Genomic DNA, 57671 nt, shown 5'->3' on the forward strand with positions numbered 1-57671 from the left:
TCCCGCGTTTCGCGGCTGGCTCCGGCGTAGGGTCGCCCCTGAATAGTCACAGCGTGGTTTTGACAACACCAGCCGAGGAACTCAAACCAGCACGTTCTGGGGGCGAGCTCAAGCTCTCCGCAGAGACGGCCATCGACGACGGCCTCATCGACGCCGTCCTTTTCAACGAGGCGTTCGTGCCGAAGCTCCCCGTCGAGCTCGTCGCGTTCCTGCCCGGCAGGCACGACCGTCCCCCGAACAGATCGCCCTCAGTACTCCTTGGCCACCAGGGTGAGCACGTCGTAGTTCGCCACGGGTTCGTCGTTCTGGTTGACGACCTGTGCGTCCCAGCGGACCTCACCGTATTCGTCGGTCTCACGCGGGGTGATGCGCTTGGCGGTGAGCGTCACCTTGAGCTTGTCACCTGGGGAGACAGGCGTGATGAAGTTGAGCCCTTCGAGTCCGTAGTTCGCGAGCACCGGGCCCGGGTCCGGCTGGACGAAGAGTCCGGCGGCAAAGGACACGATGAGGTAGCCGTGCGCCACGCGTCCCGGGAAGAACGGGTTCGCGGCGGCCGCCTCCTCCTTCATGTGGGCGTAGAAGGTGTCCCCGGTGAAGTTCGCGAAGTGCTCGATATCGTCGAGCGTGACCTCCCGCCATTCCGAATCGAGGGTGTCGCCGATGCGCAGGTCCGCAAGCGACTTCGTGAACGGATGATCGCCGAGGCGGCGCTCCGATCCGTTGACCCATTCCCCGCCGATCGCGGTGAGCATGTCCGGGGAGGCCTGGATCGCGGTGCGCTGCATGAAGTGTGTGATACCGCGCAGTCCGCCCATCTCCTCACCGCCGCCGGCCCGTCCGGGGCCGCCGTGGATGAGGTTCGGCAGCGGCGAACCATGGCCGGTCGACTCTTCGGCATCGTCACGGTCGAGGACGAGCACACGGCCGTGCCATGGGGCGACCTTCCGGACGAATTCGGTGGCGAACTCACGGTCGTGGGTGACGACGGAGCCGACCAGCGAACCGCGGCCACGGGCGGCCAGACGGACGGCATCCTCGGTGTCGGAATAGGTGATGATCGAGGTCACGGGACCGAAGGCCTCGATGTCGTGGACAGCATCGGACCAGGCGTCATCGGCCTGGAGGACGGTGGCTGCGACATAGGCTCCGCCGTGTTCGACGGCCAGACGATCGGATTCCTCACGCCCGCCGGTGAGCACGCGTGCTCCCCCCGCGATGATCTGGTCGACCGCGTCGAGGACGTCGGTACGCTGCTTGTCGGAGACGACGGGGCCCAGGCGGGTGGACTTCTCGCGCGGATCCCCCACACCTTGGGTGGCGAGTTTCGCGGTGATGGCTTCAGCAACCGCCTCGGCGTGGACCTCGGGGACGAAGGTGCGGCGGATCGCGGTGCACTTCTGTCCGGCCTTGACGGTCATCTCGGCGACGACGCCGGAGACGAAGAGATCGAATTCTTGCGTCCCGGGCCCGGCGTCGGGACCGAGCAGGGAGAAGTTGAGCGAGTCCGCCTCGGCGAAGAAGCGGGTGCCGCGCTGGGTCACGCAGTCGAGTGCGGACAGCGTGCGGGCGGTGTCGGCTGAGCCGGTGAAGGCGATCGCGTCCTGTTCGGCGAGGTGGTCGAAGAGCGGGGTGACGTCACCGGTGACCAGCTGGAGCGCAGCGGCAGGGAGCAGACCGGATTCGATCATATCCGCGACCACGGCATGGGTCAGGTGGGCGGTGTCGGTGGCGGGTTTGACGACGACGGGGACGCCGGCGACGAACATCGGTCCGAACTTCTCGAGCATGCCCCAGACGGGGAAGTTGAATGCGTTGATCTGCAGCGCGAGGCCCTGCCGGGAGGTGAGGATGTGGCGGCCGACGAAGGTGCCGTTCTTCGACAGGCGCTCGACTCCGCCGTCGAGGTGGACAGTCGAGTTCGGCATCTGGCGGCGGGCGACGCCGGAGTATGTGAAGAGTGTGCCGATTCCGCCTTCGATGTCGACGAAGGCGTCGCGCTTCGTGGTGCCGGTGGTGAAGGAGATCTCGTGGTAGTCCTTCGTGCGCTCCATGAGGTAGGTCGCGAGCTTCTTGAGGATCACACCGCGCTGGTGGAAGGTGAGCTTCTGCAGTTCGGCGATGCCGGTGGTCCGGGCGTGGTCGGCGACGGCGGCGAAGTCGACTCCGGCCGAGCTCACCGAGTGCAGGAGTTCCCCGGTGCCGGCGTCGCGGACGGGCCGGGCACCGTCGGCCGAGCCGGGGGTGTGCCAGGTTCCGGCCACATAGGAACTGAGGATTTCGGTCATGCTTTGCTCTCCCTGGTGAAACGACGTCTCCCGGTCCACGGCGGCCGCATTCGGCACCGCTGCCGATTCCCAGATATATACTAACCAAGCGGTCGGTAATTGTCATAAAGAGTTGTCAGAGCAGTTCAGAAACGATCGAGCAGCTCACGCTCCGCTTCGGGATGGATCTCACCGGTGTCCTTGTCCACGACCGGCTCGATGCGCCCCTGCTGCTCCCACTCGGCGGCGATGACACCGAGCTCGGCCTCGATGGCTTTTCGACTGACCCCGAAGTGCTCGGTATCGGAGATCTCAGCCATGACTGTCCTCCATCGGATCCTCGGCCGAATCGCCGGTAATCTTCGCCTTCACCTCATCGCCTACCTTCTTCGATTTCTCACCGACGGCCTTCAGCACCTGTTCCGCCTTGTCCTGGGCGGCCGGAGCCTTCTCCTTGACCGAGTCTTCGACCTCCGAGACACGGGCCCGGACTCTGGGGTCGCCCCACAAGTCCTGGGCGCATCGCGCGAGCGATTCATAGCTCTGTCGACCAGCGCGGGAACCGAGGACGTATCCCACTCCGATGCCGACCGCCAATAGAAGTCTGCCTTTCATCATGCCCCTCTTTCTTCTGTTTCACCCTTTGTCAGACGCTCCTGCACTGCCGCGAGCACCTCTGCACCCGATGCCTTGCCCGAATCGCTGCTCGTATCGATGCGCACGACCGGTCCGACGTCGAGCGGTGCACTTCGCCGCCACAGATCGACATCATTCGGATCGTCCTCGTGTATCCCGTGACGGTCTCGGTTCTCGTATCGCTCGACGGCCTCCTCCAGAGGTGCGTCGCACCATACTTCGACGACCGCCTCAGCCCTGGCGGTTCGCAGGCCCTCCTTGACACTGTCGAGATCACGTTCGAGAGCCCAGAACGACTCGACCACCACTGTGTAATCGACCAGGGATGCCAGCCTCCATGCCACTCTGCCTGCGAGGTCATGGGCTGGACCCCGGGGGAAGCGGTAGTTCACGGAATCGACGAGCCGTTCGAGCACCTCGTCGACAGAGAGCAACGGGATGTCCGCGGCCTCGGCGAGATCAGCGGCCAGCGTGGACTTCCCGGAGGCAGGGAGGCCGTTGACCAGGATCACTGTGCTTGCCATCGTTCGGTCCCTTCCTTGGATTCGCCGCAGAGACGCTCATCGCGCCTGCGCTCTGCTGCACGCGGCAGAGTTGAGCCATTCGGCCACGATAACCTCACCGAGCAACGATTCAGAAGCAGGTCGCTGACTCACCGATCTCCACCGCCAACGAGCAGCAGCGGAGGATCGGGCCGGATTCGGCCTTCACGCAGGTGACATCGACCACCATCTGCAATATAGTCAGAGGCAATTACTGACCAAGCAGTCAGCTGCGACGGGAGCCCACCCGTCCGCCGCCAGACCCGAGGCACCGGCGATCACTCAGAGTCGAGGACCACCGCCTCCGGAGACGGCACCCGGCAAAGTCGCCCAGCAACAGAAGGTTCCGCTCATGTCCGCCACCGCCTCAGGCCCGGTCGCTCCGAATCCGGCCACCCCACATACGACCACCCGCGAGGAGCGTAAGGTCCTCGCCGGCACTCTCGTCGGCACCACCATCGAGTGGTACGACTTCTTCATCTACGCTCAGGCCGCCGGCATCGTCCTCTCCGCCCAGTACTTCGGCCCTTTGGCCGCGGACAATCCGGCGCTCGGTCAGATCATGGCGTGGGCGTCTCTGGGCATCTCGTTCCTCTTCCGCCCCCTGGGTGCGATCATCGCCGGCCACCTCGGCGATCGGATCGGACGGAAGAAGATGCTCGTGCTCACGCTCATCCTCATGGGGGCCGCGACCTCGCTCATCGGACTGCTCCCGAACTACGCGATGATCGGTGTCGGCGCCCCGATCCTGCTCACCCTGCTGCGGATCCTCCAGGGCTTCTCCGCCGGCGGCGAATGGGGTGGGGCCGCGCTGCTGTCGGTCGAGCATGCCCCGATCTCCAAGCGCGGCATCTTCGGTGCGTACCCGCAGATCGGCGTGCCGGTCGGCATGATCCTGGCCACCGGTGTGATCTGGGTGCTCACCACAGTCCTCTCCGCCGAACAGTTCGCGAGCTTCGGCTGGCGGATCCCGTTCCTCTTCTCCGTCGTCCTCGTGTTCGTCGGCTATTACATCCGCCGGCAGGTCGAGGAGTCCCCGGTCTTCGCCGAGCTCGCCGAGCGCAAGGCCGAATCCTCGGCTCCGCTGGGCACCCTGTTCAAGAAGAACACGAAGGAAGTCGTCCTCTCCGCGCTCATCTTCATCGGCAACAACGCCGTGGGCTACATGATCATCGCGTTCTTCGCCGCCTACGCCTCACGCCCCATCGCCGAGGGCGGTTCCGTTGGCCTCGACCGTGCACCCGTACTGTTGGCGACGACGCTCGCGAGCTTCGGTTGGCTGGTGTTCACGATGTGGGGCGGTGCACTGTCGGACAAGCTCGGTCGCGTGCGCACCTTCCAGATCGGGTACGTCCTGCTCATCGTGTGGCTCATCCCGACCTTCCTCATGATCGACATGGCCAACATCTGGATGTACGGCATCGGCATCTTCGTCCTCACCGTCGGCATGGGCCTGTCGTATGGCCCGATGTCGGCGATGTATGCGGAGATGTTCCCTGTCGAGGTCCGCTACTCGGGCGTCTCGATCGGCTACGCGCTCGGTGCGATCCTCGGCGGCGCCTTCGCCCCGACCATCGCCGAGACCCTGCTCGCCGAGACCGGAAAATCGATCTCGATCGCGATCTACATGATCATCGTGTGCATCATCTCGCTCATCGGCGTCAGCCTCGTCAAGGAGACCAAAGGCAACGACCTCGGCCTGACGAAGCACCACTGAGACTGCAGCGAACCCCCGGTTCGTCACCTGCGCCTCGATTTCCTGGTCGATCCACGGTGATTCCTCGGCCTGAAACGCCGTGGATCGACCCAACAATCCACCGAGGCGGCGCACCCACTCAGCAGCTCTCGCATAGGCTGATGAGATGACTGCACCGACCCCTTCTGAGCTGACGTATCCCGACATCGAAGCCGCGGCCGCCCGGATCGCCGGACGGGTGCGGCCGGTCACCGTAGCCTCGGCACAGCCGGGCACCCTCGCCGAGACTGCCTCCCCCACCGCGGCCACGTGGAGCTCCGGTCCTGCCGAGGACCCGAACGCATCCGGCCTGCTCTTCGCCCTCGAGTTCATGCAGTACACGGGCACGTTCAAGGCTCGCGGTGCGCAGAATTTCATCCGCGCTCATCTCGAAGCGGGCACCTTTCCCGAAGCAGGGGTGACGATCGCCTCGGGCGGGAACGCGGGCCTCGCCTGCGCATGGGCGGCCCGTGCCGCCGGCGTGCCCGCCACGGTGTTCCTCCCTGCGAATGCCCCAGAGGTCAAGGTGGAGCGTCTGCGCTCCTATGGCGCCGAGGTGGTGCTGACCGGTCACGAATTCGCCGAGGCGGCCGCAGCCTGCCGCGATTTCGTCGCCTCATCGGGGGCGTTGGCCTCGCACGCGTATGACCATCCGCTCATCGCCGCCGGCGCGGGCACTCTGATGACCGAGATCCTGGCGCAGGTTCCCGACCTCGACACGGTCGTCGTCTCCGTCGGCGGAGGCGGACTGTTCGCTGGGGTCGCGACGGCTGCGACCTATCACGGAGTGCGCACCGTGGCGGTCGAACCGCAGAGCTGTCGCGCCCTCAATGCCGCGATCGAAGCAGACGAGCCCGTTGATGTCACTGTCGATTCGGTGGCATCGGATTCCCTCGGCGCCCGTCGGGCCACACCGCTGGCACTGTCTGCGGCACGGTCGGATCTGGTCACCTCGGTGCTGGTGAGCGATGAGGCGATCGTCGGTGCCCGGCAGCACCTGTGGGACGAACACCGGTTGGCGGTCGAACATGCGGCGGCCACGGCACTGGCGGGAGTTCACGGTTCGGGCGGATATGTGCCGGCCGAGGGCGAAAAGGTCTGCGTCGTCCTCTGCGGGGCGAACACGAGCCTCGGCGATCTCTGAGCCGCACGATCAGCGCGGTCGGTCGCGGTCAGCGCAGTCGAGCGCCGGAAATCAGCGCGTTCGGTCGCGGTCCTTCGACTTCAGCGAGGCCTTGATGAGGCCGAAGATCGCGAGCGCCACGACGACGGTGATGATGGCCTTGACGAGGAACCACGCAATGGAGAACGCGACGTTGACCACCCACCACGCGATGATGATGGCGATGATCGCGCCGATGATGCTCCACACGGTACTCATCTTCATGCCTCAAGCCTAGGCCCGAGTGCTGAACCGTGCAATGACGGCGGTCACCATCTCAGCCGATCTTCAGCCGACCGACGCGACCGACGAACCGGTGGCCCGCACCGCGCGGGCGGACCAGCGGCGGTCAGCGAAGCCCACCTCGATCGGATGGTCGAAGGCGGCGGAGACCTGCTCGGAGGTGAGCACCTCGGCGATGGGGCCCGCCGCTGCCAGCCGTCCGTCGGAGATGAGCGCGGCGTGAGTGGTGGTCTCGGGGATCTCCTCGAGATCATGCGTGACCAGCAGCGTCGACAGCTCCGGCGAGCGCAGCGACAGCGCGTCGATGGTCTCGAGCAGCTGTTCGCGGGCGGCGACGTCGAGGCCTGTCGTCGGTTCGTCGAAGAGCAGCAGCTGCGGATCGGCGACGAGTGCACGCGCCACGAGAGCACGGCCCCGCTCCCCCTGTGACAGCACCTTCCATCCGGCGTCGGCGCGGGAATCCAGGCCCACCACGGCGATGTGGGCATCGGCCTTCGCGATATCGGCAGGTGCGGGCTCCCAGCGCATGGGGCGTTCGACGGTGCCGGTCAGTCCGGTGAGCACGACCTCGCGCACGGTGAGGTTCGAACGCAGCGGATGGCGCGGGTTCACATGCCCGATGAGCTGGCGAAGGGCGGCGAGTTCGACCCGGCCCATGCGAGATCCGAGGATGTCGACGGTGCCCGAGGTCGGAAACACCTGCGCCGAGGCGAAGCTCAGCAGCGTGGACTTCCCCGCCCCGTTCGGCCCGATGAGCACCCAGTGTTCTCCGGCACCGATGCGCAGGTCGATGCCGTGGAGGATCTGCGTCTGCCCACGTCGGAACGTCACATCGGCAATGTCGAGGACGGTCTCGGCCACGTCTAACTCACCTCTCAAGATCGACGGCCCCACCGTCCGATGGGGCCGATCCGATTCTAGGACCCACCTCGCCGAGGCGGCTCCCACCCTGAGATTCCGACGTTTCGCATCGTGGATCAGGAGTTCGACCCTCTGCCGCGGTCTCGTCAGTGCGGTCTCGTCAGTGCAGCGTCGGGCCATAATGGAGACATGCACGATGCCGCCGACCCGAACGAGGACCTCCGCGAAGAATATCGCATCAAGATGCGCGGTCGGCTGCTGCGCCGGTCCGCTTCGTTCAATGTCGCCCACGCCGTCGACAGCCTCGAACCGGGCACCGGCGCTCAGAGCATCCAACGCGCACTGACGCTGCTCAACCTCGTCGGGCTCATCGCCGGGGAGCGGCGCGAGGGCGCGAGCCTGTCCGAGCTCGCCTCGATCAGCGGCCGCCCTAAAGCCAGCGTCCACCGCATGCTGCAGGCGCTCATCGCCATGGGATACGTCGAACGCCTCGAAGAGGGCGGGTATCGCCTCGGCGTGCAATCGCAGATCCTCGGCCAGCTGGCCCAGAAATCAGTGGATCCGCTGGTCACGGAGTCCGAGTCAAGTCTGCTGCGCCTGGCCGAACTCAGCCAGGACACCGTGTTCCTCACTCTGCGCACGGGCAGCTATTCGATCTGCGCCCGCCGTGAGGAGGGCTTCGGTGAGATCTTCAACAACGCCCTGTCCGTGGGCGACCGACACCCGCTGGGCATCGGCGCCGGATCGCTGGCGATCCTCTCCGAGCTCTCCCCCGCCGAGGTGGACGCCCAGTTCGAGGCCAACGCCGAGATACTGGCCGAACGGTACCCGAAGGTCTCGGTCCCGCACCTGCGCGACATCATCGACCAGGCCCGCATCGACGGCTTCGTCCACAACCCGGGCCTCTTCGCCAAGGGGTCGTGGGCGGTCGCGGTTCCGCTGCGCATCCGCGGCTCCCGCCCACGTGCGGCACTGTCGATCGCCTCGATCGCCGACCGTGTCACCGGTTCCCGGGTCGAGCGCCTCGTCGCTCTGCTGCGCCGGGAGGCGAAGGCCATCGCCGAGGCGCTCAGCTCGCAGACCGACCTCACCCCGGACTCCGGCGACCTCTGAGGCGAGCGCCGACGCAATCGGCTGAGGCCTCCTTCACCCCGCCGAGGCCGCTTCGCCCAGCCGGGGCCCCTCTCACCCGGCCGAAGCGGCCCCGCGTTCGGCCGCCACCGAGCTGAGTACCTCGCCCATCCACCCCACGGCCGCCGGGTTCGACCCCGAGCGGGTGACGAACGAGACCCGACGCTGCCCGAGGTCCTGCTTCGCAGGCCGGACGACGACGTCGAAGTCCGTGTCGACGGCGGCTTCGGTGGTCAGCGCACAGCCGAGTCCCTCGGCGACGAGACCGTGGATCATGTAGAGGTCATCGCTGCGCATGACCTCGCGCACCTCTCGGCCGAGGGAGCGGTACAGCCGCCTGAGGACGCGCACGGAGGCCTCGGATTCGCTGTGGCTGCACACCCAGTCGATCTCGCCCATCTGCTCGAAGTCGAGGACCTCGTGGGCGGCGAGTTCGCCGTCGCGGGCGACCATGACCCGGTAGGGCTCGTCAAGGAGGGTGCGCAGGCGCAGTTCGGGCCCGGCGAATTCGGGCAGTTCGGGAATGTCATAGATGAGTCCGGCATGGACCTCGCCGCTGTGAAGCAATCGGATCACTTCGCTGGGTTCGGCCTCGACGACTTCGACCCGGACGTCTCTGCTGTGTCTCAGTTCGGCGATCGCGGCCGGCAGCAGTCGTGAGCCGATCGAGGAGAACGACCCGATCCGCAACGTCACCACACCCGCGTCCCGCTGAGCAGTCACGAGCTGTTCGGCGCGATCGATGCGCGCGAGCACGGGAGCGATCTCCTCGGCAAAGGATTCGCCCAAGGGCGTCAGACGCGTTCCGCTGCGGGACCGGTCGACGAGCCTGATCCGGAGGTGGGATTCGAGGGTGCGCAGATGATGGGTCACGGTCGGGACTCCGTGGTCGAGCACCTCGGCGGCCCGGTTGAGACTCCCCTCGTCACGGATCGCCAGCAGGACCCGGAACTGCTGCAGATTCATCATGGCATAGAGACTATGTCACTGAAGTCGAAATCTTGCTATATCGTAGGTCGACCGGAGTGCCTAGTGTGGGCCGTATGCCCGCCGATTCCACGCTTCACCCGACCATGCCGACCGCCCCTCCTGACACCTCCGCCGAGGTGTCCGTCGGCACACGCATCGACCCTCGTCAGCACACCGCACCCTATGCCGAGGCCCTGCGGTCCCTGGCCTCCGAGGACTGGCTGCGTCTGCATGTTCCCGCCCACCAGGGCAGTGCCGACCACGTCCCGGGACTGGCCGAGATCGTCGGCGAGGCCGGCATGGGCATCGACTTCCCCATGCTCTTCAGCGGCATCGACCAGGAGAACTGGCGGATGATCAACCACGCTCGCATCACCCCGATCGTGGCCGCGCAGCAGCTCGCCGCCGAGGCCTGGGGCGCGTCGCGGACCTGGTTCATCACCAACGGCGCATCCGGCGGCAACCACATCGCCACGACCGTCGTGCGCGGACTCGGCCGCGAGTTCGTCCTGCAGCGCAGCGTCCACTCCTCCGTCATCGACGGCGTCATCCACGCTGATCTGCGCCCGCACTTCGTCCACGGCCGGGTCGACCCGGGACTCCGCTCCTCCCACGGAGTGACCCCCGCCGAAGTCGACTTCGCGCTGACCGAGCATCCGGACTCCGCGGCCGTCTATCTCGTCTCACCCAGCTACTTCGGCGCGGTGGCCGACATCGCCGCGATCGCCGAGGTGGCCCACTCCCACAATGTCCCGCTCATCATCGATGAGGCTTGGGGATCCCACTTCGGGATGCACCCTGACCTGCCGATCAACGCCGTGCGCCTGGGCGCGGATCTCGTCGTCTCGAGCACCCACAAGGGTGCTGGGTCCCTCGCGCAGTCCGCGATGGTCCATCTCGGTCACGGCCCCCAGGCGAAGCGCATCGAGATGCTCGTCGACCGGGTGGTGCAGTCCTACCAGTCGACCTCGAGCAGCGCGATCCTTCTGTCCTCGATCGACGAGGCCCGCCGTCATCTCGTCACCCACCCCGAGGCGATCGTAGCGGCCCTGGACACTGCGGAGGAGATCCGTGATCGGGTGCGAAGCGACTCGCGGTTCCGCGATGGCACTCCCGACATCCTCGGCGGTCATGATGCGATCGCGGCCGATCCGTTCAAGGTCGTCGTCGACACCCGCGGGGCCGGGATCACGGGATCACAGGCGCAGTATCTGCTCATCCGGGATCACCGGATCTACTGCGAGCTCGCGACGCCCTCGGCCCTCGTCCTGCTCGTCGGCGCCACCTCGCCGGTCGACGTCGAGCGCTTCTGGACCGCCCTGCAGGCCCTGCCCCGTTCGGAGTCGGAACCCGAGCGGCCCATCGTTCTTCCCGGCAGCTGCGTGAAGCGCCTCGAGATCAGTGATGCTCACTTCGCCGAGGCCGCCACGGTTCCCTTCGCCGAGGCGATCGGTCGGATCTCCGCGGATTCCCTGGCCGCGTATCCGCCCGGTGTGCCCAATCTCCTGCCCGGCGAGGTGCTCAGTGCCGAGGTCGTCGACTTCCTCCGCACGACCGCCGCGGCACCGTCGGGGTATGTTCGCGGGGCCCAGGATTCGCGGATGGACACCTTCCGCGTCGTGGCCGAAGACTCACCGCCGGTGACTCGCGCATCGAACACTGTGGCTCCCGCATAGAGCGCTGCGACTCCCACATAGAGCGGAGTGTTCCGCCTCCGGTAGCGTGATGAGCATGCCTGAGACTTCCGACTCGACGACCGCGTCCCTGCCGATCACCGAACTGCGGGACCTCTGCGTCTCAGCGATCACCGCGTCCGGCGGGTCACCCGCGCTGGCGCAGTCCTTGGCGGAGGCGACCGTTGCCGCCGAGCGACGGGGCAAGACCCAGGTCGGCACGGCGCACCTCTTCGACTACCTCGACGGCCTCGAGGCCGGCCGCATCAACGGCCACGCCCAGCCGCAAGTGACGAACCGACTCCCGGCCGCGCACCATGTCGATGCCGACCGCGGCACCGCACAGTTCGCCTTCGACGCAGCGTTCGAGGACTTCGCCGCGTCTGCCGCGCGACTCGGCATCTCCATCCTCAACATCGCGAACGCCTTCACCGCCGGCGAGCTCGGCTACTTTACGACCCGGCTCGCCGAGCGGAGACTAGTGGCGTTGGCGGGTGCCAACTCGCCGGCGCTCATGTCGCTGTTCGGTTCACCGGGTTCGACGACCGGAACGAACCCCTTCTCCTTCGCCGTCCCCCACGCCGACGGCCCGCGCATGTTCGATCAGGCCGCCAGCGCGACCGCGTGGGTCAACGTCCGCGATGCCGCCGAACGAGGAGAGGCGATCCCCGAGGGGTGGGCCCAGGACCCGGACGGGGCAGCCACAGTCGACGCCGAGGCCGCCCTCGCCGGTTCCCTGCTGCCCTTCGGCGGGATCAAGGGCAGCAACGTCGCGCTCATGGTCGAACTCCTCGCCGTCCACGGCGGGGGTCGGTTCTCCCTCGACGCACCGGCCTTCGACTCAGAGCAGGAGAGTCCGGGCACCGGGCTGTTCGTCATCGCGATCGCAGCAGACGCCTTCGACCCCGACTACTCGGACCGGGTCGGCGAGCATCTCGAGCGTCTGCACACACAGTTCGGCATCGACTTCGGTCGCAAACGCAATCTCAAGACCATCGAGCTGCCCCGCGAACTCCACTCGGCTCTCCTTAGCCGCGCCTGAGACGCCGACCGCTCGAGTCACCGTCAACCGCGCACCGCATAACTCGGTACAGCGACGGCAACGTGAGCGGTCGATGGAGATGATGTCGAGGCGTGGACGCCTCACCGCAGAACGATCGTCCTCTTGCCCGAGAGGAACACACGCCCGTCACAGTGCCACTTCACGGCGTTGGACAGCGCCTTGCACTCGGCATCGCGGCCGGCGGCGACGAGGTCCTCGGGGGTGAAGGCATGGTCGACCTCGACGAGCTGCTGGGCGATGATCGGGCCCTCGTCGAGTTCGCTGTTGACGAAGTGCGCGGTCGCACCGACGGTCTTCACTCCGCGCTCCCACGCCTGGTGGTAGGGCTTCGCCCCCTTGAACGACGGCAGGAACGAGTGGTGGATGTTGATGGCCCGTCCGGTGAGTTCGCGGGCGAGGTCGTCGGAGAGGATCTGCATATAGCGGGCGAGCACGACGAGGTCGACCTCGAAGCGGTCGACGAGTTCGAGCAGCTTCGCCTCGGCCTCGGGCTTCGTCTCCTTCGTCACGGGGATCCGGAAGAAGGGGATGTGGTGCCATTCGACGAGCTCACGGTGATCGGGATGATTCGACACGACCGCGGCGATCTCGATCGGCAGCTCGCCGACCCGGGCGCGGAAGAGCAGGTCGTTGAGGCAGTGCTCGAACTTCGAGACCATGATGAGCACCCGCCGCTTCTCTCCCTGCGGCCACAGCTGCCAGGTCGCGCCGAACTCCTCGCCGATCGCTTCGAAGTCGGCCCGCAGAGCCTCGACACCATTGCCGGGCTCGTCAGAGACGCTGAAGTCGATGCGCAGGAACAGCTGCTGGGTTGACTGGTCATCGAACTGTTTGAGTTCCTTGATGTCTCCGCCGTGGGTGAGCAGGGCACCGGTCACGGCGTGGGTGATTCCAGGGCGCTCGGCACATTCGAGAGTGAAGATGTAATCCTGCATGTCCGTGTCCTTCTGTCCGTGGGGCAAGGTCGGGGTGGCGCGAGGCCTGTGCGGCCGAGGTGGTGCTCAGCATTCGACGACGTTGACGGCGAGTCCGCCCCGCGAAGTCTCGTTGTACTTCGATTTCATATCGGCTCCAGTCTGCCGCATGGTCTCGATCGCCTGGTCGAGACTCACCCGGTGGGAGCCGTCGCCGTGCATGGCCAACCGGGCCGCATTGATCGCCTTCACCGAGGCGATGGCATTGCGTTCGATACACGGCACCTGCACGAGGCCGCCCACCGGATCGCAGGTCAGCCCGAGGTTGTGCTCGAGACCGATCTCCGCGGCGTTCTCGACCTGTTCGGGAGTTCCTCCGAGCACAGCGCACAGTCCTGCAGCAGCCATAGCGCAGGCCGATCCGACCTCCCCCTGGCAGCCCACCTCGGCGCCGGAGATCGACGCATTGCGCTTGAAGAGAATCCCGATCGCCCCGGCCGTGAGCAGGAACGTCACGGCGGCATCGTCGGCAGCACTCGCACCGGGGGCGCCGGCTCCGTTGTCGGAGCTCGCATTCCCGCCAGCCGTTCGGTCGCCGGTGACGAACCGGTCCATGTAATGGAGCACTGCGGGGATGATGCCTGCCGCCCCGTTCGTCGGGGCGGTGACGATCCGCCCGCCCGAGGCGTTCTCCTCATTGACCGCCAGTGCATAGAGGTTGACCCATTCGAGGGCGTCAAGCGATCCTGATGCCCGGTAGTCCGCAGCTTCGAGCTTCGCCTTCAGTTCCGGGGCCCGGCGGCGTACCTTGAGTCCCCCGGGCAGGGTCGTCTCGGTGCGGGTGCAGCCGTTGTGCACGCATTCGCGCATCACTGCCCAGATCGCGAGCAGCCTGGCTCGCAGGGTCTCATCAGTCTGGCGGGCGCGTTCGTTGACGGCCATGAGCTCGGCGATGCTCAGCCCGCGGATGCGGCACTGCTCGAGCAGCTCATCGGCCGTGGAGAACGGGACGACGTCCCCGTCTCGACCGGCCGCACCAGGACCGTCACCGCCGGATCCCGGCCCGTCCCCGGCTGCGTCGATCGCTTCGGCGGCGTCCTTCTCCGCGGCGAGTTCGTCGGCGGTGACGACGAATCCCCCGCCCACGGAGTAGTACTCGCGCTCGATGAGCTCACCGGCGGCCTCGGCGCTGATGCGCATCCCGTTGGGATGGCCGGGCAGGGATTCCCGCAGGTGCAGGGTGAGATCCGATTGGACGTCGAAGGGCACATCGGTTCGCCCGCCGAGGTGGAGCGACCCTGTCTCACGGATCTCCGCGAGCAGCGGGCCCACGGAATCCGGATCGAGCGTTTCGGGTTCCTTCCCGCTGAGTCCCGCGAGCACAGCGGAGTCCGAACCGTGCCCGATGCCAGTGGCACCGAGGGAGCCGAAGAGGCCGACCCGGACCGCATCGACACGCTCAAGCAGACCCGCCTCGGCGAGTTCGTCGACGAAGCGCACCGCCGCCCGCATCGGTCCCACCGTGTGCGAGGACGAGGGTCCGATGCCGATCGAGAACAGATCGAGGATCCCGAGACTCATCAGCCGGCTCCCTCGGCTTCAGCTCCGGGCGTCTGCCCGTCGGTGAGGAACTCCGCCATTCCGTCGAGCAGCCAACGGACCGTGAAATCCGCGAAGCTCGCCCGCGGACAGATGCGGTAGGTGTCCTCACCACTGTGGTGGAGGATGACCGGCACGGGACCCAGCGCCGTGACGATCGCGGATCCGATGCCGAAAGCGCGAGGATGGAGATCGGCGCGGCAGCTCTTCTCGAGCACTTCGCGGGCCTTCTCCCCCGTCAGTTCGAGGATCGTCCGGTTGGCAGAGAGATCGACGGCCTGTCCGGGCAGTCCCTCGAGTCCCGCCTCGGCGACGATCGTCTCACCGGGCTCCTGGCAGCGGGAGACGTCGACGGCGAGGAACTCGTCGGGGCTCAGCCACAGCACGTGCTGGGCCTCCGGGTCACCGGTGACTTCACCGACGCCGCGGGGCAGGTTGAGACCGAACGTGTCCTCGAGCGACTTCCATGATGCGGAATCCGGCTGTGCCCGCAGGCCGATCTGCACGGTGAAGGGCAGTTCGCGCAAGCCCACGCTGCGGCCGCCCGCCGCGCTCGCCTCGGACATCAGCCCGGCCAGGTGCGCGGCCGGAGAGACCCGCAGATCATCGAGTCCGCTCGACCCGGTGCCCGCGGTGCCGGTTTCTGCCGTGGCAGTCGCGGCGGACGGGGACTGTGCCGTCGAAGGTGTGGAATAGGTGGTGTCAGCCATCGCGGCGGTTTCCTTCCGGATCGTAGAAGACGGGCGAGGTGATCTCGACGTCGACGAGGGTGTCGCCGAAGGGAGACTTGACGATCTCTCCTTCGCGGTTGCGGCCGTTCTCGACGAGTGCGAGTCCGAACGGCCGGTCGAGGCTCGGCGAGATATACGACGAGGTGACATGCCCGATCATCGGCACCGGTCCGTCCTCCGGCGTGACGGGGGTGCCCGCCGCAATGAGCTGGGCGCCCTCGGCCAGACGCGTCGTACCGTCGACCGGCAGGACTCCGACGAGGTGCTTGCGGTCCTCGCGGGCCGTGTCGACCCGGGAGTAGGAGCGTTTGCCGATGAAGTCCTTGACCTTCGAGACGATCCACTCCATGCCCGCATCCTGCGGGGTCACGGTCCCATCGGTGTCCTGCCCGACGATGATGAAGCCCTTCTCGGCACGCAGCACGTGCATGACCTCGGTGCCGTAAGGGGTGATGTCGAACTCGGCACCCGCCTCGGCGACGGCCTCCCACACGGCGAGGCCGTAGAACGTGTCGACGTTGATCTCGAAGGCGAGCTCACCGGAGAACGAGATCCGGCAGATCCGGGCCGGAACCCCATTGGCCAGGGTCGTCTCGCGGAAGCCCATGAACTCGAAGGCGTCGTTCGACACATCGAGGTTCGGGGCGACCTTCGCGATGACGTCACGCGACCGGGGGCCGGCCACGGCGACGGTCGACCACTGTTCGGTCACCGAGGTGAAGACGACGTCGAGGTCGGGCCATTCGGTCTGATGCCATTCCTCGAGCCATTCGAGGACGGTCGCAGCTCCGCCGGTGGTCGTCGTCATGTAGTAGCGGTCCTCGGCCACGCGCAGGGTCACCCCGTCGTCGAAGATCATGCCGTCGGGCTTGCACATCAGCCCGTAGCGACCCTTACCAACCTTCAGCTTCTTGAAGCCGTTCGTGTAGATCTGGCCGAGGAATTCCCCGGCGTCGGCCCCGCGGATCTCGATCTTGCCGAGCGTCGAGGCGTCCTGGAAGCCGACGGATTCGCGCACGGCCTTGCCCTCGCGCAGCACCGCCGCCTCCATGTCCTCACCCGGCTTCGGGTAGTACCAGGGGCGCTTCCACTGCCCGACGTCTTCGAACTCGGCACCGTGAGCGACGTGCCAGGGGTGGATCGAGGTGACCCGAGCCGGGTCGAAGAGTTCACCCTTGCGCCGTCCGGCCAGTGCCGCGAAGGGCACCGGGGCGAAGGGGGCGCGGAAGGTCGTGTGCCCGACCTGACCGAGGTCGTCGGCCTCCCCCAGCACCGAGGCGATCGCGCCGATCGCGTTGACCGCTGAGGTCTTGCCCTGATCGTTCGCCGTCGAGATCGAGGTGTAGCGCTTGATGTGCTCGACCGAGCGCATGCCCGCACCCATCGCCCGCTGCACGTCGGCGACGGTCTGGTCACGCTGGAAGTCGATGAAGTGAGTGGTCAGAGCGTCATGATCGTCCTGCGCCGAGGTGACCAGCCACAATGGGCGCGCCGGGGCGTACGCCATCGGCGAGGCGGCGGGAACGGCGAGGGCGGCCGGGAAACCGGTGCGGTTCGCCGCCTGGCTGCCTGCCTCGGCGCCCTGCCGCAGTGCCGCCTCGAGGGAATAGTCCCCGGTGACGGCGCCGACGGTGAACTGGTCACGCACGGGCGTCGTCGGCACGAAGGCCGCGATGTCGACGTTCCAGTGGATTGCGCCCTTGCGCTGACCGTGCAGGTGGATGACCGGCGAATGTCCGCCGGAGACCGCGAGCAGGTCGACGGCGATCTCCTCGCCCTGGCTCGCAGCGACGGCGTCGTCATCGAGTTCGCCGACAGTGATCGCGCTGATGCGTCCGGCAGGACCTTCACCGGCGGTGCCGGTGACCGCTGAGCCGAGGATCAGCCGTGTGCCCGTGGCTGCGGTGACGGATTCGGCCACCGCCGAGGCGGTCGGGCGGGAGTCGATGACCGCAGGGACGGTGATGCCTGCCGAGTGGAGGTCGGTGACGAGATCATAAGCGGAGTCGTTCGTCGTCGCCACGGCCACGTTCTGCCCTGCGGCGACCCCGTAGCGGCCGAGGTAGGTGCGCACGGCCTCGGCGAGCATGATGCCGGGGCGGTCGTTGTCGGCGAAGACGATCGGACGGTCGTGAGCGCCGGTGGCGAGCACGACCTGACCGGCGCGGATGTGCCAGACCTTCTGGCGCACTCCGTGACCGCCGGCGGCGGCAACCGCGTCGGTGCGGTCTTCGAGGGCGACGAAGTAGTTCGAGTCGTAGCTGCCGAAGACCGTGGTGCTCGGGACATAGGTGAGTTCTTCGTGCTCGGCGAATCCGGCGACGGTGGACTCGACCCACTCCAGGGTGTCGACGCCGTCGATGGTCTCGGCCGTGGCCGGTCCCGCCGCCACCAGCGAGCCGCCGGGCAGCGACTGGTCGTCGAGGAGCAGGGTACGGGCACCGGACTTGCCGGCCTCGCGTGCGGCGGCGAGTCCGGCGGGGCCGGCGCCGACGATGAGGACGTCGGTGTGCACATGCTTGTGCTCGTAGGTCAGTTCGTCCTGGCCAGGGTCGAGGATGCCGAGTCCGGCGAGGTAGTCGGCCTCGAGCCCTTCGGCGATGGCGACGCGGGTGGCGGGCAGCATCGACTCGGAGACGTCTCCGGGGAACCGGGAGTGCACGCGCACGAGCGCATTGGACTCCTCGACGCCGGCACCGAGGATGCCGCGGGCGCGTCCGAGGTAGGTCGAGTTGCCGCAGTCGATGCGGCCGGAGGCGATCAGCGCGCTGGCGATCGTGTCACCGGCGAAGCCCGAGTAGGTCGCTCCGTCGACGGTGAAGTCGATCGGGCGGGTGGTGTCGATGCCGGTGGCGGAGGGCAGACGAGAAGCGGAGTGCAGACGGGTGGTGTTCGTCATCGAACCTCTCCTTGTGTGTCGGGACGGGGCGAGCCGATCGGGTAGATCGCGGTGAAGTCGTAGGTGGCCGTGTCGCGGACGGCGTTGAACCACTTCCGGCAGCCGGCGCTGTGGCTCCACATCTCGGCGAAGGCACCGCGGCTGTTCTCACGGTAGAAGAGGTACTCGGCCCATTCCCTGTCGGTCAGGGCGTACGGGTCTTCGGGGTAGGCAACGTGGGCCTGTCCGCCGTAGTGGAATTCGGTTTCGTCGCGTGGCCCGCAGTTCGGGCAGTGGATGAGCAGCATGTCGGTGTCTCTTTCCTTCCGCTCAGTGGGCCACGGCTGCGGCGCCGTGTTCGTCGATGAGGTGACCGGTTTCGAAGCGGTCGAGGGCGAATGGGGCGTTGAGCGGGTGAGGTTCGTCGTTCGCGATGGTGTGGGCGTAGGTGAAGCCCGCCGCCGGGGTGCCCTTGAAGCCGCCGGTGCCCCAGCCGCAGTTGGCGTAGAGTCCTTGGACTTCCGTCTTCGACACGATCGGTGAGGCGTCGAGGGTGACGTCGACGTTGCCGCCCCAGGTGCGCAGCACATGGGCGCGGGCGAAGATCGGGAACAGCTCGACCGCGGCGGCCAGCTGCTCCTCGATGACGTGGAAGCCGCCTCGTTGACCGTATCCGTTGTAGGAGTCGACGCCGGCGCCCATGACGAGTTCGCCTTTGTGCGCTTGGGAAACATAGACGTGGACGTGGTTGGACATGACCACGGTCGGGTGCACGGGTTCGAAGAGTTCGGAGACCAGGGCCTGCAGCGGGTGGGTCTGGATCGGCAGGCGGATCCCGGCCATGTCGGCGAGCACCGAGGAGTCGCCGGCCACGGCCAGGGCGACCTTCTCGGTGGCGATCGGTCCGCGGTTCGTCTGCACACCGACGACCTGATCGCCGATGCGTTCGATGCCGGTGACTTCGCAGTTCTGGATGATGTCGACGCCCATTTCGTCGGCCTTGCGGGCGAAGGCCCAGGCGACGTGGTCGTGCTTGGCGATGCCGGCGCGCGGCTGATAGGTGCCGCCCATCACAGGGTAGCGGAGGTCGTCGCCGATGTTGATGATCGGGCAGACTTCCTTGACTTGGCTTGCATCGAGCCATTCGGCGTCGACGCCGTTGAGCTTGTTCGCGTTCACCCGGCGCTGGGATTCGCGGACATCCTGGAGGGTGTGGGCGAGGTTGAGCACGCCGCGCTGGGAGAAGAGGAAGTCGTAGTCGAGCTCGTCGGGCAGCTGCTCCCAGAGCTTGAGGGACTTCTCGTAGATCGCGGCGGATTCGTCCCAGAGGTAGTTCGACCGGATGATCGTCGTATTGCGGGCCATGTTGCCCCCGGCGAGCCACCCCCTCTCGAGAATTGCGATGTTCGTCATTCCGTGGTTCTTCGCCAGATAGTAGGCGGTGGCGAGTCCGTGTCCGCCGCCGCCGACGATGACGGCTTCGTAGGACTTCTTCGGCTCCGGATTGCGCCACAGGAAGTCGGGGTGTTCGGGAAGCTGGTCAGCCATCAGCGTGCTCCGATCTCGTTGAGGGTGGGGTACAGGGGGTGATCGTTCGCCAGTCGGGTGACGCGTTCGCTCAGTTCGGCGATGATCTCCGGGCTCGCGCCGTTGTCGTCGGTGCCGGCCTTGAGCACTTGCGCGATGATGTCGGCGACCTCGACGAAGGCTGCGGAGCCGAAGCCGCGGCTGGCCAGTGCCGGTGTGCCGATCCGCAGACCGGAGGTGACCACCGGCGGTCGGGGGTCGTCGGGCACGGCGTTGCGGTTGACGGTGATGCCGATCCGGGCGAGCAGATCTTCCGCCTGGGATCCGTCGAGGGTCGAGTTGCGCAGATCGACGAGGACGAGGTGGACGTCGGTGCCGCCGGTGAGGACGGAGATTCCGCGTTCGGCGACATCGTCTTCGGTCAGGCGGCGGGCGAGTTCGCCGGCCCCGGCCAGGGTCCGCTTCTGCTTGTCGACGAAGGTGTCGGTGGCGGCGAGCCCGAAGGCAACGGCCTTGCCGGCGATGACGTGTTCGAGGGGTCCGCCCTGCTGTCCGGGGAAGACGGCGGAGTTGATCTTCTTCGCGATGTCCGCGTCGTTGGTGAGGATGATGCCGCCTCGGGGACCGCCGAGGGTCTTGTGCGTCGTCGACGACACGACGTGGGCGTGCGGGACCGGTGAGGGGTGGAGTCCGGCGGCGACGAGTCCGGCGAAGTGGGCCATATCGACCATGAGGTAGGCACCGACCGAGTCGGCGATGCGGCGGAACTCGGCGAAGTCGAGCTGCCTAGTGTAGGCCGACCAGCCTGCGACGATGAGCTTCGGCTGGTGCTCGCGGGCGAGGCGTTCGACCTCGGCCATGTCGACGCGTCCGGTCTCGGCGTCGAGGCCGTAGGGGACGATCGAGTAGAGGCGGCCGGAGAAGTTGATCTTCATTCCGTGGGTGAGGTGGCCGCCGTGAGCGAGATTGAGTCCGAGGACGGTGTCGCCAGGACGGATGAGTGCATGCATGACCGAGGCGTTCGCCTGGGCGCCGGAGTGCGGCTGGACGTTTGCGTATTCAGCTCCGAAGAGTGCCTTGACGCGGTCGATGGCGATGCGTTCGATCTCATCGACGTGTTCGCAGCCGCCGTAGTACCGGCGGCCCGGGTAGCCCTCGGCGTACTTGTTCGTGAGCACCGACCCTTGAGCTTCCATGACGGCCGAGGCGGTGTGGTTCTCCGAGGCGATCATCTCCAGACCCTCGCGCTGCCGGGCCAGTTCGGCGTCGATGAAACCGGCGATGGAGGGATCGAGTTCAGCGATCGAGGTGCTCAGTTCGACGGGTTCGCGGCTGGGGAAGGTCCCGGCGGAAGCGCCTGCCGGGGCACTGACCGTGCCGGCTTCGGCGGGATTGGCGAGTTGCTCTGTCATGGATCTCCTTCGACCTGTCGCGATCAGTCTTTCTCAACTGATCGTCAACTAATATATCAGGTGCGTTCCTGTAGTGTAGGCAGAGAATTCCAGCCGGCGCAATACATCTTCCGCAGAGATTATGAGGAGTCCTCTCATGAGCACATCCGCCGACGCGACGTCACCGACGACGTCCTTGGCGAATCACGCCTATGAGATCCTGCGGCACCGGCTCATCATGCTCGACATCGCTCCGGGCGATCCGATCAACGAGGCGGCCCTCAGTGCCGAGCTCGAGGTCGGCCGCACGCCGATCCGCGAGGCCCTCAAGCGACTCGAACGCGATCATCTCGTGGTGTCCTATCCGCGGCGCGGCACCTTCGCCACCAACGTCGACCTCACCGATCTGTCGACGATCTCGGAGATGCGCGAAGCACTCGAGCCCATCGCCGCCAGGCGCGCGGCTCGCAACCTCACGCCGGGCCGTCGCGCGGATTTCACGGCAGCGATCGCCGATCTCAAGGCACTCGAGGCGACCGACGAGCAACGGACACTCATGGAACGCGATCTCGACGTCCACCGCCTCATCTACAGCTCGGTGGACAATCCGCACCTATCGGAGACGCTCATCCGCCTCGATGATCTGGCCACCCGCATCTGGTGCCTCGTCATCCCGGGGATCCCGGATCTCGTCACTCACATCCGCGAGCACATCGATCTGCTCGAGGCGATCCTCGACGGGGACGAACAGACCGTGGCCGCCCGCGCCGCCGAGCACGTCCGCGAGTTCGACAAGACCGTCCGCTCCACCTTGCGCTGAGCCCAGCCAGAACTGGACCCGCGCTTCACGGTCCCGTCATCGCACACAGATTCAGAGTCGCTGCCGGCCTGAACCGCCGAGGCGCAGCGAGACCCGCTCCGCCGCCTGAACGCAGTGGTCGCCGAGCTCGGCGATGCGGGTCGCATCGGTGCGGAACTTTGGTGCGGCGATGAGGACGGCCGCGACCACCTCGCCGCGATGATCGTACACGGGCGCGGCAATGCCGACCTCGTGCGGAGAGGTCTCGGCATCGTTGAGTGCATAGGCGGGACCGTCGGCGCGATCCGGGCCGTCGCCGGCGTCGCGGAACACCTTCACCGAGGCACTTCCCTCCGTCCGATATCGCGACCCCAGACTGGACGTGTGCTTGACCGGCTCGGGACTCGGAACCTGTTCGACGGTGACCGCCTCGGCGCCGTCCCACACCATCAGCGCACTCGTCTCGGAAGTGGCTCGCGTGAGTGCCTGCAGGATGGGATACGCTGCCCTGCGAACATCAAGATCGGCCAACAGAGGGCCCGCGATCGCGATGATTCCCAGACCCAGCCGATACCGCCTGGACGGCGCCTGTTCGACGATCCCCTCCTGCTCGAGCGAGGCGAGAATCCGCGACACCGAACTCTTGTGCAGCCCCACGCGCGGTGCGATCTCGGTGACACCGAGCTCCTGCCGGTCCGGCGCGAAACAGCGCAGGATGGCGACGGTGTTTTCGATGACCGAGGCACCGCGGCGTGGGTTGTCAGGCGATTGTCGGGACATGGTGTGAGTATATTCGGCGGCGAGGCCCTCAGGCCGGAATGATGTTGTGTTCGGCCCCGAACGGGAACTTCGTGATGTCCTCGGACCCGCTCTCCCCGACGACGACGATGTCATGTTCACGGTAGCCGCCGGCACCCGGCTGCCCCTCGGGAATGGTGATCATCGGCTCCATGGAGATGACCATTCCCGGCTCGATGACGGTGTCGATGTCTTCTCTCAGTTCAAGCCCGGCCTCACGCCCGTAGTAGTGGCTGAGCACTCCGAATGAGTGTCCGTACCCGAAGGTGCGGTTTTCGAAGAGTCCGTGCTCGAAGTAGATCTCATTGAGTTCGGCGGCGATGTCCTTGCACACAGCGCCGGGCTTGATGAGTTCGATTCCGCGTTTGTGCACTTCGACGTTGACGTTCCACAGCTCGAGCGACCGAGCGTCGGGCTCTCCGTAGAAGAGCGTGCGCTCCAGCGCGGTGTAATAGCCGGTCGGCATGGCGAAGCAGTTGAGGCTGAGGATGTCACCTTTTCGGATCTTGCGGGTCGTCGCCCAATTGTGCGCGCCATCGGTGTTGATACCCGATTGGAACCACACCCAGGTATCACGGATCTCCTGGTCGGGGAACGTCCTAGCGATCTCATGAGTCATCGCCTCAGTGCCGATGAGCGCGAGTTCGTACTCGCTGATGCCTTCGGTGATGGCGGCCTTGATCGCCTCACCGCCGAGGTCGCCGATTCGAGCGCTGTGCTTGATCACCTCGATCTCCTCGGGTGACTTGATCATCCGCTGGCGCATCGACTCCTTCGAGATGTCGACGAGTTCTGCTGCAGGGAAGGCATCTTGGAGCCTGTAGCGATTCTCGAGGGCCAAGTTGTCGTCTTCGACGCCGAGACGGCGCGGGTTTCCGATTCCGCGCTGACGCAGGCCCTCCTGGATCGCGTAGTAGTAGTTGTCACGACGCCAATCCGTGTACACGATGTTCTCCCCGTAGCTGGTTCGCCACGGCATGCCTGCATCGATATTCGCGGTGATCGTCACCGTGTCGTCGGCCGTGACGACCATGGCATATGAGCGACCGAAGTAGGTGAAGAGGAAGTCCGAGTAGTACTTGATGTTGTGATACGAGGTGAGGACCACTGCGTCGAGCTCTTTCTCGGCCATAATGGCGCGCAGTCCGGTCAGTCTCCGCTCCATCTCCCCATCGGAGAAGGTCAGCGGTGTCTTGGACCCGTTGTGGAGGACCTTGAGCCGCTCAAGGTCAGCGACGGAGGCGTTGTCAGCAAAGGTGGTCATAGGTTTCTCCTATTCGTTCGGCACCGCCGTCTCGGTGCCGCGGCGGTGTGGTGGGGGTTCTGGACGACTTCAGACGTCGCGCAGAGGCTTATGGAAGGTCTCCTTGGCGCAGATGACTGCACCGAGACAGATTGCGGCCGCAGCCATGAGGTACCAACCGGGGGCAAGATGCGAATTGGTCAGGCCGATGAGCAGAGTGGCCATAAAAGGTGCGGTGCCGCCGAACAGGGCGTTCGACACGTTGAAGCTCACGGCAAACCCGGTGTACCGGATACGTGTCGGGAACATCTCGGCAAGGAAGCTCGGCAGAGTGCCGTCGTTGAGGGTGAGCATGGCTCCGAGTCCGATCTCGACGAGGACGACGAGCGTGAAGCTGCCGGCGTCCAGCAACATGAAGGCCGGCACCGTGAGGACGATGAAAGTGACTGAGGCGATGATGAGCATCCTCTTGCGACCGAACCGATCCGAGGCCAGACCGGTGAGCAGGATGAAACCGATATAGGTGACGAGAGAGATGGTGGTGGCGACGAACGATTCAGTAGCCCCATAGCCGAGCTCGGTCGTGAGATAGGTGGGCATATAAGTCAGGACGACATAGAACCCGACGGCGTTGAGCAGCACTGCGCACATCGAGATGAGCAGGGGGCGCCAGTGGTCCCGGAACATGGCGAAGACCGGAGCTTTGATCACTTCATCCTGCTGAGCGAGTTCACGGAATGCCGGCGTGTCCTCGAGTCGGGTCCGGATATAGCGGCCGATCAGCCCCATGGGTGCGGCAAGGAAGAATGGGAGCCTCCAACCCCAGCTCTCCAGCTGTCCATCGCTCAGCGTCGACGAGAGGACTGCGGCGAGCACCGATCCCAATAGCAATCCGGTGGCGGTGCTGGCTGGAACGACGGCTGCGTAGAGACCGCGTCGACGTGGTGGAGCGTATTCGACGAGGAACGCCGAGGCCCCAGCGTACTCGCCGGCGGCGGAGAAGCCCTGCACGAGGCGGACGACGAGCAGCAGCACAGGCGCCAGGAATCCGGCCACCGCGAAGCTCGGCAGCAGACCGATGGCAAACGTCGAGACAGACATGATGAGAATCGAGACGGACAGTGCGGAACGTCGTCCGATCTTGTCTCCGATATGACCCCAGATGAAGCCGCCGATGGGGCGGACGACGAAGGAGACGGCGAAGACCGCAAAGGTGGACAGAAGCGCGAGATTGCCTTCGGACTCAGGGAAGAAGACGATCGCAATGGTCGTCGCAAAATACCCGTAGACGCCGTAGTCGAACCATTCGACGAAGTTGCCGACGAAACTGGCGGAGACGACGCGCCGCAGCGTCCGCTTCTGCTCGATATTCGGCTGCGCGGTCGCCGACGCATCTGATTTCACAGCGTCATTATCCTCTGGAGCGAGGTCGGACTTCATGGTCTTCTCCATCGTTGTGAACGGTGACAACGCCGTGTTGCACTCTTTACAACTGCGTTGCATGTAAGGCTATTGTGTCCCGGCCACCCGGTCAAGAGATTTCTGCTCAGCACTGCGCGCAATCAGAAAGCGGCAGGCGAAAGGCCCTGCCGGGCTGCAGGTCCGACAGTGCCTTGGAACTGTACTCACCGACACAGCGAAGCCCCGCACGACCAATTGATCGTGCGGGGCTTCGCTGATGCGAGCGGCGTCGCCTACCTGCTCGAGACGCGTCCGAAGAGGTTCGCGATCGGAGCGAGCAGCAACGGCCTGGCCGCGAACCAACCGGCCACGACAACGACCATCGCGATGAGGAACCAGACGAGTCCGGCCCAACCGAGCATCTCGGTTCCCGCGAACATGTAGCCGAGGTTGTGCCGCAGTCCGGTCGTGAACACGAGGAACACGTGGACGAGGATGAAGAACACGAAGAACAGCATCGTCGGGAAGTGGATCGCCCGAGCCAGCGGCGCCGGGTAGATCTTGTTCAGCGTCGAAGCGTTCTTCGGCCACCATTCGCTCATCCGCACACCCGTGATCGCGGCCAGCGGGGCGGCGATGAACACGACTATGAAGTACATCAGCTGCTGGAGAGCGTTGTAATTGACCCACGCATCTTCCATCGGCCACTCCATCGTTCCGTACTGCAGCGCCGCCGACAGCGCGTTCGGGAAGACTTCCCAACTGGTCGGCACGATGCGCGCCCAGTGCCCGGAGACGAAGAGCAGCACGACGAAGACCACACCATTGGCCAGCCACAGCAGATCGAGGCTCGTGTGCAGCCAGAGGTTGATGCTGATCTTCTTCCCACCCTTCTTCGGGGTGTAGAACGCCGGCGGCTTCTGCTGGTGACGCACCTGCAGACCCGAACGGATGATGAGCACCATGAAGAAGATGTTGAGGAAGTGCGTCCACCGCACCCAGCCCGGGAAACCGGGATCGACGAATTCCGGGATGTGGTATTCGCCCGGGTAGCGTTCGAGGAACTCAGGCACGCCCGGCAGGGTCGTGACACCGCGAGCGGCGAGGATGAGGATCCCGGCCACGACGATGAGTCCGCCGAGTCCCAGCCCGACGATCTTCGACCACTGTCCCAGCGACTTCGAACCGATCATGACCGGTTCCTTCTTCGCTGCAGGCTTCGCCGAGGCAGTACTGCCCGAACCGGACGATGTGGCCTTGGCGGCCGGTGCCGTCTTCGCGGCAGGCTTGTCCGCGGTCTTGGCCGCAGCCTTGTCGTCGGCCTTCGCGGCGGGCTTGGCCATCGGCTTGCGCTGAGTGGGCTTCTCCGTGGTCTTCGCCGCGGGCTTCGCCATCGGCTTGCGCTGAGCGGGCTTCTTCTCGGCTTCGTCAGATTTCTTCTCCGACGCCGAAGCTGCTCGTGCTGCTGCGGCACCTGCACCGGCGGCGGCTCCCGCACCAGCGACTGCCGCACCGGCACCGACGCCACCGATTCCGGTGCGCCGCCCCTGGGGCTTCTTCTCAGCGGAATCGTCCTCGGCCTTGGCGGCCGGCTTCGATTCCTGCTTCGCGGCTTCGCCGGACTGTGTGGCCTCGGCCGGCTTGCCCGCCTCGGCAGATGCGGCATCGGTCGACTTAGCGTCTGCGGCTTTCTCTTCAGCCGGAGCCGAAGCGGCGGCCGAGCCTGCGGCAGGTTTGGCAGCGCGTGCCGGAGCAAAGCCTTCCGGCGGCCAGGGGTCTCCCCCGGCGGCGCGGGGAAGTCCGCGGCGCAGCGGTACATCGGAGAGTTCTCCGGACCCCGCACCGCCCGCAGGTGCTGCAGCCACACCGGCACCGGCAACGCCAGCTGCGGTGGCCGCCGCAGGAGCAGCGGACGAGGACTCGGAAGCGGAATCGGCTGAAGTATCAGCCGAAGCGGTTTCGGCAGCGTCAGCCTGAGCAGCGGATTCCTCCGCAGTGCCCGAGGCAGGAGCGGATACAGCCACTGCAGGAGCAGCGGCGCCGGCAGTCGAGCCACCTGCAACCTTGACGCCGGCGGGCGCGAAGCCTTCCGGCGGCCAAGGATCTCCACCGGCAACACGCGGCAGACCGCGACGCAGCGGAACCTCGGCAGCGGGGGCAGATTTAGCAGCCGGAGCGGCGGCAGGTTCGTCCGCAGCCGGCTCATCATCAGAGTCAGAGGCGGCGACGGCAGCGCCAACCGCGGCACCGGCACCAGCCGTTGCGGCTGCGGCAGCCGGAGCGGCCGAGGACTCTTCGTCCGACTCGACGGACGCCGATTCCTCGGTCGAATCCTCGACAGAGGCATCCTCTTCGGCAACTGGCTCTTCGGCAGCTGGTACTTCGGTCGACACTGCGGGCGCAGCAGAAGCACCGGTGGCCTTCACTCCGGCCGGAGCAAGACCTTCCGGCGGCCAAGGCTCTCCACCCTCGACGCGCGGCAAACCCCGACGCAGCGGCACCGCGGCCGCAGGAGCAGAGTCGTCACCGGCCGCGGCAACACCCGCAGCGCCAGCGGCGACTCCGGCACCCGCGGCGACAGCAGCACCGGTCGAGGAATCTTCAGCCGGTTCCTCGACGGAATCCCCCGCGCCGGCGGACGCGACGGTCCCCGTCGATTCCTCGGCGTCGGTCACATCGGACTCGGCCGCCTCGGCGGGGGAACCTTCATCCAGTTCCTCCGTCTCGGCAGTCTCCGGCAGCCATGGCGCGCCCTCTTCCAAGGGTTCGCCGATGGTGCCCTCCGGGGGCCAGGGGTCTCCGCCTTCGACCCGGGGCAGACCCGAGCGCAGCGAACTGGAATAGGTTGCCATATCAGGACTTGTTCTCGTTCAGTGATTCGATGGCCTGGGGAACGACCTTGAACAGGTCGCCGACGACGCCGAAATCGGCGATGTCGAAGATCGGGGCTTCGGCGTCCTTGTTGACTGCGACGATGGTTTTCGAGGTCTGCATACCGGCCTTGTGCTGGATCGCGCCGGAGATGCCGAGAGCCACGTAGAGCTGCGGGGACACCGACACACCGGTCTGGCCGACCTGGTGCGACTGGGCGATGTAGCCGGCGTCGACGGCCGCACGGGAGGCACCGACGGCTGCACCGAGGGTGTCGGCGAATTCGCCGACGAGCTCGAAGGACTCCTCCGAACCGACGCCGCGACCACCGGAGACGACCTTCTGCGCACCGCGCAGTTCGGGACGCGAGGAGGTTTCGACGACGGCTTCGAACGAATCGATCGCCGCCGAGCGCTTACCGGAATCGGCGACCTCGAGGGCCTGCGTGTTCGCGGATTGCGCTTCGGCGCGAGCCTCGATCGAGCCCAGGCGCACGGTGACGATGGGGGCACCGAAGGTCGGAGCCGAGGATGCGGTGTAGCCGCCGCCGTAGACGGAGTGGCCCACCACGATGCCTTCGGAGTCGCGTTCGAGTCCGACGGCGTCGACGCACACGGCCGATCCGCTGCGCACGGCGTAGCGACCGGCGATGTCGCGACCGTCGAGGGTGTTGGGCACGAGCACGGCGTCGGGAGCGGTGAGCTCCGCGGCTGCGGCCACGGCGTCGACGGCTGCGGTGCCGAGGTTGCCCTCGGCGGCTGCGGCGGTCAGTGTTGCCACGGCGCCGAGTTCGGCGGCCTTCTCGGCAGCGGCTTCGGCGCTTCCGGCGGCGAGCACGAGGGCGACGGGCGAGCCGATCTCAGCGGCTCCGCCGAGCAGTTCGGCGGCCGGCTTCTCCAGCTGGCCTTCGGCATCGGCGGTGAGGACGACGAGAATGGAGTCCTGCGGGAATTCTGACATGACGATTCTCCTTAGGCCAGACGGTTCTTGGTGAGGTATTCGGCGAGTTCGACGCCGCCATTGCCTTCGTCGACGACCTTCTCGCCGGCTTCGCGCGGCGGCTTCTCGGCGACGGCGACCATGATCGAGCGAGCCACGGACTGGTCCTCGGCATCGATGTCGAGATCGGACAGGCTGATGACCTCGAAGGGCTTCTTCTTCGCCGCCATGATGCCCTTGAAGTTCGGGAACCGAGCCTCGGGAAGCGCCTCGGTGATGGAGATGACGGCGGGCAGTTCGGCCGAGACCTGCTGCTTTCCGCCTTCGACCGCGCGGGTGCCGGAGACCTTGCCATCGCCCAGTTCGACGGTCGTCAGGCCGGTCACGTGCGGGTAGTCGAGGTGCTCGGCGAGCATCGCCGGCATCATGCCGCCGTTGCCGTCGGTGGAGACGTTGCCGGTCACGACGAGGTCGAACTCACCGCGGCGCAGGGCGGCGGCGAGAACCTCGGCGGTCAGGCCCAGATCCGCGCCGCCCAGCGACTCATCGGCCACGTGCACGGCATTGTCGGCACCCATGGCCAGACCCTTGCGGATCGTGGCGGTCGCGGTATCGGGCGCCATCGAGATGACGGTCACCTCGGTGTCGCCGTCGGAGTCCTTCTGCGTCAAGGCGACCTCGAGGGCACGCTCACCGATCTCATCGAGGACGGCTTCCGAGGCGCCGCGATCGGCGAGCCCGGTTTCCAAGTTCAACTTGCGGTCGCCGTACGTATCCGGGACCTCTTTGACCAACACCGCGATCTTCAAGGATGACTCCTTAGGTTCGTGAAGCAGTTCCGCCTGCGTGAGACTTTCGTCTCATAATCTACAGGTGGCTGATTTTCGTCCGTTGACCGGGTCCGGGTTAGAACCGATCATGTCCATCACCCATGGTACGTGGTAGGCACCACAGATATCTCCGTTACTGTACGAACGATCGACAGAATTTGTCCAGTGCGTCGGACTCCGCAACCATGCGGACTTTCCTCGCCGAGGCGGTCCCCCTGTCGTCGACGTCGGGAGCTCGACGCGGGGCCGCCACTCGCCGAGGCGGGCCCTAGAATGGGACGCAGACCGACCATTCCTCCCGGTGGACATCGCCGCCCTCCGCGCGGGCGCATCCGGGCAGGCTGGACGCAGAGGTCGCAGGCAAGACGCAGACATCAACGGTGAAGGAGCGCCCCGTGGCATTCGACCTCGACGACATCGACCGCAGCATCATCGCCGCCCTCGTCGAGGACTCGCGCCTGAGCGTGCGCCAGTTGGCCGAACGCGTCCACATCTCCCGCTCCGCCGCGCACAAGCGCTTCACCACCCTCATCGAATCCGGCGCGATCCGGAAATTCACCGCCGAGGTGGACCGCGAGGCCCTCGGCATGACCGTGACCGCGGTCGTCGTCGTCAAGATCGGCGAGCGCCCCTGGCCGCAGGTCCGCGATGACCTGGCAGCCCTGCCCTTCGTCGAGAAGGTCCAAGCCGTCAGCGGGGACATCGATGCCCTTGTCACCGTGAATGCCCCGGACAACACGGCCCTGTCGCAGGTCATTCTGCGCCGCATCCACGAGGTGGCCGGCGTCGTGTCCTCCCGTTCGCTGCTCATCCTCGACGAGGCGGAGGGCCACCGTCCCGGCGCGGGATGAAGACCTCCCCACTCACATCTGACCCCACTCGCTGCTGACAGAGCGAAGCCCCCGGCGCCGGAATTTGCGCCGAGGGCTTCATGACGTGAAACAGAGAGAACCGCGCACGCCGTATCCAACACTTCAAGCTAGCGTGTCAACTGCCTTTGGAAAGACCCGCGTTGCGTAATTCTCATAGGCTAGCCTAACCCGGGGCTCGGGAGGACACAACAGGTTGATGCCGACTTTTTCGCTGGGCCCTTTATTCGGCCGGTCCCGCAAGCAGCATGAGACCGGCACCGGCAACGATGCGCCGGTACACCGGTTCCACGGAGAAGGTTTCACCGTCGGCGTTGAGGAGTCCGAGCTCGCTGAGCTCCTGCAGCTCGTCGGCCAGCAGTGTGGAGAGCCGATCGGTACGCTCCTCGTCGATGTCGAGTTCGGGACGTTCGGGTGCGGAGTCCGGAGTGATGATCTCGATGAGGCGCTGGGCAATCGTGATCGCCGGGGCTGCAAAGTCTTCCCCGGGGACGAGGTTCACCACGTCGAGCAGCCGCTCGTAGATGAAGGCTCCGATGACCGGCAAAGCGGCATCCGCGCTCACCTCGCCTGAGCGCCACTGGTCGGCAGCGCCGGCGGGTCGGACCTTCGTTCCGGTGATCTCGATGATCTCTGCGCTCTGCAGCACGGCCCACATCGCTTCGAGGACGGGCACCTCATCGGCGCTGCGCGCATAGTTCACGCCGTCTTCGTACCGGGCGTTCGACGCGACTCCGACGGCTTTGATGCCGAACTTTCCGGCCGCCTCGGCGATATCGGCCCGCTTCACCCGTCCCGTACCGGTCAGCGGTCGGGAATCGCCGATCCATTCGAGAATGCCGGCCACACCGGCGACGAGGCGATTGTGCGGCAGGGGCTGCGCGAGCTGCTCCTCGTTCAGGGCATTGGCTTCGACTGCGGCCATCAGGGCCGAGGGCAGCGGGTCGGTGCGCATGCTCGCGGCCTCGGCTCGGGCGCGGGCGGCGTTCCAGCGTTCGGGGTTCTCGTCGGTGTCCATGCGGAAGCGGAGATAGTTGTCGAGAGCTTCGAGGCTGTCGAGGAAGATCACCGTCGACGGCGATTCGCCATCGGTCTTCTCGGCCTCCTCCTGTCCGTCGACTGCGAAGCTTTCAAGGACGTCGAGGAGGTCGTCGATTCCCTCCGGTTCGTCGATATCTGCGCGGGAGGACACGGCGATGCAGAACAGGAGGTGGGCGATGTCGAAGACCTCTGAGTCCTCGTCGACGTCGTCGTAGGTCTCGGCCAGCCAGTCGCGGAAGCGCTGATAGAGCGGCATCTCGTAGACGGTCTTCTCGACCGCGTCCATTCGTTCGTCGACGCCCTGCGGGTCGGCGTGGGGATTCGCCTGTGCGCTCACCTCGGCGCTCGATCCTCCGAGCCACTCAGGCAGGTCCTGTTCTGCGGCAGGGCCGTCCTGGTTGTCCTGGTCGTCCTGGAACACACGGTCGGTGGAACCGTAGGTGCCCGCAACCGGTTCCGGATAGCCGTCGAGCGGCATGAGCTCGTCGACGAATTGCTGCTCCGAGACCTTGTTTCGTTTGGCCAACCGCGCGACCGCGGCGGCTACGGCGAGCATGGAGCCCTCGAGGACTGGACGTCCGCTGTTGCTGGCGATGAGGCGATCGAGGCTGTCGACGACGCGGCCCTTATGTGCCAGGGCCAGGATGTCGCGGGCCACGGCACGGGACTTCTTCGCCGACCACTTCGGTGCCATCACTCCGCCGAGCTTCGGTCCGTGCACGTCGTCGGTGAACCATTCGTCGAGGAGGTCCATCGCTGCCCCGGTCACCTGCCCGACGCTCGGGTTGAAGTCCTTGGGGTCGGACGGCAGGGAGGCCACAACAGCCTCGGCGGTTTTGATGTCGCCTTCGGCAAAGGCCACGGAGAACGACCGCAGCTTCCCCAGAGCCAGTCCGCGGTGGGCACCGACCGGGGTGAACAGGCGGCGGTTGTATTCCTCCTGCGCCTTCTCCATGGCTGCGTGGAATTCGGCCTCGGTGAAGTCCGCATTCGGATCATCGACGTCAATGCCTTCGGCCTTGAGGAACGGCGCCAGCTCCCGCATCATCCGATCGCCCATGCCGGGGTTGTGGCTGATTTTGCCGCCCGCTGCCATTCCGTGGAATTCGGGACCGTCGAAGAAAGTAGACACGCATTGCTCCTGCCGAGGATGAACTGAAGCAATAACGGTAACAAGTCAGACCTCGTCGGCCGCACAACTGCCCCGGCATGGCCCCGCGGCTTCACCGAGATCACATTTCGGGAGTCGGCGGTACCGCACACAGCTCTGCGGGCCCGGTCGGTGTTCACGCCCTGGTCCGCGCTCAGCCTCCCGGAGAAGCGAGGGTCTTCCGCACCGCCCGGATGGTCAGCTCGAGGGATTGGGCGCGCGCGGTCGGATCGTCGACGCCGACACTCACGCTGTAGAGGTGTCCGGAGCCGATGGTGAGGTAGACGAACGCCGCCGCCCATCCGATGGGCACGCCTTCATCGATGGAACCGTCCGCCTGCCCTTTCGCGATGACGGCCTCGAGGGGATCATCCTCGGCATCCGCAGATTCAGCGCACGTGCTGGACTCAGCGCCTGACCGGGACTCGGCGGCCGCCTCGGCGAAGGATTCATCGGTGATGATCGGGTTGTCGGCGAAGAGCAGGGTGAGCACATCGGGCAGAGTGAACAGCTGGGCACAGATCCGTTCGAGTGCAGCCAGCCCGGTCCCTTCGCCGGGACGGGCCTTCATGACCGCCTCACCGAATCGCCGGGCACCGAGCAGGGCCGCCGCACCGACGAGCGCCTCCCGATCACCGAAATGTCGGTAAAGAGTGGTGCGACCGACGCCGACCGACTGTGAAAGTTCGATCATCGACGCCTGCGGGTTCGCGGCAAGGTGGGTCAGTGCCTCGCTGACCAGCGCCTCTCGGCCCAATCGATGCATTCCGTGCACCGGCACAACCCCTCCCTGACTCTGCGAACGATACAGAGCAGTCTACTTGTGGAACAGCGTTGTTCCACTTTGGTATCATTGAGTACCGACGATGCCTTCGAGGATCGAGCACGTGATGGATCAGCCCCAGCAGAAGAACGACTTCGCAACCCAGCAGCCCCACGCCCCCGCGACGTTCGCGCTCAGTCGGAGCGACGTCGTCGTCATCGGCCTCGTCTGCATCGGCATCGGGGTGGCGCTCGGCTTCTTCCTTCCAGCCCTCGGCTCGATTGCCGCGACTTTCCCCATCCCTTTCGGTGACGTCATCGAGAAGCTCAGCCGCTTCGACCAGGCGTGGGTCGTCATCGCCCGACCGATCATCGGCGGGCTGCTCGGACTCATCGCCGCCTTCTTCATCGCCGCCTCGACGACTCCCCTGGTCGTCGATGAACACGGAATCACCATCGGCCGAGACGACGACCACCCGCTGCGCATCTCCCGCGCCTCGTTTTCGACCGCATACTTTGCCGACGGCAAGCTCGTCGTCGTCACCGAAGGCGGGCACCAGGCCTTCAAGGGAGACGTCGAAGGCAAGAAGGCTGCCATCGCCGAAGCCTTCACCTCCCGCGGATACCGGTGGGGAGAGATCTGACCGCGCAGAGCGAGATCTGAGCAGTCCGAGAACCGAGTCTGCGCAACCCCGACCCTCCAGCCAAACGTCCACTCGGCCTGCCGGAACTGGTCCCTTCGTCCCGAGTTCGCGACACGTTTGGCCGCCCGTCCTCACCTGCAGGTCAGCCGTGGAATCGTGACTCGGCTCACGCCACCATGGGGCCATGACCATTGACGTTCCCACCACAGGCCGCTCACTGCCCCAGCTGCAGCCGATCAGCTTCATCGGCGCAGATGGCCGGCTCACCGACACTCCGACCGAAGGGCTGCGGATCCCCAGCGATGCCACCCTCACCGGTCTCTACCGGCAGATGGTCCTCGTCCGCCGGTTCGAAGCGCAGGTCACGCACCTGACCCGGCAGGGTCGGCTCGCGACCTACCCCTCCGCGGCAGGTCAGGAAGCCGCCGAGGTGGGGGCCACCACCGCGCTGGCCCCGAACGATTGGCTCTTCCCCACCTACCGCGACTCGGCAGCGCTGCTGACCCGCGGTGTGCCCGTGGCCGAGATCCTCGCCGCCTTCCGCGGGGACTGGCACTGCGGTTTCGACCCGCACGAATATCACGCCTCACCTGCGGCGACGCCTCTTGCGACGCAGACTCTGCATGCCACAGGATTCGCGATGGCCGCGAAGCTCAAGGGCGAGGACGCAGCGACCCTGACGTTCCTCGGCGACGGCGCAAGCAGCGAAGGCGACACCCACGAGGCATTCAACTTCGCCTCCGTGTGGCAGACCCCGACGGTCTTCGTCCTCCAGAACAACCAGTACGCGATCTCCACTCCCCTGCGGGAGCAGACGAACGCGACGATGCTCGCCGATCGCGCCGCCGGCTACGGAATGCCGGGCCTGCGCGTCGACGGCAATGATGTCGCCGCCGTGTTCGCCGCCGTCGCCGCGGCGCTGGCGCGCGGTCGGAACGGGGACGGTCCGACCCTCATCGAGTGCCTCACCTACCGGATGGAGTCGCACACGAACTCCGACGATCCGACGAAGTACCGTGACGCCGAGGAGGTCGAGCACTGGAAGCAGTTCGATCCCATCGACCGTCTCGAGAGGTATCTGCGGCAAACCGGTGCACTCGACGATTCGACGGTCGCAGAGGTCGCCGAGGCAGCCGAGACCCTGGCCGCGTCCGTCCGCGATGCGATGAACCAAGAGGCTGAGGTCGATCCCCGTGAGCTCTTCGCCCACGTCTATGCGACCCCGCGCGCGGCCCTCGCCGAAGAGCAGCAGGTCCTCGAAGCCGAACTCGCCGCGGCAGGCCACGCATGAGCGTCGAAACGGGCACCGATCCGGTCACTGATTCGACTGAGGTGAACGACGAAACCGCCACGGCCGCCTCGGCGAAGGGCGACACCGCACCCGGCACTGCGCGGGCCCCCGATGCCGGGCCCGCCCCGTCATCGGTGACAATGACGAAGGCCCTCAACCACGCGTTGCGCGATTCCCTGGCCGACGACGACACTGTGCTCGTATTCGGTGAGGACGTCGGCCGCCTCGGCGGGGTCTTCCGTGTCACCGAAGGACTGCGGGCCGAATTCGGGTCGAACCGGGTCTGGGATTCCCCACTTGCGGAGTCCGGCATCATCGGCACCGCAATCGGCATGGCGATGAACGGCATGCGCCCGGTCGTCGAGATGCAGTTCGACGCCTACGCCTATCCCGCGTTCGAGCAGATCGTGTCCCATGTTGCGAAGATGCGGAACCGGACGAAAGGCCGGGTCAGCCTGCCGATCACGATCCGGATTCCCTATGCCGGCGATATCGGCGGGGTCGAGCATCACTCGGATTCGTCCGAGGCCTATTGGACGTCGACGCCGGGTCTGACCGTCATCACGCCGTCGAATCCGGCCGATGCGTATTCGCTGCTGCGGGAGTCGATCGCCTCCGATGATCCGGTCGTGTTCATGGAGCCGAAGTCGCGGTACTGGATGAAGGAGACGCTGAGTCTGCCCGTGTCCACGGCACCGATGAATCGGGCGCAGGTCATCCGCGAGGGCACCGACGCCACCCTGCTCGCCTATGGTCCGACCGTACGGACGGCGCTCGATTCCGCCGAGGCCGGAGCCGAGCACGGACTGTCCATCGAGGTCATCGACCTGCGCACGCTCTCACCGTTCGACGATGAGACCGTGTCTGAGTCCGTGCGCAAGACCTCGCGCGCGGCGATCATCCACGAGGCCGCGCAGTTCGGCGGATACGGCGCCGAGGTGGCCGCCCGCCTCACCGAACGCAACTTCCCTTACCTGTCGGCCCCCATCCTGAGGGTCGCCGGGTTCGATGTGCCCTATCCGTCGCCGAAGCTCGAGGAGTTCTACTTGCCCACCGTCGAACGCGTGCTCGATGCGCTCGAGTCCTGGGATTGGGAGCTGTGATGAGTGCTGATCTGGATACAGGCACGCGCGACACGGGGACGCGTGAGTTCATCCTTCCCGACCTCGGCGAAGGCCTCACCGAGGCGGAGCTGATCTCTTGGAAGGTCGAGATCGGGGACGAGGTCCACGTCGATCAGATGGTCGTCGAGGTCGAGTCCGCGAAGTCCGTCGTCGAACTCCCCTGCCCGTACGCCGGGCGGATCGTCAGCCTTCACGCGAACGCCGGAGACACCGTCAGTGCAGGTCAGACCCTGCTTTCGGTCGCCGAAGAAGGCAGTGAGCCGAGTGCCGATGCGTCGGCGTCGGGTGTCGACGCGGCGGCGAGCGCGAGCGCAGATAGCCGAGTTGGCGGAGATGCCGAGTCGAGCGGTGCGAACCTCATCGGCTACGGCACCGCCGAGCCGAAGGCCCGTTCGACGAAGAAGCGTTCGTTCGGCGGCAACCACGCGGCCGCACCGGACGCGACATCCACCGTGACCCCGGGTGCCGCCCCAACCGTCCCGACGGTTATCCCGGATGCTCCATTGCAGCCGCCGACAGAGGCACAGACCCCCGCCGAAGACTCGTCGAAGACCGCCATCGGAGAGTCGGCGACGGCCGCCGGCGAGCAGGTCTCCCCTGTGTCGTCCCCGCTTGTGCGCAAGCTGGCGAAGGATCACGGCATCAGCGCCAAGCACCTGCCCGGCAGCGGTCCCGGTGGGATCGTGACCAGGGCCGATGTCCTCGCTGCGATCGAGTCGGGCACGGCTGCGAACGTCGAAGCAGCGAGCGCTCACGTGCCCGTCCCCGCGGGGACCCCAAGAGTCGGCGAACCTCAGTCCACCACGCAACGCAGCGCCACCTCGGCGGGGGCACCTTCGCCAGTCGGGCGGACCGACCGCGATACCCGCACCCCGATCACGGGGCTGCGGAAGGTCGTGTCCGAACGTCTGACCCGGTCGCGGCAGGAGATCCCCGAGGCGACCATCTGGCTCGATGTCGATGCCACCGAACTGCTCGGCACGAAGCGCGCGCTCGAGGCGCGCACCGGTGAGAGATATTCGCTGCTCTCACTCGTCGCCCGCTTCGTCGTGGCCGGACTCAAGAAGTATCCGATCATCAACTCGTCGATCGACACGACCGCCGGCGAAATCGTCACCCACGGCGACATCAACCTCGGCTTGGCCGCGCAGACTCCGCGCGGGCTCATGGTTCCTGTCGTTCACGGCGCGGGCGAGATGAGCCTGAGGCAGCTGCGCGACTCCGTGTCCGAGACCGTCGGGAAGGCCGCCTCGGGGAGGTTCGATCCCGCGGAACTCTCCGGCGGCACGTTCACGTTGAACAACTACGGGGTGTTCGGCGTCGACGGTTCGGCCCCGATCATCAACCTCCCCGAGGTGGCCATGCTCGGCCTCGGTCGGATCAAGGACCGACCGTGGGTCGTCGACGGCGAGCTGACCGTGCGCAAGGTGATGTACCTGTCGTTCGTCTTCGACCACCGGGCGTGCGACGGTCAGGAGCCGAGCGAGTTCCTCACCTTCGTCGCCGACTGCATCGAGAACCCGATCTCGCTGCTCCCCGAGCTCTGACGAGCGAGGGCGAACTCACCCGTCGAGCGGCCCAGCGTCGTTCAAGCGTCAGCGCACTTGTCGCGAGGTATACGCCCCGCCAAGTGCGCTGCGCCTTGAACGAGAGGGCCTCGGTTCAGTGTGCTCGGTCCCCGACCGCTGCTCTTCCGATGTCGAGACGCGGCCAGTCCGCGAGATCCGCCAGCATCTGCCGGTCGTGGGTGACGACGATGAGCGCCGCCGAGGCGGTCCCGAAGGACTCCGTGAGTTCGTCGACCAACGAGGCGGACAGGTGGTTCGTCGGCTCGTCGAGGATGAGCACGTCGGGTGCGACCGCCAGACACATCGCTAACTGGAGCCTGCGCTGCTGACCCTGCGAGAGTCGGCGGACCGGTGTCGTCGAGTCATCTGCCGAGAGCAGACCGAGGTCCTGCAGGGTGAGGTCACCGGACAGCGACGCCTTGAGTGAGCAGTCCTCGAACACGCGGGCTGCGGTGTCGTCGGCGTTCCACTCGGGAACCTCCTGGCTGAGCAGCTCCACCCGTGCCTGCGGATGTCGCCGCACCTGACCGGAACTCGGTTCGAGACGACCGGTAAGCACGTCGAGCAGCGTCGACTTGCCGGTGCCGTTCGCCCCGGTGATGAGCAGACGGTCGCCGGGATCGATGTTCAGGGACACCGTCTGCCTCATCCGCCCTTCGACGGTGACCGATTCCGCGGTCAGCAGCGAGCCGCTGTCCGTCTCGAACCCTTCGTCAGCGGTTTCCGGCTCGTCCGGCATGTCCGGCCACTGCAGACGCAGAGGCGGTTCGGGCACTTCCACGGCGTGCCGTTCGAGGTCTTCGACGCGACGGTTGAAGGTCTGCACGACGCCGGCGGTCCTCGTCGCGCGAGTGTGCTTGCCGGTTCCCTTCGGCGGCCGCCATCCGGTGCTCAGTCGGGAACGGGCGTCATCTGCGGCTTCGATGAGACGGGTGTGCTCGGCCACCTCGGCGAGGTAGTCCTGCTCCCACTTCTCACGGTCCCGACGTTTCCCCGCCACCCATCCGCGGTAGCCGCCGGAGTAGTTCCGGGGGCGTCCGTCGCGACTCGGGTCGAGATCGAGGAATTCGTCGGCGACATCGTGAAGCAGTGCTCTGTCGTGGCTGACCAAGGCGAATCCACCGGGTCGGGTGCGCAGCCGCTCGGTGAGGAACGCCAACGACTGCGCGTCGAGGTGGTTCGTCGGCTCGTCGAGAAGCAGAATATCGGTGCTCGAGCCGAGGACGACGGCCAGACGCACTCGGTAGCGCTGGCCGACCGAGAGGCTCGCGAGGCTCCGCCTCCGATCCGAGCACGCGGAGAGCCCTGCCAGTGCCGCGTCGATGCGACGCTCACCGTCCCAAGCGTCGAGGCGGGTCGCCAGGTCGAGGGCATGCGTGAAGGCTTCGTCTGCTCCGGGTTCCTCTCGTGCCAGTGCCTCGCCGGCGGCGTCGAGAGCGGCCAATGCGGCCTTCTCCTGACGCAGGGACTCATTGATGAGATCGCCGACTGTACGGTTGTCGTCGGCGTCGAGCGCCTGTTCGAGCAGGGTGACGGTACCTGATCTCCGCAGCACTCCCTGATCGGGAGGAAGCGTCCCGGCGAGGACATGCAGCAGGGTCGTTTTTCCGCTGCCGTTCTCGCCGACGACGGCCAGTCGCGAACCGGCGGAGACCGTCAGGTCGAGGCCGGTGAGGATTTCGCGGTCGCCGCGCATGATGTGAATGTCGTTGGCGCGGATATGTGCGGCAGATCCTGCGGGCAGAGCGAGTTCAGGGGATGAAGATGTTGATTTCGGCATCGTGGTCTTTCAGCTCGTCATGGAGCCGGACAGCATGAAGCCACCGTCCGGCGAGGGCCAGGACGGCGCACGAGAGAAGTGAAGAGTCTCGCCGCCGTCAGCGGCGGCTGCGGAGCCTTCTGGAGGGCATACCGAAATTCATGGCATCAATTCTATCAGTCACCCGTCGAGCAGCGCTGCCGCGTACATCGGACGTGCCGCATCCGCGCTCGGCGGGTGGAAGAGTCCGGCCGTGGCATCGCGGAAGAGGCGCGAGAGTTCGTGCTTGTTGCCGAACCCGCTGCCGCTCGTGCACATCAGCGCGGTCTCGGCGCTGCGACGGGCCGCCTCGGCGGACTTGATCCTCGCCCCCACCAGGCGCAGCGGCCAACCGGCGCCGTGGTCGATGAGGTCGTCGAAGTCCCGGGAATAGGCGTCGATCATCGCAGTCACCGGCATGAAGTCGAGGTGGGCATCGGCCAGGCGCGTCCGGGCCTCGGGCACCTCGGCGAAGGTGACGCCGGCCTTCGCGGACTTCCGCTTGTGCAGACCGGCGGCGCCCAGCTCGAGTGCCCGGGCCGCGACTCCGGCATATACGGCGGCGATGAGCAGCTGGAAGTTGCTCGTGATCGCAAAGGTGAGCAGATCGGGGTGCTTGCCGGCGGGGATGACGCGTGAGACCCGTTCGGGTTTCATCGGCACGTGGTCGAGGACCGTCGCCCGCGACTGCGAGGCCCGCATTCCCAGCACATCCCACTCGTCCGAGACCGTGATGCCGGGTGCATCGCGTTCGATGAATCCGTAGACAAGCTGTCCCTCGGCGGGCTCGTCCGCATCGGGACCGGCGATCCCGTCGTCGTCGGAGGCCACGGCGCCGTGGACGATGAGCCTGGTCCACACGGGAGACAGCGAGGTGAAGATCTTCACCCCGGTCAGTTCGTAGCCGCCGTCGGCCGTCGGCGCCGCCTCGGTGTTCGACCCCTGCAGCACCCAGTCGTTCGACGGTTCCGAGATGCCGAAGGCGAAGATCTCACCGGCCATGACCTCGTCGAACACCCAGTTCAGCGAGTCGTCGCCGCGGTCAGTCAGCGCCTTGACCACTCCGGTGGTCATGAGGTGCATGTTGATCGCCAACGCCGTGCCGGGCGCCGCAGTTGCCAGCCTCTGCTGCAGTCGGGTGACCTCGAACAGGCTCAAACCGGGCCCGCCGTGGGACTCGGGCACAAAGAGGGTGAGGTAGCCGAGGTCCCCCAGTTCGGCGAGATCCTCGTCGAAGAATCGGTTCTCGCGGTCATAGACGTCGGCTCGTTCGCGGAATCGTTCGAGCACATCATCGGGCAGGTACCGCGCGGCGAGTTCGCTCACGCGTGTCTCACGGTCGGTCATCGTCTCTCCTTCGTCGAGGGGTCGGTCACGCCGGCTGAGGGTGTCGCGGTCTGCGCGGTGCGGCGCAGAATGATCGCGCCGTTGTGCCCGCCGAAGCCGAACGAGGTGGACAGGACGGTGTCCACGGCCGCCGCGGCGAGGTCCTGCCCACCACTCATCTCACGGGCGTGACCGGCGACGATGTCCCAGTCGGGGAACTCGTTGTCGTCGAGGTTGAGCGTCGGGGGCAGCGTCTGATCACGCAACGTCAGGGTCGCGATGATCGCCTCGACGACTCCCGATGCGCCGAGGAGGTGCCCCGTCGTCGATTTCGTGGCCGAGATCGGGATCGTCCGTCCGACCTCCCCCAGGGCTGCGTCGAAGGCGGCGAGTTCGGCGCGGTCGCCGGCCGGTGTGCCCGTCGCGTGAGCGTTGATGTGGTCGATATCGCCGGGTTCCAGCCCGGCGTCGTGCAAAGCCTGGACCACCGCCGAGGCGGCTCCCCGTCCCTGGGGATGTGGGTTCGTCGGGTGGTGGGCATCGCTGGCGGCGCCGAATCCGGCGAGCTCGGCCAGCGGCGTCGCCCCTCGTGAGGTCGCCGAGTCTGCAGATTCGAGGAGGATCGCGGCCGCACCTTGGCTCATGACGAAGCCGTTGCGGGCCTGGTCGAAGGGGCGGCTGGCGGCGGTCGGGTCGTCTTCGTATCCGGCGGCGAGTGCGCGCATATTCGTGTTCGAGGCGAGATTGACCGGACCGAGGCAGTCTTCCATGCCGGTGACGAGGACGGCATCGGCATAGCCGTGGCGGATGCGGCGCAGCGCCTCGCCGAGGCCGATCGCCCCGGAGGCGCACGTCGCCGAGACTCCCTGCCCGGGTCCGCGCAGGTCGAAGCGCTGGCTGATGAGCGCTGCCGCGGAGTCAGGTGCCCCGTGGATGGACAGGGTCAGCGGCACGGACCTCGGACCGTCAGCGTCGAGGCGGCGCGTTGCCTCTTGCATGGCGTCGACTGGTCCTGAGCCGGTGGCGGCGATGACGGCCGTGCGGTCACGGTCCCAGGGCAGATCGTCGGCCGCGGACTCGATGCCGCCTGCGCGCATCGCCTGGTCGGCCGCGGCGATGGCCCAGTGTTGGACGGGGCTGAGGCGGCGGGCGAGCGCCCGGGCCAGAACCGCTTCGGCGTCGAAGTCCTTGATCTGCCCGCCGATTCGCACGGTAAGGTCATCGAACTGCTCACCTGCGAGGACGTCGATGGCGCTGGTGCCGTTGCGGACAGATCGCCAGAGGGTTTCGGGGTCCTGACCGCTTGGGGTGATGGCTCCGAGTCCGGTGATGACGACGTCGCGCACGCCATCTGTCCAGTGCCGATTGCTCCGGGATGCGTTCACAGCCGCTGTGCCTTTCCGCTCATGACCAGATCAACGGTTTCGTGGCGTCGAATCTTCCCACCGACAGTCCGCGGCAGCCGGTCGAGTGAGTAGAACCGTCGCGGCACGAACTGCGGGGCCAGTTCCGCCCGGGCGTGGTCGAGCAGTGCTGCTTTGTCGGGCGCAGTCGAGTCGCCATCCCTGGCATGGCTCCCCGAACCCTGGGCGCCTGGTTCGATGACGAGGGCGACGATGTTGCCGAGACCGTCGTCGGGCAGCGCGATCGCGCAGACCTCGCCGAGGCGGCCCGGCCCCGACCGCGGATCCGCGCGGTCGAATTCTTCGAAGGCGCGTTCGACCTCGGGCAGGGACACCTTGTGTCCTCCGGTGATCGCGATGTCGCCGGCCCGTCCGGCGAGTTGGAGGAGACCGTTTTCTATCCGTCCCTGGTCACCGACCGTGGCCCAGCCGTCGGGGCGCCGCAGCTGAGCATCGGTGGTGCCGGTGACATAGCCGTCCGAGCAGGCGGCGGCTCTGATCCAGACGGTGCCGATCTCTCCGTCGGGCAGTCGGGCACCGGATTCGTCACGGATTTCGACGTCGATGGTGTCGTAGATCGAGATCCAGGTGCCGTCGCCGTCACGGCTGTCGCCGATGAATCCGATCTCGGCGGCACCGTAATAGCTGATGAGCCGAGCACCGGGGAGGACGTCGGCGAGGGCGGAGCGGATGGAGGCTGGCAAATTCGCTCCTCCGGTGACGACGAGATCGAGACCGTGGAAGTTCTCCGGTGTTCTGCGGGCCGCCTCGGCGAGGGCTTTGACAACGGCGGGCACAGCGACGACGCGGGTGATGGCTTCGTCGGCGATGCGGGCACCCATGGTGAAGGGGTCGAAGTCGTCGGCGACGTGGACGCTGCCGCCGGTGGCCAGGCTTTCGACGACGGCGTAGAGGGTGAGGCTGTAGGACACGGGGCCTGGTGCCAGGGTGGCCACGCCGGGGAGGGGTTCGAGGTGGGCCGAGGACACAGCCACGTTGTCACGGTACTGCTGGCGGGTCTTGATGAAGGCCTTCGGATTGCTCGTCGTGCCCGACGAGAAGAGCATGAGGAACGGTTCGGACGCTTCGCGGACGGTCGGCGGTGCTGTATCGGCGGGGTCAATGGCGGCTTCGCGCGCCTGGAAGTCGGTCGCGGTGATGACGGTTCCGGTCCAACCGGCGGCGGCGAGCGCCTCGGCGAGGCGGGTCGAGTCGCTGATGACGAGGCCGATTCCGGTGGTCGTGATGACTCCGACCTGATGGTCGAGCGGCCAGCGGGGGTCGATCGTGGCCGACACCGCGCGGAAGCCGGCGAGGCCCGCGATGATGCGGGAGGTCTCGAACGCCGAGGTGAGGCTCACTGCCGTGATCGGGATGCCGTGGGTCTCGGGCGCGGGAGTCGGCGGGTCGGTCTGGGCACGGTGGAGGGCGTCGACGGCGGCGAACATCGTGGCCGAATCCCGGACGAGCTGCGCATACGTGAGGGAACGTGGGGCTCGTGAGCCCTCGGCGGAGTCGGCGCTCTCGTCCGAGGCACATCCTCCCGAGGGGCTTCCCACCAGCGCCAAACGATCCGGATCGGCGGTCGCCACCTCGAGGATCCTCGACGTGATGGGCATTTCCGTCCTCCTCGAACTCGTTCCTCGCGGGCGCGGACCTGGGCCGTCTTGGGCATGCACCGAGCGCCGATCCCCAGTATAGGAGCGGCGCCGACAACCGCGTCCTCCGGCTGGCGGCTGGCGGCGAGGTTGAGCAGCTCGGGCTGGGCGGTCAGGGCTCCGCGGAGTTCGGCGATGACGCTTTCGAACACGCGATTCCCACTGGCACGGCGGTGACGACGTGGAGGCGGACGAGGTCGGCCTCGGTGCGGCGAGTGGCCGCGAGCTCGGCAGCCGGGACTTCGATGTGCGGGCGGGCCTCGTGGAGGTCTTGGGAGGAGTAGTCGCCGAGGTGCAGTCCGGTCTCCGGCGCGGAGGCGATGACGAAGGTGCCGCTGCCGGTCTTCGTCTCGCGTCGTTTCAGACTCTGAGATTCACGGTCGCTCGCCCCTGCTGCCCGCGAGCGGATGTCTCCTGCGGGCGGATTCACCGCGACATCCGCGCAGAATTCGGGGTGGATCCACCCGCAGAAAACACCCCTGCCCACGCAGAAAGGGCTGGCCCACATTCAAGACAGCGAAAAACGGGTTGGGTGTCGAGAAACGCATGCGCACACGCGTTTCTCGACACCCAACCCGTTTCTCGACGAAGGCTGAGGCCAGCCCTCAGTCAGTCAGCCACGTAGTACATGCGCTTGTTGACGAACTCATCCATGCCGTAGGGCCCGAGCTCGCGACCGAAGCCCGAGCGCTTGGTGCCGCCGAACGGGATCTCCGCGCCCTCACCGGCCGGGGTGTTGACGTTCGACATGCCGACATCGAGGCGCTGAGCGAGCTTCGCGGCACGCTCCTCATCCTTGGCGAACACCGCACCGCCGAGGCCGAAGCGCGAATCATTGGCCAGGGCCAGTGCCTCGTCATCGCTGCTGACCTTGTACACGGTGGCCACGGGGCCGAAGAGCTCCTCGCGGTAGGCGTCCATCTCCGAGGTGACTCCGGTGAGCACGGCCGGCGAGACATACGCGGATCCGTCGGCGGCGAGTTCGCCGCCGACGAGGGTCGCACCCTGCTCGACGGCACGGTCGAGCTGCTTGCGCAGATTCTCGGCAGCCGAACGCGAGGACAGAGGCGAGTACTTGCCGTCGCCCGCCTCGGCGGGAGCGCCCTTCTCCCAGGACTGGGCACGCTCGGTCAGACCGGACACGAAGTCGTCGTAGATGTCGTCCATGACGATCATCCGCTTGTTCGCATTGCAGACCTGGCCGGTGTTGTACAGGCGAGTGCCCCAGGCGGTGTCGACGGCCTCGTTCATGTCGTCGGTGTCGAGGATGATGTACGGGTCGGAGCCGCCGAGCTCGAGCACCGCCTTCTTGAGGTACTTGCCGGCCGTGGCGGCCACGGCCGATCCGGCACGCTCGGAACCGGTCAGGGACACGCCTTCGACGCGGTCGTCGGCGATGATCGTCTCGATCTGCTCGTGCGTGGCGTAGACGTTGGAGTACACGCCTTCGGGGATGCCGGCCTCCTTCATGAGCTCGGCGATCTTCGCCGAGGAGCGGGGGCAGATCTCCGCATGCTTGAGGATGATCGTGTTGCCGAGCACGAGGTTCGGTGCAGCGAAGCGGGCGACCTGGTAGTAGGGGAAGTTCCAGGGCATGATGCCCAGCAGCGTGCCGACGGGGCGGCGCTGGATGAAGGCCTTGCCGCCGGAGAACGATTCGATCGGTTCATCGGCGGCGAACTTCGGGCCGTTGTCGGCGTAGTAGTTGAAGATCGCCTCGCAGAACTCGGCCTCTTCCTCACCTTCGGCGGTGGGCTTGCCCATCTCCTCGGCGATGATCTTCGCGAGCTCTTCCTTGCGCTCGCCGAAGAGAGCGGCGACCTTGTTGACGATCGCGGCGCGTTCCTCAATCGTCTTCTCGCGCCAGCTCAGGTAGCCCTTGTGTGCGGATTCGAGGATCTGCTGGACCTCTTCGTCGGTGGCATTGTCGAACTTCTCGACGACTTCACCGGTGGCCGGGTTCTCGACACGGTAGCCGCCTGCAGCACTGCCTACGTTGCTCATTCCAGACTCCTTTGACTTGTGCGCGCCTGTTGGCGCCGCTGAAGCAATTGCATACCTGTTTGCCGTCCGAATCGACGAAATGCGTATGCCTGCCACCCACGCTATCAATACGTGACCCGCGCAACAAGTGCCGAAACCTGGGGGAATCCTCAGTCCCGGATCGACCGCGATCCCCTCGCCGAGGCGATGCGGATTCCGAATCGTTCACGACGAAATTCGAACCGCGCTCGCAGCGAGGGAATACTGGCCTCGATCGGGGACCACCCACCTCGGCGAGGGGTCCGCCCCGGCCCCAGTTCATCGAACCAGAGGACCGAAACGGTTCACCACGCGGCGGGAACTCACCGCCCCACGAGGTCGAGTCCGGCGCGCACGATGGAGTCCGTGTCGATCCCGTGGATCTCGTGGGCCTCCCCCACCGAGGAGGCCTGACCGAAGTCGGTGACGCCGAGGTTCCGTGTGCGGTCCCCGCGCACTCCAGAGAGGAACGCGAGAGTGTGCGGGTGCCCGTCGAGGACGGTGACCAGCGGTGCCGGATGCTCTGCGGGAAAGAGTTCGTCGGCGATGGCCGAGCGGACACTCGAACGGACCTGAGACCGATCCTGCACCGACCGGAACACCTTCGACGGTGAGCTGAGGCAGACGATTCCGGCCCGCACGCCCAGGGATTCCAGCCGGGCCGCCGCTTCGATCACCTCGGTCATGATGGCCCCAGCACCGACGAGGGTGACCTCGTCCTCGGCGGCCGGTCTGGCCGAAAGCCGGTAGCCGCCGGCGATGACCTGGTCACGGCGGCGTTCCCGCAGCAGCGGATCCTCGGGCACGCTCGCGAGCTCCTGGGCCACGGGCCGCGTCGTCAGTCGGAAGTAGGCGGAGTCGCCGTCCGGGTCGGCGAGTTCGCGCAGCGCTTCGAGCAGGGTCCACTCGAGGTCCTGGGCGAAGGCCGGCTCCCAGCTCGTCAGGCCCGGGATCTCCAGAGTCACCGAGGGTGTGTTGAACGACTGGTGCGCCCCACCTTCCGGCGCGAGCGACACACCCGAGGGCGTGCCGACCATGATCGAACGCCCACCCGCGTAGAGGCTGAAGGTCCAGGGTTCCAGGGCCCGGTTGATGAAGGGATCGTAGATCGTGGCGATCGGCAGCAGCGGCTGTCCCCAGCGCTGCCCGGTGGACCCGAGCTCTCCGGCCAAGGAGACGAGATTGACCTCGGCGATGCCGAGTTCGATGTGCTGTCCGCTCGTGCCCTCCTGCCAGCGCAGCACCCGTTCCCGGTCATCGGAGAACCAGTCATGCCGGCCCGCCGGCGACCAGATTCCGGTCTTGTTGATCCATCCGCCGAGGTTCGTCGACGTCGCGACGTCCGGTGACAGGGTCACGACCCGCTGAGCCACCTCGGGGGCGACGTGCTTGAGATCGGAGAGGAACCGGCCCAGCGCCGCCTGCGTGGAGATCTGCGGTCGCGGGGTGAAGCCCAGTTCGGCCGGCACCTCGGCCACGGCATGGCCGGTCTCCGGCTCTCGTCGCAGCCGCTGCGCGGTTTCGGCACAGAACCGGCCGGCCGGGGTGTCCGGAGCGAAGGCGACCCATGGGTCATCGAGGTCCATCCCCGAGGCGGCCGCGAGCTCGCGCATCTGCGCTTCGGTCAGCTGCGCGGCATGGTTGCCGGGATGGCCCTCCGTGGCCAGCCCCTTGCCCTTGATCGTGTAGGCGAAGACGACCGTCGGCCGGTTGTCGTCGATGGCGTCGAACGTCGACACGAGTTGGCCGAGGTCATGTCCGCCGAGGTCACGGATGAGGGAAGCGAGACCGTCCGCGTCGAAGCCGTCGATGGCCGCGGACAGGGCGGCCGCCTCGGTGTCGGTGAGACCCGCGAGCAGCCGGTCGTGGATCTCGGACGGATGGGCGCGCAGCAGCCGCTGGTATTCGGGGTTGGGCATCTGCACGAGCCGATTCTTGAGCGCCTCACCGCCGGGGGCCGCGAACACGGCTTCGAGTCGGCGACCCCACGGGCAGGTGAGCACCTGCCACCCGGCGGCATCGAACATGCCCTGCAAACGGCGGATCTGGACATCGGGAATGACCCGGTCGAGCGACTGACGGTTGAGATCGACGATCCATACGATCTCGCCGAGGCTGCGCACCTCCGGATCGATGATCGCCTCCCATACCGCCCCTTCGTCCATCTCCGCGTCGCCGAGCAGGGAGTAGAACCGTCCGGCTTCCGGAGTCTCGGGGAACCGGTCGGAGACGTAGCGGTGGGACAGGGCCGCCCAGATGGGAGCGGTCGCGCCGATGCCCACGGAACCGGTGGAGAAGTCCACCGTGTCCGGGTCCTTCGTCCGCGACGGGTAGGGCTGGAGTCCCCCGCGACTGCGCAGGGTGTCGAGGAATTCCTCGCCGAGGTCTCCGAGCAGATAGTTGATCGCGTGGAGGACGGGAGAGGCATGCGGTTTGACCGAGACGCGATCGATGGCGCGCAGGCGGGTGAACCACAGCGCCGTCATGATCCCGGTCATCGAGGCCGACGACGACTGGTGGCCGCCGACCTTGACCCCGTCCGGGTTGATCCGGCCGCGGTTGGCACGGTCGATGATCGAGGTCGCCAGCCACAGCACCCGCTGGGCGATCTCGTCGAGGATCTCATCGTCTCCCGAGGTCGAAGCCCGCAACGGACGGTCGTTCGTCCCGGGCGGGCTGACCTGCAAGGAGGTCTCGAATTGGTGGCGGTCCATGTCCTGAGCGCTCGGTTCCTGTGCGGTGCTCATCGTCAGAAGATCGAGGAGTAGGCGTTGAGTGCGAGCTGTCCGCCGAGGTGGGCGTAGAGAACGGTGGAATCCTTACCGATCGTGCCATCAGCAACGAGGTCGAGGAGCCCGGCCATCGACTTGCCTTCGTAGACGGGGTCGAGGATGACGCCTTCCAGCTGGGCGGTGGTGCGGATCGCGTTCACGGTCGTCTCGTCGGGGATGCCGTAGGCCGGGCCTTCCCAGCCGATGCGGATATCGACGTCGTCGTCGGTGATCTCACGCCCGAGACCGATGAGTTCGGCAGTGGTGTTCGCGATCCTCTTCACCTGGTCACGGGTCTTCTCGATCGTGGCCGAGGCATCGATGCCGATGACCTTGCGCTTCGGTCCGCCGGCGGCTTCGAGGGCGGCGAAGCCGGCGATCATTCCGGCGTGCGTCGAGCCGGTCACGGTGCACACGACGATGGTGTCGAAGAAGACGCCGAGCTCCTTCTCCTGTTCTGCGACCTCATAGGCCCAGTTCGCGAAGCCGAGTCCGCCGAACTTGTGCTCGGAGGCGCCGGCCGGGATCGGGTAGGGCTTGCCGCCTGATTCTTCGACCTCGGCCAGGGCGTTCTCCCAGCTCGAGCGGATGCCGATGTCGAATCCGGCCGAGTCGAGGCGGACGTCGGCTCCCATGATGCGCGAGAGCTCGATATTGCCGACCTTGTCGTTGACCGGGTCCTCCCAGTCGACCCAGCGTTCCTGCACGAGGCGCGCCTTCAGTCCCAGGTGGGCGGCGACCGCGGCGACCTGGCGGGTGTGGTTGGACTGGTAGCCGCCGATGGACACGAGCGTGTCCGCGCCCGAGGCGAGGACGTCGGGAACGATGTACTCGAGCTTGCGGGTCTTGTTGCCGCCGAAGGCGAGTCCTGAGTTGACGTCCTCCCGTTTGGCCCAGACAAGGGCCCCGCCGAGGTGGTCGCTCAGTCGCGGGAGCTCGTGCACGGGGCTCGGCCCGAAAGTGAGTGGGTAGCGTTCGAAGTCAGTGATGGCCATGATGTCCTCTGTTCTCTGAAGCGTTCGCTTCGGGGCGTTCGCTCTCTCGCGCGATGTGTTCTGGATCGCATCCCGCGCGATGTGTTCTGGATCGCATCCAGTGATATGCAATATATTGCATTCTGCTGATCGTTACAATGGGTCAGAGTTCGAGTCCCATCCCGCGGGACGAGACCACCCACTCAGAGACAAGGTGACCGAGCGTGCCGATCCCCACGAATTCCCCCGCCCCGCAGCGCAGCCTGCTGCGCGATGACGTCTATCGGTCGATCCGCGACGCCATCGTCCGCGGCCAGCTCGCCCCGGGGGAACAGCTGCGCGATCAGGAGCTCGGCGCCTGGCTCCAAGTGTCCAGAACTCCCGTGCGCGAGGCGCTCCAACGTTTGGCGCAGGCCGGGCTCGTCGTGGCGGAGCCGGGCCGGATGACGCGCGTGGCCCCTGAGGATCCGGAGCGCATCCTCGCGGCCCGGCAGATCGCCGCAGAACTCCACGGCCTGGCGATCGACCTCGCCTTCCCCGCCCTCGACGAGACGGCGCTGGGTGAGATGGAGCAGGCGAATGGCCGATTGAGTGCGGCCCTCGCGGCCGGCGATGCCGAGGCGGCGATTGCGGCCGACGACGACTTCCACGAGGTGGCCCTCACTCGATCCGGCAATCCCCTCATTCCTGATCACCTCGAGGTCGTCACCGCCACTCTGCGCCGCGCGGAGTTTCTGCACTTCGAATCGGTGAAGGGATCAGCCTCACCGGAGCAGCACACCAAGATCATCGCCGCCGTCCGTGCCGGTGAGCATGCGCATGCCGTCGCACTGACAAAGGCGAACTGGTCGACCATCGAAGGGGATTCGCCGCAGACGGCCTGAGTCGGACACCTTCCGACTGCGGATTCCGGATCGGCAACACCACTACCTCCTCGACGACACTATCGTCATAGCCGACTCATTTAGTCATCTGATGACCTGTGCTAGAGTCCTCACCACGATCACCGACGATCAAAGGACTGACGATGTCATCGACGACGAAACGCATCACTACCGCTCTGCTCGCGACCGCCGCGAGCGCTGCTCTGCTGACGGGCACAGTTGCGACCCCAGGAATGGCCGCCACCGCACAGACCGCACCCGCGCATTCTGACGCCGCCCACACCACCGGCAAGAAGGCATCGACGATACCGGCCGCCCCGTCGGCCGGCTGCGGCACCGAGCAGAAGCCCGGCAATGATGAGAAGGCGATATCGACGGAAGACGGCGAGCGCAGCTACCGCATCAACATCCCGCGCGACTACGAGCTTGACACTCCCCTGCCGCTCGTCCTCGGGTTCCACGGCAACGGGTCCGACGGTGCCGAATTCCAGAACTACACGGGGCTGCCGACCCTGCCCGCGATCACCGTCTTCCCCGACGGAGACGAAGACGACGAAGGCGACGGCAAACGTTCCTGGCAGGGTGCTCCTTACGCCAGCGGTGCCGATGACGTCGCGTTCGTCGCCGAGCTGCTCGATTCGATCGAATCCGAGCACTGCATCGACCTCAATCGGGTCTATGCCACCGGCAAGTCGAACGGCGGCGGCATGGTCTCCGTCCTCGCTTGTCACCTGCGCGATCGCTTCTCCGCGTTCGCTCCCGTCGCCGGCGCCTACTATCCGCAGTCGACAGAGGGCTGCGATTACTCGACACCCACGCCGATGCTCGCGATCCACGGCACCGGGGACGCCACGATGCACTACGAGGGCGGCCACCGCCAGGGCGAGGACTACCCGGGAGTCCGCCAGTGGATCCAGCCGTGGGCGGAGGCCTCGGGCTGCGCGAGAACGAAAGAACGCCAGGTCGGACGCAAGGCCGAAGGCGTTGTGCGCACCCAGTGGACGCGATGCGACGCCTCCGTCGAGTTCTACTCCGTCGCCGACGGCGGCCACGTCTGGCCCGGTGAGGTCGTTTACAGCGGCGGCGGATACGTCACGAAGGACTTCTCGGCCACGAACACGGTCTGGGACTTCTTCCGCAGCCACCCGGGAGCAACGCAGGGGCCCGCCCAGAAGTGACCAACTGGATCCGCCCCAAGAGTGACCGTTGACACACGTCACTCAAAGTGATTAGATGACTTAAACACTTGAAGGAGAGCACCATGACGTCCACCGTCGGACTCGTTGAACGCCTCACTCGCGAAATCGTCGACACCATCCGCTCCGAGAACCTGCAGCCCGGGCAGACCCTGCCCTCGGCGAAGGTCCTCGCCGCACGCTTCGAGGTCACCGTGCCCACCGTCCGGGAGGCCCTGCGCCGGCTCGAGGCCACGGGTTCGGTCGAGCTCAAGCACGGTTCGGGCACCTATGTCCGCGAAGCGATCAACCGCCGCATCCTCGACAACCCGCACTATGTGCCCGTCGACCTCGCGGCGGCCATCGAACTCCTCGACGCCCGCATCGCGATCGAGCCCGGCATCGCCGGGCTCGCCGCGGCTGCTCAGGCACCCGACGCCGTAGCCTCCATGGAATCCGCGCTCGACAATGCCCTCCAGGTCGAGACCGCGGTCCCGGCCGGTCACTTCCACGTCGAACTCGCTCGCGCTTCGGGCAACCGCGCTCTGCACGAGATGCTCGTGTCCCTGTTGGCCATCAATTCGCGAACCCAGCAGGCGGCGCGCACGAGCTACGACCGACTGCGCGACCACGACGAACACGCGGACATCCTCGATGCGATCCGCCGCGGTGACGGCTTCGAAGCCGCCCACCGCACCCGCAAGCACCTCGAGGCGATCAAGGCCGCTGTCCTCGCCGACTGGGCGGACGATACAGACCAGACCGGTGACGCCGCCATCATCGAAGGATCCCAGCGATGAGCCGCCCGACGATCTCCGAGATCCGCCCGCATATCCGCGACTACGCCGAACTCACTTCATTGGAGGTCGAACTCGCGAAGGACCGAAACAGCTTGCTCGTCCTTCCCGTCGGCGCCTGTGAACAGCACGGTGACGGCCTGCCTCTGGGCACCGACAACATCCGAGCCGCCCACGTCGCCCGCGCCGTCGTCGACCGGCTCCGCGACAGCGCCAACCGCGATCAGGTTCGGGCGGCCAGAGCCTTCGTCCTGCCGAGCATCGACTACGGCGTCTCCCCGCATCACCGCTTCCTACCCGGCACGATTAACATCGGCCCGCAGCTGTTCATCGACCTCGTCTCCTCGATCGTGCGCCAGCTCGCCGATGCCGGATTCGACAGGCTCCTCGTCATCACCGGCCACGGCGGCAACCTCGCCGCGCTCGGCGTGATCCAGCAGTCCCTGCTCGCCACCCATCCGGACTTCGTCTTCGCCTATGCTCCGGTCTCCGCCTTGGCCACCGAGGCGACTGCCCAGCTGCCACGCACCGAGGTCAGCGGCCACTGCGGAGAGTCCGAGACCTCGCAGATGCTCGCCATCGACGAATCCCTCGTCGACTCAGGCCACCTCAACCCCGGCGCCACCCGGCTCGACGATCTCGACCCGCGCGCCCGGCTCTCGCGAACGAAATCACCGTCAACAGCGGTGACGTTCGACCGCTACTCCGACAACGGCGTCCTCGGCGATCCTCGGACCGCCACGGCCGCGGCCGGGGAGGACATCCTCGGCGAGGTCGTCGACCGACTCGTCGCCTACTGTCAGGAGCTGCAGAGACTGTGACACCCGCTTCGCACTGACCTTCCGCCTCACCGCACACTCAGCCTTTCCCGCGACAATTCGACCGATGGAGTTCATGGGCCCTGGCGAATCCTGCCCGAAAACTCCGCCTGGACTCTCAGGAGCTCACAATGAAACCGACCCAGACCACCGATACCGTGCAGACCGACGAGCAGGAGAAGCTGCCGCTGGTCATCCGCGCCCTCAACGTCATCGAAGTCGTCGGCAACAAACTGCCGAACCCCTTCTGGCTGTTCTGGATCCTCGCGGCGATCCTCGCCGTATTCAGCCTCGTCCTATCCCTCGCCGGCGCGGGAGTCGAGGATCCCGGCACCGGGGACTGGACCCCGGTGAACAGCCTCCTCAGCGGCGACGGCATCGCCATGGCCGTGAGCACCGCACTCGACGCCTACGAGACCTTCCCCCCGCTCATCACGATCATGGTCGTCATCATGGGCGTGGCGCTGGCCGAGCGCACGGGCCTGCTGTCGACGGCGATGAAGGTCTCGATCGCCCGCGTCCCGGCCGGACTCATCGTCTTCACGGTCGCGTTCATGGGCACGGTCTCCCACGTCGCCTCGGCGGCGGCCTATGTCATCCTCGTCCCGCTCGGCGGAATGGTGTTCAAGGCCGTGGGCCGCTCCCCCGTTCTCGGCGTCATCGTCGCCTACACCTCGATTGCCTCCGGCTACGATGCCAGCCCGATCCCGACGCCCAACGATGCGATCTTCGCGGGCATCACGACTGCCGCAGCGAACATCATCGACCCCGACTACATCGTCACTCCGATCGGCAACTGGTACTTCAACATCGCCAGCTCCATCCTGCTGGCCATCGTCATCACGATCGTCACCGAGCTCGTTCTCATGAAGCGCGACAACCTCGAGGCCGACGAGGATGCCGAACACGAGGATCTCGTCATCTCCGACAAGGAACGCTCGGCTCTCAAATGGTCCATGTTCGCCGTCATCGCCGCGGTCATCGCCATCGTCGTCCTCGTCGTCCCAGACGGTGCGCCCCTGCGCGGCGAAGGACCCTTCGGCGAGTCGCCGTTCCTCACCGGAATCGCCTTCCTCATCGCCATGCTCTTCGGCATCGGCGGCATCGTGTACGGCTTCCGCGAGGGCACGATCGAGACCTGGTCGGACGTCCCGAAGCTCATGGGTCAGGGGCTCGCCTCGATCTCCGGGGTCCTCGTCCTCTTCTTCGCCATCGCCCAGTTCCTCGAGTACTTCGAGTGGACGAACATCGGCATGCTCGTCTCGGTCTCCGTGTCCGAACTCTTCACCGGTCTCGGCCTGCCGACGTGGGTGGTGTTCATCCTCGTCCTGCTCGTGCTCTCCGTCGTGAACGTGCTCATCACCTCCGGCTCGGCGATGTGGGCGATCATGGCCCCGGTCATCGTGCCGCTGCTCATGCTGCTGGAGGTTCCGCCGGAGACCTCGCAGGCGATCTTCCGCATCGCCGACTCGGGTTCGACGGCGATCACCCCGATGAGCCCGTACTTCATCCTCGCGCTCGGCTTCATGCAGAAGTATCAGAAGAGTGCCGGCATCGGCACGCTCGCCTCGCACACCCTGCCCTTGGCCGTATGCATGACGATCAGCTGGAGTCTGCTCTTCTTCCTGTGGTGGGGCCTGGGCATTCCTCTCGGGCCCGACGCCCCGGTGCGCTGACCGCATCCGCCTGCGATCCGGCGCGCAAGCGCCCGGACTTCGCGGATCATCGCCCTGCGTGCGGCTCTCGCCGAAGAGTTTTGAAAGTTTTGTTCACGTACGCCTCTCACGAGGATTCCGCCGCCTGAGACAGATCTGCCGGGGCGCTTGAAGTGATTGAGTTCACACGGAAGACCGTTCCGAGCACGCAACCTGACCTGCAAGGATGATGATCCTCAGGTGCAGACCGGGCCGCCTTTGACCGGCCCGCACGACCGCCTGGACGCTGCCCCGGGAGCGCGCCGCCCACAAAAGGCGTTGACGCTCAAACTTCACCCGCGATACTGTCGGGTAACACCCCGTAGTAACTTACATCACACGCTGATGCCGACTGTGCTGTCGGTGGTCAAGGAGGATCAATGAAGTTCCGCAACCCCAGCCTCATCCGCAGGCTCGTCTCATCTCACGCCGGTCGCATCGCCATGGTCGCGATTCCCACCGGCGTCGTCTCGGCCATGCTCATGGGCGGAGTGGCACAAGGCGCTGTCCCGGTCTCGTTCGCCGTCTCCGGCACTCAGTTCAAGATCACCTCGTCGCAGCTCGAGGGAACCGGCTTCTCCCAGTACAGCGGTGTCGCGAAGGACGCCGAGGGCGGCGAGCACGCCGTCGTCACCGCGAACATCAAGGACGCGACGCTGGAGAACCTCTGCCAGTCGGCCGTCCAGGAGACGCCTCTGGGCAAGGTCGGCATCCTCATCAAGGCCGGCGGCAAGGGCACCCCCGTTTCGGCGAAGGACCTGCAGATCGGCATGACCGGACTCGAGGGCGATGCGGAGTTCAAGAACATCCGCATCGGCGTCGACGCCTCCGATGTCAACACGAAGGCCAAGGGAAGCAAGGGCGACTTCTCCCAGGACGCCGACACCATCAACATCAAGGACCTCAAGCAGGACTCCTGGTCGACCACGGCTTCGGTCTTCACCCTCAAGGACATGTCGCTGAAGCTCACCGACGGATCTGAGACGTGCGGCTGATGAGGGACTCAGCAGCCAACGGGCAACCAGCCGATGAACGGGGGGCCGCCGAACAGGAGGACACCGTGCAGAAGACGAGCCTGCTTGCGCTGTCCCGGCGGAGTCGACGTGCCGATGAGCGGAGCGACCATTCCGAATCCGGCGTCGAGACGGCAGAATTCGCCGTCCCCACGCCGGAGGCGAGGGACGCTGACAGCAGCGAGGGGGCCGAGATGACCGAAGGCGCCGAGAAACGCCGGGGCTTCAGACACTGGCGTCGGCAGCGTCCCTTCATCGGGGGCGTGCTGGCAGTCCTCGGAGGAATCGAACTGTTCTTCTCCGGACAGCTCGACCTCGGCAACATGCAGATCCAGTTCGGCATCGAGGGACTCCAGGCGACTGTCGTCCCGATCGCCATCGTCGCCCTCGCTCTGCTGTCGATCTTCCGACCGACGCACCATCTGTTCTACGGGATCATCTGCCTCGTCCTCGCGGTCTATTCACTCATCGGAGTGAACCTCGGCGGGTTCATCATCGGAATGCTGCTGTCCACCATCGGAGCGATCCTCGTGGTCGCGTGGATGGGACCGCGCGGATCGAAGGAGTCCGAAGCCGCTGAGGGGGAGACTGCATGAGGGTACCCAGCCGCCGCACGGCCTCGATCCTGGCGGCGGCTGTCCTGATCCTCCCGACGACTCTCGGGGCGGGATCGGTGGCAGCCGCCCAGT

49 protein-coding genes (1 of these 49 cut by a window edge) are annotated in these 57671 nt (G+C 66.4%); 19 read left to right on the forward strand and 30 right to left on the reverse strand.

What is annotated here, in order from left to right; genetic code table 11:
- Positions 1-248: 248 nt before the first annotated feature.
- The 4 genes from paaZ to HK353_RS08115 form a co-directional block, all read right to left on the reverse strand.
- The gene (gene paaZ / locus HK353_RS08100) at positions 249-2285 is read right to left on the reverse strand and encodes a phenylacetic acid degradation bifunctional protein PaaZ (protein ID WP_173155004.1); all 2037 of its coding nucleotides are present in this window, start codon (positions 2283-2285) and stop codon (positions 249-251) included.
- A 125-nt stretch (positions 2286-2410) separates the two neighbouring features.
- Entirely contained in the window at positions 2411-2584 is a 174-nt protein-coding gene (locus HK353_RS08105; protein ID WP_173155006.1) for a hypothetical protein, read from the reverse strand.
- A complete protein-coding gene (locus HK353_RS08110) occupies positions 2577-2882 on the reverse strand; it encodes a YtxH domain-containing protein (RefSeq protein WP_173155009.1) in 306 nt (101 codons plus the stop codon). Before HK353_RS08110 ends, HK353_RS08105 begins: the two co-directional genes overlap by 8 nt.
- Positions 2879-3424, reverse strand: a complete 546-nt coding sequence (locus HK353_RS08115; protein WP_173155011.1) for a P-loop nucleotide/nucleoside kinase family protein — start codon at positions 3422-3424, stop codon at positions 2879-2881. The genes HK353_RS08110 and HK353_RS08115 overlap by 4 nt, the downstream gene beginning before the upstream one ends.
- Positions 3425-3794: 370 nt before the next feature.
- Here HK353_RS08115 and HK353_RS08120 point away from each other — a divergent pair, with 370 nt between their 5' ends.
- Together HK353_RS08120 and HK353_RS08125 are read left to right on the forward strand one after the other, a co-directional pair.
- Positions 3795-5159: an MFS transporter gene (locus HK353_RS08120; RefSeq protein WP_173155014.1), complete on the forward strand. Its 1365-nt coding sequence runs from the start codon at positions 3795-3797 to the stop codon at positions 5157-5159.
- 145 nt (positions 5160-5304) lie between these two features.
- Positions 5305-6321: a serine/threonine dehydratase gene (locus tag HK353_RS08125; protein WP_173155017.1), complete on the forward strand. Its 1017-nt coding sequence runs from the start codon at positions 5305-5307 to the stop codon at positions 6319-6321.
- Positions 6322-6372: 51 nt separating this feature from the next.
- Here the strand turns inward: HK353_RS08125 and HK353_RS08130 are convergent, their stop codons facing one another.
- A complete protein-coding gene (locus HK353_RS08130) occupies positions 6373-6564 on the reverse strand; it encodes a hypothetical protein (RefSeq protein WP_039211572.1) in 192 nt (63 codons plus the stop codon).
- 63 nt (positions 6565-6627) lie between these two features.
- Positions 6628-7443, reverse strand: a complete 816-nt coding sequence (locus HK353_RS08135) for an ATP-binding cassette domain-containing protein (protein WP_173155019.1) — start codon at positions 7441-7443, stop codon at positions 6628-6630.
- 189 nt (positions 7444-7632) lie between these two features.
- Here HK353_RS08135 and HK353_RS08140 point away from each other — a divergent pair, with 189 nt between their 5' ends.
- Complete coding sequence (locus HK353_RS08140; protein ID WP_173155022.1) at positions 7633-8556, forward strand: IclR family transcriptional regulator; 924 nt, start codon at positions 7633-7635, stop codon at positions 8554-8556.
- A gap of 72 nt (positions 8557-8628) precedes the next feature.
- Here the strand turns inward: HK353_RS08140 and HK353_RS08145 are convergent, their stop codons facing one another.
- Positions 8629-9543 carry a LysR family transcriptional regulator gene (locus tag HK353_RS08145; RefSeq protein ID WP_173155025.1) on the reverse strand — a complete coding sequence of 305 codons (915 nt, stop codon included), beginning with the start codon at positions 9541-9543 and terminating at the stop codon, positions 8629-8631.
- Positions 9544-9617: 74 nt separating this feature from the next.
- Between HK353_RS08145 and HK353_RS08150 the strand changes: the two genes are divergently transcribed.
- Both HK353_RS08150 and HK353_RS08155 read left to right on the forward strand, forming a co-directional pair.
- Positions 9618-11219, forward strand: coding sequence for an aminotransferase class I/II-fold pyridoxal phosphate-dependent enzyme (locus HK353_RS08150; RefSeq protein ID WP_217278350.1), 1602 nt, complete (start codon positions 9618-9620; stop codon positions 11217-11219).
- Between the two features lie 55 nt (positions 11220-11274).
- Entirely contained in the window at positions 11275-12258 is a 984-nt protein-coding gene (locus tag HK353_RS08155; RefSeq protein ID WP_173155027.1) for an Ldh family oxidoreductase, read from the forward strand.
- 101 nt (positions 12259-12359) lie between these two features.
- On the opposite strand, the gene purU is transcribed toward HK353_RS08155, so the two are convergent.
- The 7 genes from purU to glyA form a co-directional block, all read right to left on the reverse strand.
- Complete coding sequence (purU, locus tag HK353_RS08160) at positions 12360-13214, reverse strand: formyltetrahydrofolate deformylase (protein WP_173155030.1); 855 nt, start codon at positions 13212-13214, stop codon at positions 12360-12362.
- A gap of 66 nt (positions 13215-13280) precedes the next feature.
- Positions 13281-14774: an L-serine ammonia-lyase gene (locus HK353_RS08165; RefSeq protein ID WP_173155033.1), complete on the reverse strand. Its 1494-nt coding sequence runs from the start codon at positions 14772-14774 to the stop codon at positions 13281-13283.
- The gene (locus HK353_RS08170; protein WP_173155035.1) at positions 14774-15502 is read right to left on the reverse strand and encodes a sarcosine oxidase subunit gamma; all 729 of its coding nucleotides are present in this window, start codon (positions 15500-15502) and stop codon (positions 14774-14776) included. The genes HK353_RS08165 and HK353_RS08170 overlap by 1 nt, the downstream gene beginning before the upstream one ends.
- Positions 15495-18422 (reverse strand): 2Fe-2S iron-sulfur cluster-binding protein, encoded by a 2928-nt coding sequence (locus HK353_RS08175; RefSeq protein ID WP_173155037.1) that lies wholly within the window; start codon positions 18420-18422, stop codon positions 15495-15497. The genes HK353_RS08170 and HK353_RS08175 overlap by 8 nt, the downstream gene beginning before the upstream one ends.
- On the reverse strand, positions 18419-18709 hold the full coding sequence (locus HK353_RS08180) for a sarcosine oxidase subunit delta (RefSeq protein WP_025777259.1): 291 nt from the start codon (positions 18707-18709) through the stop codon (positions 18419-18421). Before HK353_RS08180 ends, HK353_RS08175 begins: the two co-directional genes overlap by 4 nt.
- Before the next feature lie 22 nt (positions 18710-18731).
- The gene (locus tag HK353_RS08185) at positions 18732-19949 is read right to left on the reverse strand and encodes a sarcosine oxidase subunit beta family protein (RefSeq protein ID WP_173155039.1); all 1218 of its coding nucleotides are present in this window, start codon (positions 19947-19949) and stop codon (positions 18732-18734) included.
- Complete coding sequence (gene glyA, locus HK353_RS08190; protein WP_173155041.1) at positions 19949-21340, reverse strand: serine hydroxymethyltransferase; 1392 nt, start codon at positions 21338-21340, stop codon at positions 19949-19951. The genes HK353_RS08185 and glyA overlap by 1 nt, the downstream gene beginning before the upstream one ends.
- 136 nt (positions 21341-21476) lie before the next feature.
- Between glyA and HK353_RS08195 the strand changes: the two genes are divergently transcribed.
- Complete coding sequence (locus HK353_RS08195) at positions 21477-22139, forward strand: GntR family transcriptional regulator (protein WP_173155043.1); 663 nt, start codon at positions 21477-21479, stop codon at positions 22137-22139.
- A gap of 51 nt (positions 22140-22190) precedes the next feature.
- On the opposite strand, the gene HK353_RS08200 is transcribed toward HK353_RS08195, so the two are convergent.
- The 6 genes from HK353_RS08200 to HK353_RS08225 form a co-directional block, all read right to left on the reverse strand.
- On the reverse strand, positions 22191-22898 hold the full coding sequence (locus tag HK353_RS08200; protein WP_173155045.1) for an IclR family transcriptional regulator: 708 nt from the start codon (positions 22896-22898) through the stop codon (positions 22191-22193).
- A gap of 28 nt (positions 22899-22926) precedes the next feature.
- Positions 22927-24180, reverse strand: coding sequence for an aminopeptidase P family protein (locus HK353_RS08205; RefSeq protein WP_173155047.1), 1254 nt, complete (start codon positions 24178-24180; stop codon positions 22927-22929).
- A 69-nt stretch (positions 24181-24249) separates the two neighbouring features.
- On the reverse strand, positions 24250-25599 hold the full coding sequence (locus tag HK353_RS08210) for an MFS transporter (protein WP_173155049.1): 1350 nt from the start codon (positions 25597-25599) through the stop codon (positions 24250-24252).
- Between the two features lie 254 nt (positions 25600-25853).
- A complete protein-coding gene (locus tag HK353_RS08215) occupies positions 25854-28412 on the reverse strand; it encodes a cytochrome b/b6 domain-containing protein (RefSeq protein ID WP_173155051.1) in 2559 nt (852 codons plus the stop codon).
- Between the two features lies 1 nt (position 28413).
- On the reverse strand, positions 28414-29391 hold the full coding sequence (locus HK353_RS08220) for an electron transfer flavoprotein subunit alpha/FixB family protein (RefSeq protein WP_173155053.1): 978 nt from the start codon (positions 29389-29391) through the stop codon (positions 28414-28416).
- Positions 29392-29402: 11 nt separating this feature from the next.
- On the reverse strand, positions 29403-30179 hold the full coding sequence (locus HK353_RS08225; RefSeq protein WP_173155055.1) for an electron transfer flavoprotein subunit beta/FixA family protein: 777 nt from the start codon (positions 30177-30179) through the stop codon (positions 29403-29405).
- 416 nt (positions 30180-30595) lie between these two features.
- On the opposite strand from HK353_RS08225, the gene HK353_RS08230 reads away from it, so the two are divergent.
- Complete coding sequence (locus HK353_RS08230; protein ID WP_173155057.1) at positions 30596-31051, forward strand: winged helix-turn-helix transcriptional regulator; 456 nt, start codon at positions 30596-30598, stop codon at positions 31049-31051.
- A gap of 241 nt (positions 31052-31292) precedes the next feature.
- Here HK353_RS08230 and HK353_RS08235 read toward each other — a convergent pair whose 3' ends face one another.
- Positions 31293-33242, reverse strand: a complete 1950-nt coding sequence (locus HK353_RS08235) for a hypothetical protein (protein ID WP_173155059.1) — start codon at positions 33240-33242, stop codon at positions 31293-31295.
- A 172-nt stretch (positions 33243-33414) separates the two neighbouring features.
- Entirely contained in the window at positions 33415-34041 is a 627-nt protein-coding gene (locus HK353_RS08240) for a TetR/AcrR family transcriptional regulator (RefSeq protein WP_342589855.1), read from the reverse strand.
- 109 nt (positions 34042-34150) lie between these two features.
- On the opposite strand from HK353_RS08240, the gene HK353_RS08245 reads away from it, so the two are divergent.
- From HK353_RS08245 to HK353_RS08260, 4 genes are all read left to right on the forward strand, one after another.
- Complete coding sequence (locus tag HK353_RS08245; protein ID WP_173155061.1) at positions 34151-34666, forward strand: YqeB family protein; 516 nt, start codon at positions 34151-34153, stop codon at positions 34664-34666.
- A gap of 184 nt (positions 34667-34850) precedes the next feature.
- Positions 34851-35957 carry a pyruvate dehydrogenase (acetyl-transferring) E1 component subunit alpha gene (gene pdhA / locus HK353_RS08250; RefSeq protein WP_173155063.1) on the forward strand — a complete coding sequence of 369 codons (1107 nt, stop codon included), beginning with the start codon at positions 34851-34853 and terminating at the stop codon, positions 35955-35957.
- Positions 35954-37060: an alpha-ketoacid dehydrogenase subunit beta gene (locus HK353_RS08255; RefSeq protein ID WP_173155065.1), complete on the forward strand. Its 1107-nt coding sequence runs from the start codon at positions 35954-35956 to the stop codon at positions 37058-37060. Before pdhA ends, HK353_RS08255 begins: the two co-directional genes overlap by 4 nt.
- Entirely contained in the window at positions 37060-38628 is a 1569-nt protein-coding gene (locus HK353_RS08260) for a dihydrolipoamide acetyltransferase family protein (RefSeq protein WP_173155067.1), read from the forward strand. The genes HK353_RS08255 and HK353_RS08260 overlap by 1 nt, the downstream gene beginning before the upstream one ends.
- A gap of 115 nt (positions 38629-38743) precedes the next feature.
- Here HK353_RS08260 and HK353_RS08265 read toward each other — a convergent pair whose 3' ends face one another.
- The 8 genes from HK353_RS08265 to HK353_RS08300 all read right to left on the reverse strand — a co-directional run bounded on the left by HK353_RS08265 (position 38744) and on the right by HK353_RS08300 (position 50622).
- A complete protein-coding gene (locus HK353_RS08265) occupies positions 38744-40429 on the reverse strand; it encodes an ATP-binding cassette domain-containing protein (RefSeq protein ID WP_173155069.1) in 1686 nt (561 codons plus the stop codon).
- A 159-nt stretch (positions 40430-40588) separates the two neighbouring features.
- Entirely contained in the window at positions 40589-41794 is a 1206-nt protein-coding gene (locus tag HK353_RS08270; protein WP_173155071.1) for an acyl-CoA dehydrogenase family protein, read from the reverse strand.
- Positions 41791-43119, reverse strand: a complete 1329-nt coding sequence (locus tag HK353_RS08275) for a beta-ketoacyl-ACP synthase II (RefSeq protein WP_173155073.1) — start codon at positions 43117-43119, stop codon at positions 41791-41793. The genes HK353_RS08270 and HK353_RS08275 overlap by 4 nt, the downstream gene beginning before the upstream one ends.
- A 35-nt stretch (positions 43120-43154) precedes the next feature.
- On the reverse strand, positions 43155-44795 hold the full coding sequence (locus HK353_RS08280; RefSeq protein ID WP_173155075.1) for a class I adenylate-forming enzyme family protein: 1641 nt from the start codon (positions 44793-44795) through the stop codon (positions 43155-43157).
- A 151-nt stretch (positions 44796-44946) separates the two neighbouring features.
- Positions 44947-45264, reverse strand: a complete 318-nt coding sequence (locus tag HK353_RS08285; RefSeq protein WP_173155077.1) for a hypothetical protein — start codon at positions 45262-45264, stop codon at positions 44947-44949.
- Between the two features lie 179 nt (positions 45265-45443).
- Entirely contained in the window at positions 45444-46838 is a 1395-nt protein-coding gene (locus tag HK353_RS08290; protein WP_173155079.1) for an NAD-dependent succinate-semialdehyde dehydrogenase, read from the reverse strand.
- Between the two features lie 341 nt (positions 46839-47179).
- Positions 47180-49603, reverse strand: a complete 2424-nt coding sequence (locus HK353_RS08295) for a transketolase-like TK C-terminal-containing protein (protein WP_245395866.1) — start codon at positions 49601-49603, stop codon at positions 47180-47182.
- 2 nt (positions 49604-49605) lie between these two features.
- Positions 49606-50622: a 1-aminocyclopropane-1-carboxylate deaminase gene (locus tag HK353_RS08300; protein WP_173155081.1), complete on the reverse strand. Its 1017-nt coding sequence runs from the start codon at positions 50620-50622 to the stop codon at positions 49606-49608.
- Positions 50623-50825: 203 nt separating this feature from the next.
- Between HK353_RS08300 and HK353_RS08305 the strand changes: the two genes are divergently transcribed.
- From HK353_RS08305 to HK353_RS08340, 8 genes are all read left to right on the forward strand, one after another.
- Positions 50826-51485: a GntR family transcriptional regulator gene (locus HK353_RS08305; RefSeq protein WP_173155083.1), complete on the forward strand. Its 660-nt coding sequence runs from the start codon at positions 50826-50828 to the stop codon at positions 51483-51485.
- A 143-nt stretch (positions 51486-51628) separates the two neighbouring features.
- The gene (locus HK353_RS08310) at positions 51629-52663 is read left to right on the forward strand and encodes a CE1 family esterase (protein WP_173155085.1); all 1035 of its coding nucleotides are present in this window, start codon (positions 51629-51631) and stop codon (positions 52661-52663) included.
- An 83-nt stretch (positions 52664-52746) separates the two neighbouring features.
- Positions 52747-53460: a FadR/GntR family transcriptional regulator gene (locus HK353_RS08315; RefSeq protein ID WP_173155087.1), complete on the forward strand. Its 714-nt coding sequence runs from the start codon at positions 52747-52749 to the stop codon at positions 53458-53460.
- Positions 53457-54278: a creatininase family protein gene (locus HK353_RS08320; RefSeq protein ID WP_173155089.1), complete on the forward strand. Its 822-nt coding sequence runs from the start codon at positions 53457-53459 to the stop codon at positions 54276-54278. Before HK353_RS08315 ends, HK353_RS08320 begins: the two co-directional genes overlap by 4 nt.
- Before the next feature lie 128 nt (positions 54279-54406).
- Positions 54407-55951: an AbgT family transporter gene (locus HK353_RS08325; RefSeq protein WP_173155091.1), complete on the forward strand. Its 1545-nt coding sequence runs from the start codon at positions 54407-54409 to the stop codon at positions 55949-55951.
- A 398-nt stretch (positions 55952-56349) separates the two neighbouring features.
- Positions 56350-56964, forward strand: a complete 615-nt coding sequence (locus tag HK353_RS08330) for a DUF6230 family protein (RefSeq protein WP_173155093.1) — start codon at positions 56350-56352, stop codon at positions 56962-56964.
- Between the two features lie 65 nt (positions 56965-57029).
- Positions 57030-57578 (forward strand): DUF6114 domain-containing protein, encoded by a 549-nt coding sequence (locus HK353_RS08335; RefSeq protein WP_173155095.1) that lies wholly within the window; start codon positions 57030-57032, stop codon positions 57576-57578.
- Positions 57575-57671, forward strand: the beginning of a protein-coding gene (locus HK353_RS08340; protein ID WP_173155097.1) for a hypothetical protein. Its footprint extends 740 nt past the window's final position; the window shows 97 of its 837 coding nt (coding positions 1-97); the start codon lies at positions 57575-57577; the stop codon falls past the right edge of the window. Before HK353_RS08335 ends, HK353_RS08340 begins: the two co-directional genes overlap by 4 nt.

Origin of the sequence: Brevibacterium permense, assembly GCF_013280495.1 — a bacterium.
GTDB lineage: Bacteria > Actinomycetota > Actinomycetes > Actinomycetales > Brevibacteriaceae > Brevibacterium > Brevibacterium permense.

Excerpts from the sequence above, each read along its gene's own strand:
- paaZ (WP_173155004.1), bottom strand. The coding sequence starts at position 2,285 with ATGACCGAAATCCTCAGTTCCTATGTGGCCGGAACCTGGCACACCCCC.
- HK353_RS08105 (WP_173155006.1), bottom strand. The coding sequence starts at position 2,584 with ATGGCTGAGATCTCCGATACCGAGCACTTCGGGGTCAGTCGAAAAGCC.
- HK353_RS08110 (WP_173155009.1), bottom strand. The coding sequence starts at position 2,882 with ATGATGAAAGGCAGACTTCTATTGGCGGTCGGCATCGGAGTGGGATAC.
- HK353_RS08115 (WP_173155011.1), bottom strand. The coding sequence starts at position 3,424 with ATGGCAAGCACAGTGATCCTGGTCAACGGCCTCCCTGCCTCCGGGAAG.
- HK353_RS08120 (WP_173155014.1), top strand. The coding sequence starts at position 3,795 with ATGTCCGCCACCGCCTCAGGCCCGGTCGCTCCGAATCCGGCCACCCCA.
- HK353_RS08125 (WP_173155017.1), top strand. The coding sequence starts at position 5,305 with ATGACTGCACCGACCCCTTCTGAGCTGACGTATCCCGACATCGAAGCC.
- HK353_RS08130 (WP_039211572.1), bottom strand. The coding sequence starts at position 6,564 with ATGAAGATGAGTACCGTGTGGAGCATCATCGGCGCGATCATCGCCATC.
- HK353_RS08140 (WP_173155022.1), top strand. The coding sequence starts at position 7,633 with ATGCACGATGCCGCCGACCCGAACGAGGACCTCCGCGAAGAATATCGC.
- HK353_RS08145 (WP_173155025.1), bottom strand. The coding sequence starts at position 9,543 with ATGATGAATCTGCAGCAGTTCCGGGTCCTGCTGGCGATCCGTGACGAG.
- HK353_RS08150 (WP_217278350.1), top strand. The coding sequence starts at position 9,618 with ATGCCCGCCGATTCCACGCTTCACCCGACCATGCCGACCGCCCCTCCT.
- HK353_RS08155 (WP_173155027.1), top strand. The coding sequence starts at position 11,275 with ATGCCTGAGACTTCCGACTCGACGACCGCGTCCCTGCCGATCACCGAA.
- purU (WP_173155030.1), bottom strand. The coding sequence starts at position 13,214 with ATGCAGGATTACATCTTCACTCTCGAATGTGCCGAGCGCCCTGGAATC.
- HK353_RS08165 (WP_173155033.1), bottom strand. The coding sequence starts at position 14,774 with ATGAGTCTCGGGATCCTCGATCTGTTCTCGATCGGCATCGGACCCTCG.
- HK353_RS08170 (WP_173155035.1), bottom strand. The coding sequence starts at position 15,502 with ATGGCTGACACCACCTATTCCACACCTTCGACGGCACAGTCCCCGTCC.
- HK353_RS08175 (WP_173155037.1), bottom strand. The coding sequence starts at position 18,422 with ATGACGAACACCACCCGTCTGCACTCCGCTTCTCGTCTGCCCTCCGCC.
- HK353_RS08180 (WP_025777259.1), bottom strand. The coding sequence starts at position 18,709 with ATGCTGCTCATCCACTGCCCGAACTGCGGGCCACGCGACGAAACCGAA.
- HK353_RS08185 (WP_173155039.1), bottom strand. The coding sequence starts at position 19,949 with ATGGCTGACCAGCTTCCCGAACACCCCGACTTCCTGTGGCGCAATCCG.
- glyA (WP_173155041.1), bottom strand. The coding sequence starts at position 21,340 with ATGACAGAGCAACTCGCCAATCCCGCCGAAGCCGGCACGGTCAGTGCC.
- HK353_RS08195 (WP_173155043.1), top strand. The coding sequence starts at position 21,477 with ATGAGCACATCCGCCGACGCGACGTCACCGACGACGTCCTTGGCGAAT.
- HK353_RS08200 (WP_173155045.1), bottom strand. The coding sequence starts at position 22,898 with ATGTCCCGACAATCGCCTGACAACCCACGCCGCGGTGCCTCGGTCATC.
- HK353_RS08205 (WP_173155047.1), bottom strand. The coding sequence starts at position 24,180 with ATGACCACCTTTGCTGACAACGCCTCCGTCGCTGACCTTGAGCGGCTC.
- HK353_RS08210 (WP_173155049.1), bottom strand. The coding sequence starts at position 25,599 with ATGAAGTCCGACCTCGCTCCAGAGGATAATGACGCTGTGAAATCAGAT.
- HK353_RS08215 (WP_173155051.1), bottom strand. The coding sequence starts at position 28,412 with ATGGCAACCTATTCCAGTTCGCTGCGCTCGGGTCTGCCCCGGGTCGAA.
- HK353_RS08220 (WP_173155053.1), bottom strand. The coding sequence starts at position 29,391 with ATGTCAGAATTCCCGCAGGACTCCATTCTCGTCGTCCTCACCGCCGAT.
- HK353_RS08245 (WP_173155061.1), top strand. The coding sequence starts at position 34,151 with ATGGATCAGCCCCAGCAGAAGAACGACTTCGCAACCCAGCAGCCCCAC.
- pdhA (WP_173155063.1), top strand. The coding sequence starts at position 34,851 with ATGACCATTGACGTTCCCACCACAGGCCGCTCACTGCCCCAGCTGCAG.
- HK353_RS08255 (WP_173155065.1), top strand. The coding sequence starts at position 35,954 with ATGAGCGTCGAAACGGGCACCGATCCGGTCACTGATTCGACTGAGGTG.
- HK353_RS08260 (WP_173155067.1), top strand. The coding sequence starts at position 37,060 with ATGAGTGCTGATCTGGATACAGGCACGCGCGACACGGGGACGCGTGAG.
- HK353_RS08265 (WP_173155069.1), bottom strand. The coding sequence starts at position 40,429 with ATGCCGAAATCAACATCTTCATCCCCTGAACTCGCTCTGCCCGCAGGA.
- HK353_RS08270 (WP_173155071.1), bottom strand. The coding sequence starts at position 41,794 with ATGACCGACCGTGAGACACGCGTGAGCGAACTCGCCGCGCGGTACCTG.
- HK353_RS08280 (WP_173155075.1), bottom strand. The coding sequence starts at position 44,795 with ATGCCCATCACGTCGAGGATCCTCGAGGTGGCGACCGCCGATCCGGAT.
- HK353_RS08290 (WP_173155079.1), bottom strand. The coding sequence starts at position 46,838 with ATGAGCAACGTAGGCAGTGCTGCAGGCGGCTACCGTGTCGAGAACCCG.
- HK353_RS08295 (WP_245395866.1), bottom strand. The coding sequence starts at position 49,603 with ATGAGCACCGCACAGGAACCGAGCGCTCAGGACATGGACCGCCACCAA.
- HK353_RS08300 (WP_173155081.1), bottom strand. The coding sequence starts at position 50,622 with ATGGCCATCACTGACTTCGAACGCTACCCACTCACTTTCGGGCCGAGC.
- HK353_RS08310 (WP_173155085.1), top strand. The coding sequence starts at position 51,629 with ATGTCATCGACGACGAAACGCATCACTACCGCTCTGCTCGCGACCGCC.
- HK353_RS08315 (WP_173155087.1), top strand. The coding sequence starts at position 52,747 with ATGACGTCCACCGTCGGACTCGTTGAACGCCTCACTCGCGAAATCGTC.
- HK353_RS08320 (WP_173155089.1), top strand. The coding sequence starts at position 53,457 with ATGAGCCGCCCGACGATCTCCGAGATCCGCCCGCATATCCGCGACTAC.
- HK353_RS08325 (WP_173155091.1), top strand. The coding sequence starts at position 54,407 with ATGAAACCGACCCAGACCACCGATACCGTGCAGACCGACGAGCAGGAG.
- HK353_RS08330 (WP_173155093.1), top strand. The coding sequence starts at position 56,350 with ATGAAGTTCCGCAACCCCAGCCTCATCCGCAGGCTCGTCTCATCTCAC.